The sequence below is a fragment of the Alistipes finegoldii DSM 17242 genome (assembly GCF_000265365.1).
Taxonomy (GTDB): domain Bacteria; phylum Bacteroidota; class Bacteroidia; order Bacteroidales; family Rikenellaceae; genus Alistipes; species Alistipes finegoldii.
Window position 1 is genome coordinate 1 of the sequence record NC_018011.1, and the last position, 57671, is coordinate 57671.

Genomic DNA, 57671 nt, shown 5'->3' on the forward strand with positions numbered 1-57671 from the left:
CAAAATTATTCACAACTTTGTCACATCAAAAACAGTGCAACCCTTATCATGTTAAACAACGCGCAAACATATAGCGATATGTGGCAGAACTGCCTTGACCGAATCAAGGCCCAGACCTCCGAAGAGGAGTTCGTGAAATGGTTCCAGCCGATCGTACCGCTCGAATTCGACGGCACGAACCTTCGCCTGCGCGTTCCCAACGAGAGCTACGTCCACCAGATCGAGAAGAACTACATTCCGTTCCTGCGCCCGATCATCTCGCAGCTCTACGGCCAGCAGACCCGGCTGCACTACGCCGTGCCCCGTTCGGCCGCTCAGGCCGTACCCGTCACCGCCGACGCCGACACCACGGCCATCTCGCGTTTCAACACGCAGACCAATACCGCAAATATAAAGAATCCCTTCGTAATTCCGGGACTCAAGAAGATAATTATCGACCCGCAGCTCAATCCGGGTCTGACGTTCGCGACCTTTATCGAAGGCGAATGTAACCGGCTGGCGCGCTCGGCGGGCATGTCCGTGGCCGTGAATCCGGGCAACAACCCCTTCAACCCCTTATATATATACGGGAACTCAGGATTGGGCAAAACCCACATCGTGCAGGCCATCGGCCACGAGGTGCGGCAGCGCCATCCCGAACTGCAGGTGCTGTACGTCTCGATGAACAAGTTTCAGGCGCAGTTCCAGACGGCCTACAAGAACGGCGAAATCCCCGATTTCATCCACTTCTACCAGATGATCGACGTGCTGATCATCGACGACATTCAGGAGCTGACGGGCAAGACGGGTACGCAGAACGCGTTCTTCAACATCTTCAACCATCTCCAGCTGGCGGGCAAGCAGCTGATCCTCACTTCGGACAAGCCGCCCGTGGAGCTGAAGGACATCGAACAGCGGCTGCTGACGCGTTTCAAATGGGGACTCTCGGCCCAGCTCAATACGCCGGACCACGAAACGAAACTCAAAATCATCCGCGTAAAGGCCCAGAAACTCGGCGCCCAGATTTCGGACGACGTGGTGGCCTATCTGGCCGACAACATCTCGGCCAACGTGCGCGAAATCGAAGGCGCGCTCTCGTCGCTGGTCGCCAACGCCTCGTTCCTCGGCCGCAAGATCACCACGTCGCTGGCAAAGGAGATACTGAAGGTATACGTGCAGCTCTACCAGAAGGAGATCACCATCGACCACATCATCAAGGTCGTATGCGAGTACCTGAACCTCGATTTCGAACGCTTCAACTCGACGGAGCGCACGCGTGAGATCGCGCAGGCGCGGCAGATCGCCATGTACCTCTCCAAGCAGCACACCAAAGCACCGCTCACGACCATCGGTTCGGCCATCGGAGGGCGCAACCACGCTACGGTGCTCCACTCGTGCAAAGCCGTGTCGAACCTCATCGAAACCGACAAGGCATTCCGCCGCCAAGTCGAAGAGATCGAAAAGAAAGTACTCGCACAATAGTGCAGCACATACCGTAACACCCAAACAGAGGGCCGTGACAGGATATGTCACGGCTTTTTTATATCTTTGCGGCATGAGAAAAGTCTATCACTTCAAAATGCTCCGGACGGCGGCCCTGATACTTATAGGCGCCCCTGCATTCGGAGCGGCCGGCTTGCTGCTCATCCGCCTGCATCCCGGCAACCTGCCCGTAAGGATCGTAGGCTATGCCGGCATACTCTTTTTCGGAGGTTGTTTCGCTGCCGGACTGCTCGTCCTCCGACGGTTGGCACGCAACAGCGAAGCGCTGACACTCACACCCGAAAAACTCACGGTCCGCCAACCGAACGGCAGAGAGTACGCGCTGAAATGGAACGAAATCCGATCCTTCCGTGAAGCAGACATCAACGGACAACCCTTTATCGCAGTCATCACCTCCGAACCGCAAAAGCCGGCCGTGCAGAGCCACAACAGGCTTCGCCTATGGCTGAGAAGGCTCGACGAACGGCTCACGGGTTCGGCGATCAACATTTCACCCTCCTCCATCCATTGCAGGCGGGACGAATTATACGCAACGCTTTGCGAATACCTCGAAAAATACGGACGATAACTCATCATGGACCAATCCAAACTCGAACGCCTGCTGCGGCTGATGAAACTGCTGACGGCAAACACCACATACAACATCGACCAACTGGCCGAGCGGCTGCAGATGTCGCGCCGGACGGTTTACCGCTACATCGACACCTTCCGCGAAGCGGGATTCGTCATCAAGAAGAGCGGCAACTGCATCCGTCTCGACAAGGAATCGCCCCATTTCCGCGACATCTCTCAGCTCGTCCACTTCACCGAGGAGGAGGCGGTGATACTCAAAAGCGCCATCGAGAACATTGACGACACGAACATGCTCAAACAGAACCTCAAGCGCAAACTCTACTCGGTATACGACAATAAAACGCTGGCGGACACGGTCGTACGGGGCAAGAACTCTCCGAATATCCGCACGCTCATCGAAGCCATCGACGAGCATCGGCAGGTGATCCTGCACGGCTACCAGTCGGCGCACGGCGGCGAAGTCCGCGACCGCAGGGTAGAGCCGTTCGCCTTTACGACCAATTACGTGCAGGTGTGGTGCTACGATCCCGAAGCGCATGCCTGCAAGCTCTTCAAAACCTCGCGCATCGGCTCCGCCGAGCTGACCGAAGCCCCGTGGGAACACGAACCGGAACACTGCGAAGGTTTCATCGACGCCTTCCGCATGCACGGCGGCGCACGCCGCCGCGTACGGCTGGAGCTGGGACTGCTGGCCTACAACCTGCTCTGCGAGGAGTACCCGCTGGCCGAGCGCGACGTCCGGCCGCTGGGCAGGGGACGCTGGCTGCTGGACACCGAAGTGGCGGGATTCGCCGGGGTAGGCCGCTTCGTGGTAGGGCTGCTGGACGACATCCGCATCGTCGATTCGCCCGAACTTACCACATATATACACAATTATATCAGAGCGAATATTTCCTGAGCCGCGTTTTTTCGCTACATTTGCTCTTGCACGAATACTAAAATACCAACACCTATGAAAACAGGCAGTATATTGACGGGAGCATTGTGTATGGCACTTGCCGCAGGCTCCTGCTGCCGGCAGACGCCGGCGGCGGAAACGGCGGGGAAGCAACTGACAACCGCGGAAACGATCGTATTCAAGGACTACGGAGCCGAACCGACCGTGCTCGACATCGAAAGCTACACGCTTGCCAACGAGAATTTCCGCACCGTACTCTGGACGGGCGGCAACCTGCAGGTCACCGTCATGGCGATTCCCGTCGGCGGCGACGTCGGGCTGGAGCTGCACAACGGCATCGACCAGTTCCTGCGCGTGGAAGAGGGTACGGCGCAGGTGATGATGGGCGACAGCGCGGACAAACTCGACTTCGTGAAAGAGGTCAAGGACGACTATGCGATCTTCGTCCCGGCCGGCAAATGGCACAACATCGTCAACAAGGGCGACAAAACGCTGAAGATCTATTCGATCTACGCTCCCGCGGAGCATCCTCACGGCACGATACACAAGACCCAGCAGGAGTCCATGGAAGCCGAGCACGCGCATTGACCGGCGGAAAACAGAACGAAAAACGTGTGTTTTGAATAAAAAACGCACGTTTTTTATTTCGTGTCACAACCTGTCACACAAAGGCCGTTCCTTTGCAACGTGAACCTAAAAGAAAAACGATTATGGGAACAGCTTACAAAATCAGGTGCCGCCACTGCGGAGCGCAGTTCGAGCACTACATGCAGCCGGGTTACGGCGTCCTGCCGATGTGCGTGGGTTGCGGCGAATACGTCGAGACCGAAACGGCCATCCGGTGCCCGGCCTGCCTCAAGAGACTCAACACCACGCAGGAGGAATTCAACGAGCAGATAGAGGTGACTTACATGTGGGATTAGCGCGCAAAAAGTCGGCGCGGAAATATGGAAAATCCGTGAAAAATTTCTATCTTTGAAAAAATAAACCCTTTTTTCGAAAACACATGACACAGCTTCAGGCGGGGGATATGGCCCCCGATTTCAAGTCCACGACCCAAGACGGTGAGACACTGACGCTTGCCGACCTGAAAGGACAGCGCACGATACTTTATTTCTACCCCAAGGACAATACGTCGGGCTGCACGCTCGAAGCGCAGAGCCTGCGCGACGGCAAGGCGGAACTGACGAGGAGGGGATTCCGGATCGTCGGCGTAAGCCCCGACAGCGAGAAGTCGCACCGGAATTTCTGCGCGAAGCACGACCTGAATTTCACGCTGCTGGCCGACACCGACCACAGCGTATGCGAAGCGTACGGCGTGTGGGCCGAAAAATCGATGTACGGCCGCAAGTACATGGGCGTACTGCGCACGACGTTCGTCATCGACGCCGAAGGACGCATCGAACAGGTTTTCACGAAGGTAGACACCAAGAACCACTATCAGCAGATTCTGGACGCATACAAATAGGGCGATGAAGCGGTTGGGGAGCATATTACTCGTCGCAGGCTGTCTTTCCGGCACCTTGCAGCCGTATGCTCAGGAATATCCGGCCGGCCCCCTGTACGACACTCCGGACGAGTTGTCGTTCAAGGCCCGCGCCGCCGCCCGGACACTGTTGTTCAAAGAATTGGAACCGCTCAGTCTCCAATGGCTGCGCGAAGAGGCAAACCCGCTCCTGCGCGCCCGGCGGAAGCTGCGGCAGGCAATTCAGACCCGCGCGGAGAAAGCCGCGACCACCGCCGTGCCGATGGTTCCCAAACGCGACCTGAGCAAGGAAGTCGGCCTGTGGCGGATGAGTGTCGGCAACACCTCGGCCGACAACTGGAGTCCGTATCCCGACCGTGCGCTGGACGCCCGGACCCTGCGGTTCCCGCTGCCGCGCGACTCGCGAGCCGACAAGCGGCCCGACAACCTAAAAGCCCTCGACAGAATGAGGCAGCAGAAAAGATAAAAAAAAGAAAAAATAACAGACAAAGACAATGGCAGAAAAAGTACAGGTAAATGCGGATAAGCTCAAAGTGCTCAACGCAGTGATGGAAAAAATAGAAAAAGACTTCGGCAAAGGGTCGATCATGCGTATGAACTCGCAGGAAGTCAGCGACGTACCGGTGATTCCGACGGGTTCGATCACGCTCGACATAGCCCTCGGAGTGGGCGGATATCCCAAAGGCCGCGTCGTGGAGATCTACGGTCCCGAATCGTCGGGCAAGACGACGCTGGCCATCCACGCCATCGCCGAAGCGCAGAAGGCGGGCGGCATCGCGGCGTTCATCGACGCGGAGCATGCTTTCGACAGTTTCTACGCCCAGAAATTGGGCGTGGACGTGGACAACCTGCTGATCTCGCAGCCCGACAACGGCGAGCAGGCATTGGAGATCGCCGACTCGCTGATCCGTTCGAGCGCCATCGACATCATCGTCATCGACTCGGTGGCGGCGCTGACCCCCAAGGCCGAGATCGAAGGCGAGATGGGCGACTCGAAGATGGGCCTGCAGGCCCGCCTGATGTCGCAGGCGCTGCGCAAGCTGACGTCGAGCATCTCCAAGACCAAGACGGTCTGCATCTTCATCAACCAGCTGCGCGACAAGATCGGCGTGGTCTACGGCAACCCCGAAACCACCACGGGCGGCAACGCCCTGAAGTTCTACGCCAGCGTGCGCATCGACATCCGCCGCATGTCGGTCATCAAGGACGGCGAGGAGCAGCTCGGAACCCGCACGAAGGTCAAAGTCGTGAAAAACAAGGTGGCGCCTCCGTTCAAACGCGCGGAATTCGACATCATGTTCGGCGAGGGCATTTCGAAAATCGGCGAGATCGTCGATCTGGGCGTCGATTACGGCGTTGTCAAGAAGGCCGGATCGTGGTTCTCGTACGGCGACCGCAAGATCGGTCAGGGCCGCGACGCCGTCAAGGAACTGCTCAAAAACGACGAGGAGCTCCGCAACGAGATCGAAGGCAAGGTGCGCGAAGCCATGAAGGCGCCCAAAGAAAAATAGGTATTTATGGATTATACTGCCGAGGATGAAGTAATAATCAAGGAAAAGTGGGACGACCTGCTCCTCTCGTGTACGAAGATCTGCAAGAACGACGAGGACTGGAACTTCATCAAAAGAGCATTTTTCCTTGCCAAGGAGGCACATCAGGGGGTAAGGCGCCGCTCCGGCGAGCCATACCTCCTGCATCCTATTGCAGTAGCCAAGATCGTCATCGAGGAGATCGGGCTGGGCGTGAAATCGGTCGTTGCGGCTCTGCTGCACGACGTGGTGGAGGATACGGAGTACTCCGTGGAGGACATGGAACGCATCTTCGGTCCCAAGATAGCCTCGATGGTGGACGGGCTGACCAAAATGTCGGGAGTCTTCAACGCCGACACCTCGGAGCAGGCCGAATATTTCCGCAAGGTACTGCTGACCCTCTCGGACGACGTGCGGGTCATCCTCATCAAGATCGCCGACCGCCTGCACAACATGCGCACGCTGGGGGCGATGCCGATGAACAAGCAGATCAAGATTACGGGCGAAACCATCTACCTCTTCGCTCCGCTGGCCTACCGGCTGGGACTCTACTCGATCAAAAGCGAGCTGGAGGACCTCTGCATGAAGTACCGCTTCCCGCAGCAATACGCCGAAATCACGCAGAAACTCAACGAAACGGAGGCGTCGCGCCGGGAGTTCATCGACAAATTCAACGCCCCGATCATCGCCGCGCTCAACCGCGACAACATCAATTACGAGATTTCGGGCCGCGTGAAGAGCATCTACTCGATCTGGAGCAAAATGCAGCGCAAGCAGATTCCGTTCGAGGAGATTTACGACCTGTTCGCCATCCGCATCGTCTTCAAACCGCTGCCGTTCCCTTCGGAGAAAACGCAGTGCTGGCAGGTTTACTCGACGATCACCGACATTTACACCCCCAAGCCGGACCGCCTGCGGGACTGGATTTCGATGCCCAAGGCCAACGGTTACGAGGCGCTGCATTCGACCGTGATGGGTCCCGACGGGGTATGGGTCGAAGTGCAGATACGCACCCAGCGGATGGAGGATATCGCCGAAAGGGGATTCGCCGCCCACTGGAAATACAAGCACGCCACGATTTCGCAGGACGAAGACGAGTTCGACAAATGGCTGAAGCAGATCCGCGCGGCGCTGAACAGCCCGACGGAAAACGCAGTTGACTTCTTGGATAACTTCAAGTTATCGCTGTATACCTCGGAAATAGTGGTGTTTACACCAAAAGGCGAGGCCCGAAAAATGCCGTTCGGCGCTACGGCGCTCGACTTCGCATACGACATCCACTCGAAGATCGGCAACAGCGCCATCAGCGCCAAGATCAACCACAAACTCGAACCGATCACCACGCAGATCAACAGCGGCGACCAGATCGAGATCATCACGGCCGACAATGCCCGCCCCAAGCCCGAATGGCTCGAAATAGCGACCACGGCCAAGGCCAAGCAGTCGATCAAAAGCTTCCTGAAGCGCGAACGCCAGAACAACATCGAGCGGGGTATGCAAATGCTCGACGAGAAGATGAAATCGCTGAATATCAAGCTCAGCGGCCGTGTCCTGCGCAAGATCGTCCCGATATACGAAAGCAACAACAAGGAGGAGCTGTACAGCAAGATCGGAGCCGGCATCATCGACCTGAAGGACCTCGACAAAGTCCTGAAAGTAAACTCCAAAAGCAAGATACTCAAGTTCTGGACCCTTTTCATCAACAAAAAGGAGGACGAGGAGGGCGACGACCCGGCGGCTATCAACGACGCGGGCGAAACGGCGCCGAATGCAGCGCACCCGGCCAAAGAACAGCCGGAAACGCCCCAGTTCGAGATAGCGGAATGCTGCAAACCGATTCCGGGAGACAAGGTCGTGGGTTACCGCGATCCGAAAACCGGCAACATCATCGTCCACAAAGCCACGTGCGACGAATTGAACCGTCTTGCGACCCAGTTCGGCCGGAATATCGTCAAGGAGGAGATCAAATGGTCGCAACACAAGGCGATGTCGTATTTGGTCACCATCGAACTGCGCGGCATCGACCGTATGGGAATTCTGCTGGATCTGGCGAAAGTCGTGAGCGCCGATTTCAGCATCAACATCCGCGAAGTCGGCATCCACAGCCACGACGGCATCTTCGAAGGCAGCATCAGTCTCTATGTCAAGGACGCCGAGGGCCTGCAGGACGTGATGACGAAACTGCGTAAGATAAAAGGGATCGAGAGTGTCAAACGAACTTTAAGCTGATATGGAAGACTATTCAACCGTAATATGGGTCGTGGCGATTTTTGCAGCCATGTTGTTCAACGCGACCTCGCAGGCTCGCAAAAAGGCGAAAAAACAGGCTCACGAGACCCAAAAGCACACTCAGCACGAAGCTTGGCCCTCGTGGGACACGCAATCTGCGGATGAAATGCGGCACCCGGACAGTCAGGAGACCGTATCCGGAGCGGAAACCGACCGACTGCGTTCCGCAATGCAGCAGCCCGCACCGACGCCCGGATTCGGTGAAGTCGCCCGCAAAACGGCCGATTTCAAAAGCTCCGGGCGGCACGCCGGACGCAAAAACGCTCCGGACGGACGGCATCCCCACGAAGAAATCCTGCACGAAGAACACGCAGCAGGGGACAAGCATACGACAGCGGAGGCTGTAGCGGAAATTACGGAGGATTTCGACCTGCGCAAGGCAGTTATCTACTCGGAGATACTCAAGCCCAAATTCAACGAAGAATAAGGCTTTGAAGAGCAGCCTGCCGAAAGACGGCGATTTCCGCACAGTGACAGCAGGCAGATAGCGGAGGCTCCGAACAACAACGGGAAGTTCCGGCAGCGCTATTTCGCAGGGACGCCCAAAAAAGCGACAAAAAGCTCTGACAGCACCATTTGCAAGGACATACTGAAAAATAATGGGAAACGCTCTGTCGGCACTTTTTTGCGAAACGTATCGAAAGTCCGACGGCCTATTTTGTGGGGGGGGGCTATAAACAACGAGGAGCGACAAACACGGCGAATTAAGCAGGAGGGTATAGCGCCAATGCTTTTTCGGGGTATATATGAACGCAGGGCCATGTAAACCTTCTGTCGATCGGGTTGGACCACGGTGATCTTGTCGATCCCAAGCGTCACGGCTTACGGCGCATCCTCGTGAAAGATCCTCACGGGACTAAACTAAGAAACTTTAAAAGATAAATATATGGCATCCATTTTTTCACGCATTATCGCAGGCGAAATACCTTCCTATAAGGTCGCCGAAGACGAAAACTATTACGCCTTTCTGGATATCAATCCGCTGACGAAAGGGCACACGCTGGTCGTACCGAAAAAGGAAATAGACTACATTTTCGACCTCGACGATCAGACATTGGCAGGCATGATGCTGTTCGCCAAAAAAGTCGCAGGTAAAATCAAGCAGGAAATAGCGTGTTCCAGAGTCGCAGTGGTGGTTTTAGGGCTTGAAGTGCCGCATGCGCACATCCATCTGATCCCCATTAAGAGCGAAAACGACGTGGATTTTCACCGGGAAAAGCTCAAATTGACTCCGGAAGAGTTCGAAGAAATCGCAACAAAACTTTCGAAATAGGCAGCTGTTTACAATTATATAAACAACTGAAAAATAGGCGGGTATTGGGTTATTAACACTATCCGCCTATTGTTTATTTAACATAATATATCGCCAATCAACGAAAGCTAATAATTCAGGCGATTATCCGTCGGAAATCCGTTAAAAAAATCAAAATTTTCCTAAAATAGGGTGGTGAATTTACACTTGTAAATACACAATGGAGGAAGTATTTCCATTTGTAATTACACTTGTAAATACACAAGCGTCGATACATGTGTTAATATATCCATTTGTAAATAATAGGCAGACTGGCTCTAAATAGCGTTCCACGCATAATCGAGGAGGTGTCAAATGGTTAAACATTGGAGATTAATTCAATTATAACCAATGAATTACAATAATTATATACAACTCTAATTGATATATGCAAATATAGCCTGTCGGGAATAGGGGAGTATTGCATACACATGGACATCATACAGCATAGACTTACTAATATCCAGCTATTTAAAGTAAAATATATCAACTAATACATGATATCAACCACCGGAGGTAGATTTAACAATATTCCCTTCGTTACACTTGTAAACTTTTTCAACACTTATTAACATTTTACAAATGCAAAAATTACTTGTTTTACAAAAAACAAATATTTATATTTGTAAAAAATTCTGTTGATGAGGGAAAAATTGCTCGATTTGATGAAAAATGAAGGATTGAAGCCAAGCCAGCTCGCCGAGCTGCTGGGAATCAATCCCGCCGGAATCTCCCATATTCTCGCCGGACGCAACAAACCGGGCTTCGATCTGCTGCAAAAGATTCTCCGGAGGTTTCCCCGGATCAACCCGGATTGGCTGCTGCTCGACTCGGATAAGATGTACCGCGACGAGCCGCCGGCCCAATCGTCAGCTCCGCAGCCGATGAGCCAGCCCGCGTCGCCCGGCGGCGACCTTTTCGGCCTTGTCTCCTCCGGTCGGCATCCGCTTGAAGAAAAACGGCAGCCGGAAACGGCGGAAAACGAAACCGACGATCCGGCACCGCAACGACAGCTCCCGGCAGCATTGTTTACCGCTAACGTCAAACGGATCGTCGTGCTATATGACGATCAGACCTTCGAAAGTTTTACGCCGACGACAAAGCGTTAAAAAAATTCATACGGGCTGCGGGACGGAATACTCGATTCTCAGAGCGTAAAAAAACCGGCTTCCGGTATATTCCAAGGTAACGGAACCGGACAAGAAATTGCGGCGAAATCGCAGACAATCCAATCCCGACCACCCACCGACAACAAATTAACAAGGCAGGTTTAAAAACCTGCCTTACTTGCACATGGCGCAAATTTGGCCGCCTTAACTTGCAACCGGCGCAAACATCAACTTGCCGCCTTATTTATTCAACGGATTTTCTTCGGCCGCTTCGACGCCGCAATCGCAAAAATGGAATTCCGAACGCGCCTTGTCCGGGGGAAACAGGAAATAAACGCATACGGCCTCCGTGCACAACACTTCGTGCCGGTCATAGATGCGGACTTCGATCTCAACGATGTTGCGACGCTGCCGACGCACGGAAGCCCGCAAAACGATATGGTCATCAGTCGTGTGAATCGGCTTGTGATAGCGGACCTCCATCTTCGAAGTAACGCCGCTCGTCTGAAACTTCCGGAATACGACCCAGCTGCTGATCTCGTCGGCCAGCGTTGCCTGAATGCCTCCGTGCAGCGTATTCACCCAACCTTGGTATTCGGGACGAGGATGCCAGACGCTCACGATTTCATCGCCGTTTTCGTAAAATTCCATCCGCAGTCCCTGCGGACTGTTCGGATCGCAGCCGTAGCAATGGTAACCGTCCATGCCGCGCCAAGGATTCGTTATCTTCTTCATAATATGCTATTCGATCGTTGCGGTGCGGACCGAATCTGTTCCGTGATCTGAGAATCGGTTCCGAAATCGGCCCGGTATAACAAAGATAGCCATTTTCCCGCGAATCTCACCGTCTTCGGCAATGCAAATCCGGTTCATTTCATCCGGAATATTATTCAATCCCGACAACAAAGTCACAGGGAGGAATCAACCTCCTTGGCGCAATGTTTGGTGTAATATTCACATTATGTTAAATTATTGCAAATAGAAGGTCTATTTTATTCATAATCGAATCTTTATACACTATTACATCCCGATTATTCGGCAAATTGAGCATATAAGCGCTATCCCGCAATCGGACGATATATAACTTCACCGAATTTTTGCTACTTTTGCAATATCAAATCCGGAACAAATGGCTGAAAATGACAGCTGTATAAAACGCTCGGCAATTATCCTGACGGCTTTCGGGCTGTTCTTCGTGACGTGGTATTTCAACCTCGGCGTTCGGCCATTTGCAAATTTCATATCTACTTGCAAATCAATTCACTACATATTGCATTACCTGATTGCGAGTATAATTCCGGCAGCGGCGCTTCTGTTGCTGCACCGACCCGATACCATATTATATAGGCTCGGACTGACGCACGGATTCGGCCGGGGATTGCTCTTCGGAGTGCTGAGTACGGTCCCCATGTTTGCCGGCTATGCGGTCATCGGCAGTTTCAACCGGGAAACGCCGCCGGATCACATGTTTACGTTCATAGTCGTCGCGGGATTCTTCGAGGAGCTGATTTTCAGAGGTTTCGTATTCGGAGAGCTGTTCCGGACAGCCCGTTGGGGATTTCTGCCGGCAGCGACGCTGACGGCTTTGGCATTCGGATCGCTGCATCTGTATCAGGGTGACGACCTGATTTCCGCATCGGCAGCTTTCGGCGTCACGACTGCCGGAAGCATCTTTTTCAGTTGGATCTATGTGGAATCGGAGAACAATCTGTGGAGCGTAATCTGGCCGCATACGCTGATGAACGCGCCGTGGATGCTGTTCAGCGGGAGCGGGAGCGGCGCAGTCGGCGGATTGTGGGCGAACAGCCTCCGCCTGTGCACGCTGCTGATCGCAATCGCATTAGTCGTCATATACAAGAAACGGAAGGGACTACCCTACCATATTTCAGGAAAAACACTGATAATCAACAGACAATATGTATAAAAAACTCGTTTTCATATTTATTGCAGCGCTGATGGGCGCTTGCACGCCCCGCCAGCAGGCGGACGAAAAGACATTGTATGTCTCGATCCTCCCGCTCCGCAGTCTCGTGGAGGAAATCGTGGGCGACGACTTCAAGATCGAAGTGCTGGTACCTCTCGGCGCAAGTCCCGAAACGTTCGAACCGACGCCCCGGCAGTTCATCGGGCTGAACCGGGCGGAGATGATCTTCAACGTTGGACTCATCGACTTCGAAACCACGCTGTTATCCAAGATCGAGGAGCGCGGCAAGGTCGTGAATCTCAGTCAGGGCATAGAACTGATCGCCGGCAGTTGTTCGCACGCTTGCACGCATGCGGAGCAGGAGACATCCGGCGGACACGGCACCTCCCACGCCGAAACCCACAACCATAGCCACGCTCACGGCGTCGATCCCCACGTATGGACATCGCCCCGCGCATTGCAGAAAATGGCGCAGAACGCTTATGCGGCCATTCGCCGGGCATATCCCGACTCGGTGAAGTACGAAACGAATTACAAACGACTGCAGGCCGATTTACGGGCGCTGGACGCCCGCACCGGCGAGAAGATCGCGCAGAGCGGCATCGAATACTTCATCATCTACCACCCCGCCCTCACCTATTACGCAAGGGATTACGGCATCCGGCAGGTGGCGATCGAAGCAGACGGCAAGGAACCTTCGGCCAAGCAGCTGACGCAGGTCATCCGTCAGGCCCGTGAGGACGGCGTACGGCGCATCCTCTATCAAAGTCAGTTTCCGGCATCCGCCGTGGAGATCATCGCACGCGACATCGACGCTGAATATGTCGAAGTGGACCCGCTGCGCGAAGATGCGATCGCCAATATCGACGCGATAACCGACATAATCACGCGGCGATGAATCTGGTAACGCTACGCGACGTCGGCGTCGCATACGACGGCTACGAAGCCCTGCAGCACGTCGATCTGGAGATTGCGAAAAACGACTTTCTGGGTGTCATCGGCCCGAACGGCGGCGGCAAGACGACCCTTGTGAAGGCGATTCTGGGCACGGTGCCCCATACCGGAGAGGTGCGGCTCGCACCCGAACTGTTCCGGGACAAGGAGCGGCTGATCGGCTACATGCCCCAGCTATCGGATTTCGACCGCACGTTCCCCATCTCGGTGCTCGAAGTGGTATTGTCGGGTTTGCAGGGGCACAAGGGAATTTTCAGCCGCTATACGAAAGCCGACCGCGCAAAAGCACTCGGCCTGCTGGAAACGGCGGGCGTGGCCGATACGGCCCGCAACCCTATCGGCGAAGTTTCGGGCGGCCAGATGCAGCGGGCGCTGCTGTGCAGAGCCGTCATTTCCGATCCCAAACTGCTGATTCTGGACGAGCCGGCCAACTTCGTGGACAACAAATTCGAAAACGAACTCTACCGCACGCTGCACGAACTGAACCGCCGCATGGCAATCGTCATGGTGTCGCACGACATCGGCACCATCTCAAGCGTCGTGAAGGAGATCGTCTGCGTGAACCGCCGTGTACACCGCCACCGCTCGAACATCATCACCGAAGAGCAGCTGCGCAACTACGACTGCCCCATCCAGCTCGTGTCGCACGGGCACATTCCCCACACGGTGCTGGAGCATCATCCGGGCGACTGCTGTTGCGACCACGAATAAAAAGCGCGTTCCCCGGCGGGGAACGCGCTTAATTTATAGACCGGCCTCCATCCGCGAGCGTTTATGCGCTCTCGGCCCGATACCGGAAATCGGACAACGGCTTATTTCTTCGCCTCGTTGATCTTGCTCAGCTTCTCGAAAAGCTTGTCATAAGCCTCCACCATCTCGACGCGCAGAGCGGCGAAATGCTTGCGGACGAGCGAACGGTTGTGCGGCTCGGCGGGATTGTTGGCCTTCGTGAAGAGATCGTTGCGGACGGCAACGGCCTCCTGCATCACTTCGAAAACCTCCTTTTCCTTCGAAGGCTGGAAGCAGATCGCCATATCGCAGTCGAAAACCACCTCTTCCAGACGGTAGTCGATCTCCTTTTTCAGGTTCCTTAAATTTGCCATATCATTGTGCGTTTTAAAAATTTGCTCCGACAAAGGTACGAAAAGCTTTCGGATTATCAAACGTTTTATGCCCTACGCCGCTGAAATAATCCCCGCCGGCCCATGCAAAAAAAAAGGATTCCGCATGCGGAATCCTTTTTACCGTATTATTCGGCCTTACATCTTTTCCAACTCCCTGTAACTCTTTTTGGCGGCTTTAGCCTCCTGCCGGGCCGCCTTGCGGGCTGCTCGCTCCTGCTCCCGGACGATTTTCTTCGCTTCGCGGAGCTCCTTTTTATAATCGACATCCGATCCGGGCATTTCGACGATGATGCCCGTTATCGACTCGTCGATCACCTCGCATCCGCAGGGTTCGCAGACGGGCTGCGGCGCGGGTTTGGGCCGGGGAATCATCGTGCGCTGCTCGACGACGCTGCCTTCGCCGTAATTGATCGTCAGTTCGACCCGGCGGAGCGGCGGAAGGATATTCTTTTTCATATAGTTCCATGCCGAAGGCATCTTTTTGAGCGCCAGCTCCTTGGCATCAGGCGACCGGCTGCCGTCGAGGATATCCAGCACGGACTGTTTGTCGGGCACCTCCGACTTGGCGACCAATGAGCGGCACATCTCCCAATCTTCGGCGACGGCATTGACCGTCACGTCGTACTTATTTGAAAAACCATACTTTCGATCGACGTAATTCTTGAAATCCTGCGCTCGGTTCCGGGCCAGCGTCTCGTTGAATTTCAGCGGACCGTCGGGCGACGAATATCCCGTGATCTCGACCGATTTGACCCTCATCAGCGTGTCTTTCATCAGGTTGCCGACGAAGTCGTCCAGATCGCCGAGCTCCCGCGAATTGCCGTCGAGCGTCGAGGAGAGTTTCGCCAGATTGATCTGGTAGCGGACCGAGTAGTCGGTGTCGCCGGGACGTTTGACGATGAACCTGCGGACGAGATAATCGCCGTCGGTGGTCTCCGACAGCATCACGGTATCGGCCGCAGGCACCGGCGCCGCGCTCCTGACTTGGGCCGTCGCTCCGGCAGCGGCACACAACGCAAGAGATAGAGCGAATGTTGTAAAGATTGTTTTCACGCAAATAATAGTGTTGGTTAATTCCTGCCGCACAACTCGCAAGATTCATACCACGGTTGAGCACTAAATATTTATGGCCGCAGCGGCAAGCGGAAGGGATAATAAAAAAGAGGAAGATCGTTGTACTGCACCCCAAAAGTTGGACACTTTTGGGGTGTTTTTTATGAAATATAATTATGAGATTCGTTTAAAGGCCGTAAAACTGGTACTCGAAGGCGGACTTTCGGTTAGGGAAGCCGGATGTCACTTGGGCTGTGGCCGCTCGCAAGTTCACTTGTGGGTAACATTATTCGAGCGCCATGGCCTTGCCGGCCTTAAGCTGCGCCACGGTAGCTACAGTGCAGAATTTAAGTTGTCAGTTTTGAAGCATATGCACCAAAATCATCTATCTTTGCTGGAGACAGCAGTGCATTTCGGCATTCCGGGCCCTTTTGTTATTCGTCAATGGGAGCGGCTCTATCAAAACCAAGGTGCTGAAGGCCTGCGGCGTAAACCGCAAAGAAGGAGGCCGGCCATGAGTAAATCGAAGACTAAAAAAGTCAAACTCAAAACGACTCCGCACGAAGAGTTGCTTAAGGAACTGGAGTATCTTCGTGCCGAGAATGCTTACTTAAAAAAATTGCAGGCCTTAGTCGAGGAGCGCATTGTCCGCGAGAGCGGGAAAGAGCCCAAGCCATCGAAGGACTAAGGCCGCAGTGCCGGCTTTCAGTATTGCTCAAAGCCGCAGGGATGGCGCGAAGCACATTTTATTATCACTTCAGAAAATCAAAACAACCCGATAAATATGCTCGCGAAAAAGAGAGTATTATAAGGTTATATCACGAACATAAGGGGCGTTATGGTTATCGGCGCATTACCGTTGAAATGAATAAGATCGGATATGCGATAAATCACAAAACCGTACTTAAGCTGATGAATATTTGCGGGATAAAAAGTCAGGTCAGGCTCCGTAAATACTGTTCATACAAAGGACAGATCGGACGGATAGCGCCCAATCTTCTGCAACGCGACTTTGCAGCCGAAAAACCGAATCAGAAGTGGGTTACTGACCTTACGGAATTTTCGGTTTGCGGCGTAAAGTTATATCTATCGCCGATTATGGACTTATATAACCGGGAGATTATTAGCTATAAAATAGCTGAACGCCCTAACTTTATGCAGATCATGAAGATGCTGGACGATGCGTTTGCCAGAATACCGGATTCTCCGGGTATTGTCTTGCATTCCGACCAGGGCTGGCAGTATCAGATGAAGCAGTATCAGCTCCGTTTAAGACAGAAAGGTATTACACAGAGCATGTCGCGCAAGGGTAACTGTCTGGATAACGCTGCTATGGAAAGTTTCTTTGGATTATTGAAGTCCGAATTATTATATTTGCAAAAATTCTCATCCATAGACCATTTCCGAAAAGAATTGGAAGAATATATCGACTACTACAATAACAAGCGGATAAAGAAATACTTAAACAACATGAGCCCGGTACAATACCGAACTCATGCCATCTAAACAAATACTAATCCGTCCAATATTTGGGGTGCACTTCATCGTCAGCCGAGAAGAAACGAGGAACCGTCAGCCGGAGAAAGCGGACAAATCGTCAGCAGGGAAAAGCGGGCGGAACGTCGGCAGGAGAAAAGCGGGCGGAGCATCAGCCGGAGAAAAGGCGGAGCATAAAACCAAACACCCCTCGGCGGGAACAGGCGGCGAAAGCGAAAAAAGCCGCAGGAAAAATCCTGCGGCTTTTCTGCATTTCCGGACAGCGGGCGGAACGCCCGGCGATCAGTAGGTCTGCTCGATATTCCAGACGAAGGCCCGCGAGCCCTGCAGTTTGGTGGCGGCGTCCATTTCACGGAAGGCCGCCATCAGCGGCGCGACCTTTTCGTCGTCGACGATCGCCATGATCGAAGCATTCATCGACGGCCACGCATGCGTGCCGTAATGCGGTTCGCCGTCGACGGAGCCGCGGCCCTCGGTCAGCGCCCAGCGGGTGAAGCCGCGGATGCCCTGCTCGTCGAGGATGGCGTTCACACGGTCGGTAAGCGCCTGATTATAGGATAAGAATACTGCTTTCATAATCGTTTTACCTTAATTAATGCACACTCGCCTGATGTTCGGCCGACAGACGGGCCAGTTTCTCCTTCTCCTTGCGCTGGGAACGGTTCACGAATACCGAATAGAGCGCAGGAATGATAAACAGCGTCAGCAGGGTCGAACAGGTCAGACCGCCGATCACGGCGATACCCATCGGCTGCCACGTCTCCGAGCCTGCGCCCGTACCGATCGCCAGCGGCAGCATGCCCAGAATAGTCGTGAACGAGGTCATCAGCACGGGACGCAGACGGCTCTTGCCGCCGGCGATCACGGCGTCGAAGACGCCCGAACCGCGCTCGACCAGCAGGTTCATGTAGTCCACCATCACGATACCGTTCTTGGTCACGATACCCACCAGCATGATGGCGCCGATCAGGGCGATGAGCGACAGTGGCGTGGAAGTCATCCACAGCGCGAGGAACACGCCCGTGAAGGCGAACGGAATGGTGAACATGATGATGAACGGGAACAGCAGCGACTCGAACTGCGTGGCCATCACGATATAGACCAGAATGACGATCAGGATGAACAGCACGCCCAAATCGCCGAAAGCGTCGCCCTGATCCTCGACCGTGCCGCCCACTTCGAGGTCCACGCCGTCGGGGATGTGGTATTCGGAGATCAGCTTTTCGACCTCGGCCACCACGTCGCCCAGCGCGACGCCGGCGCCCAGCGTCGATTGCACCGAGATCACGCGCTGGCGGTTCTCGCGCTCGATCATCGGAGCGGCATACTCCTCCTGCACCCGGCCGACCTCCTTGAGTTTCACGGGGCGGCCATGCGCGTTGTAAAGCGTGATGTTCTCCACGTCATCGACCGAGGTGCGGAATGGCTCGCCGTAGCGTACGACGATGTCGTATTCGTCGCCGTCCTCGCGGTACTTCGACGCCACGAGACCGTCGATCCGGTTTTTCACGGCCTGCGACGCAGTGGCGCTGTTCATCCCGTAATACGACAGGCGGTCGCGGTCGAAGACCACGTTGTATTCGGGGCGCAGGTCGTCGCGCGAAAGTTTCACGTCGCGCACGCCTTTCATCCCGCGCATCTTCTCCTTCAGGTCGTTGGCGATGGCGTTCGTGACGTCCATATCATAGCCGAAAACCTTGACATTGACCGTCGCCGAGCCGCTCATGCTGCCCGACATGCCGCCCGGCGTCACCGTGTACTGACGCACTTCGGGAATCCGGTCGAGGTCTTCGCGCAGCAGGTCGGAAACGACGTAGATCGAACGCTCGCGCCCCTCGACATCCGTCAGACGCATGTTGTAGTTGATGATATGCGAGCCGGTGGTCTGCATCGCGGCGAAGGCGTTGTCCGAAGAGTTGGCTCCGGCCGAAGCCGACACCAGCACGATCTCAGGATATTTCGCATAGATGATGCTGTCGATCTGCCGGGCGATGCGCGCCGTATACTCCACGCCGATATTCTGCTCCAGCTCGACCATCGCCGAGATACGGCTGTTGTCCGAAGGCGGGAAGAACTCGGTCGGCACGCGGGTGATCAGTCCCAGCGAAACGACGAAAAGGCCCATCATCGAGAAGATCGTGATGCGGCGGTGGCGGACCACCCAGTTCAATGAACGGGCGTAGATGTCGTCGAGCCATTCGAGCGCACGGTCGATCGGCTTGTAGACGATGCCGACGCCTTTGTAGTCGTGTACGCCTCCGTCGAGTTTGAGGAGGTAGGCCGACATCATCGGCGTGAGCGAGATGGCCGCCGTCGTCGAGACGCAGACCACGATCGTCACGATCCAGCCCAGCTCGCGGAAGAGGATACCGGCCATGCCCGGCACCATCGTCAGCGGCAGGAACACGGCGACGACCACCAGCGTGGTGGCGATGACCGACAGCCACACCTCGTTGGTGGCGTAGATGGCGGCCTCCTTGGGACTCGATCCCCGCTCGATATGGGTCGTAATGTTCTCCAGCACCACGATGGCGTCATCGACGACCATACCGATGGCGATCGAGAGCGACGAGAGCGAAATGATGTTCAGCGTCGATCCCGTGGCGAAGAGGTAGATGAACGAGCAGATCAGCGAGACGGGGATCGTCATGCAGATGATAAGCGTCGCCCGCCAGCGTCCGAGGAAGATCATCACCACCAGCACCACGAAGATAAAGGCGTACATGATGGTCTCCGAGAGCGACCCGATGGCGTCGGTGATCTCCTGCGAGCCTTCGAAAATCAGCTCCATCTTCACGTCCTTGGGCAGCGTCTTCTGGATTTCGGGCAGACGCTTCTGGATTTCGTGGACGATATTCACGGTATTGGCGCCCGACTGTTTCTGGAACATCACGCGCACGCCGCGCTGGCCGTTCACACGTTCGTCCATGGTGAATTTTTCGAGCGTGTCGCGGATTTCGGCCACGTCGGAGAGCATCACCGTGCGGCCCCCGGCGTTCGACACCACGACCTTGCGCAGCTCGTCGCTGAGTTTGAACTCGCCGTCGGCCTTGATGTTGAAGGTGTTGTTGCCGATGTCGATCGTGCCGCTCGGAATATTGACGTTCTCGGCGGCGATGATCTGGCCCAGCTGCTCGACCGTCAGGTTGTAGGCGTCGAGCTTGGCGGGATCGACATTGACCTGCACCTCGCGTTCGGGCGCACCGATAACGGAGACGGCACCCACGCCGTCCACGCGGTTCAGCACGTTGACCAGCTTGTCGTCGAGCAGTTTGCTAAGGGCCGGATAGCTCTCCTCGGCCGTGACGGCGATCATCATCACGGGGATCATCGAGGTCGAGAACTTGAAGATCGTCGGATAGTCGATGTCGTCGGGCAGCATGGACTGCACGCGGCTCACCACGTCGCGGATCTCGTTGGCACCCTCATTGAGGTCGGAACCGTACTCGAACTCGACGGTGATCATCGACACGTTGTCCTGCGATTTGGAGGTCAGTTTCTTGAGGTTGCTCACCGTATTGAGGTTGTCCTCCAGCACGCGGGTGATGTTGGTCTCGATCTCCGCGGCGTTGGCGCCGGGGTACATCGTGATGACCGAAATCTGCGGAATCTCGATCTCAGGATACTGGTCCACGGCCAGATTCATCAGCGAGAAGAGTCCGAAGACCATCACGCCGACGAACAGCAGCACCGTGGAGACCGGTTTGCGGACCGCACTTTCGTAAATTTTCATATGCGTCGGGGCGTTTAATTCTGTTTGACTTCGACCTTGGCGCCGTCGAAAAGCTTCGACAAAGCCGTCACGGCAACCCGCTCGCCCGGAGCGACGCCCGAAAGGATGTCCACGCGGTCGCCGACCTGACGGCCCACCTCGACCCGGCGGCGTTCGGCGACGCTGTCACCCTTGATGACATAGAGGAACCGCTCGGCGGTGCCCACCTGTTTCTGGACCGCCACGTCGGGCACCATGACACCCTCTTTCTCGCCCATGTTGAATCCCGTGCGGGCGAACATGCCCGGACGCAGCGTACGCTTGGCGTTGGGCACCTTCACCTCGACCTTGAACGTGCGGGTCGCGGGATCGAGCGCCGGATAGATCAGCGACACGGTGCCGGGGAAGGTCTCGCCGGGGAAGATATCGACCTTCAGATCGACGGGCATGCCGACCTTCACGTTGCGGAAATACTGCTCCGAAATGTTGGCGACGACCTTCAGCGGATCGATCTGCATGATATGCAGGATAGGCTGCGCGGCGAACAGGTCGCCCGACTCGTAGTTGCGGGCCGTGACGACGCCCGTAATGGGCGAATGGACCTCGATATTCTTCTTGAGGTTGGCGACCACTTCGCGCTGCACGTCGAGCTGGGCCTTGGCCTGCTCGATCTGCTGGGCCGAGATTCCCCCCGCCTCGTAGACCGGAAGCAGGCGGTTGTAGTCGTCCTCGACGGTCTTCAGCTGCACGAGCTGCTGGGTGTACTGCGTGGGGTCGAGCGTCACGATCAGCTGACCCTGACGCACGGGATCGCCCACCTCGACCAGAATCCGGTCGATATGCACGCCCGACGCCGCGGGCGTGATGTCGTTCTGCTTGTAAGGTTCGATTTCGGAGGTGAACTCCTCGGCAAGCTGCACCGGAGCTGAGACGGCCGTCTCGGTTTTGGTCAGCACACGGGTCTCCTGCTGGACGTCGGCGGTTTTTTTGCCCGTGCAGCCGGCGAGGGCTGCGGCGGCGATCAACATAACTGTTAAATTCTTCATAGGTTTTATCTGTTTTTCGATTTTATGCTAATTCTCCTTGCCGACGATGCGGTCGTACTCGGCCTTGGCGGTCAGGTAGTCGAAAATCGCCTGCGAAAAGTTCAACTCAGCCTGCGTCTGCGCCAGCTGCGCGCTGTTCAGTTCGAGGATCGTTCCCGCGCCCGCACGGTAGCGGGTGTCGGAGATGCTGTAGGCCTTGCGGGCCTGCGCGACGGTCAGCTCCTGCGCATACATCGTCTCGCGCGCGGTGAGCAGGTCGTTCAGGGCCGCGCGGACCTCGACGTCGATCTGCTGCCGGGCATAATCCCGCTGGAGACCGATCTGCGAAATCTGGTTCTTGATCTCGCGCGACCTGTTCATCTTCGTAAGGCCCGAAAAAATAGGGATCGAAACCTGCAGGCCGGCCGACATCGGGTGCTGCCACCAGAATTTGGAACCGTCGAGCACGTCGCCCGGCTGTCCTCCCTCCGCACCGCCGAAATTGAGCTTCGTCATGTCGATATCGTTACCAGTATAGGTCGCCGTAAAGAATGCGGTGACCGTGGGCATGCGTCCGGCGTTCGCCACTTTGAGCTGACGTTTGAGCAGATCCTCCTGCAGTTCGAGCGTACGCAGGTCGGAGTTATCCTGCACGTCGGTCGTCAGGCCGTCGGTTCCCGCCAGCACCGCGTCGCGCATGGCGTCCAGCTCTCCGACGACTTCGATTTCGACGTTCTCAGGGATCGAAAGGTACATTTTGAGCATCAGCTTGGCCAAGCGGATCGAATTCTCGGTCTGCAGGATCGAGGGCTTCAGGTTGCTCAGCTGCACCTGCGCCGTAAGCAGGTCGTATTCCGACGCAAGTCCGTTGTCGTACTGCAATCTGGTGTCGTCCACGGTGCGCTGCACGGTGGCCTGAGATTCGCGGAGCACTTCGAGCGACTGCTCGGCCAGCAGAATGTTATAGAAGGCCTTTTTGACTTCGGCGACCAGCGTAATCCGCGACGAGCGCGCCGACTCCACGGCGGCAGCCCGCTGGACGTCGTTCATCTTCAGCGTGCGGAACACCGCCGGAGCGAAGAGCGTCCACGTGGCGTCGCCCTGCGCCGCCAGCGTATTGTCGGCTCCGAACGAAAGCCCCTTGGTCATGCTCTGCTTGACGATCGAGCGGGTATAGGTGCCGCCGACCGAAATCTGAGGTATCCAGCTCCCCCACGTCTGCCGCTTCACATAGTCGAAGCGCTGCACCTCCATTTCGGCGACCTTGACGGTCGGGTTCTCGCTCAGCGCCAGATCGAGGGCCTCACCGAGCGTGAGACGCATTTGTGCCGCAGCGCCGAAAACGCCCGTCGCAGCAAGACACACGGTTAAAATCAGTTTTTTCATAAAATATCCCAAATTCAATTTTTATTTGCCGTACTTGGTCAGTTCGTATCTTTTCAGGTTGTCGTCGATCAGCCGCAGCCCCTTGGCCGTCGAAATGCCGCGGAAGAAATTGCTGATTATCTGCACGAAGGCTTCGCGCTCGGTCATTCCGGCGGGCAGCATCAGCTCCTTGCGGGTCACCAGCGCGGAGGCCGTGTAATAAAGCACCGAGATCGCCAGATCGATATTGATGTTATCGACGAACAGGCCGTCGACGATACCCTGATCGAGCATGCCGCGCAGGCTGCGCCGGTTCTTTTCCATGCCTTCGCGCGTCAGTTTGTCATGGACGGCAGGATAGAATTTCTTGAGATTGTCCATCATGCGGCTGGACACCTCGGCCTTGTCCATCACCTGCGCCAGCACCATGAACATGGCTTCGAGGACGTTGCGGGCGTTGGCGGTAAGTTCGGTCCAACGCTGCCGGTCACGCTGGAAGTAGCGCTCCATCGCCAGATAGAGCAGCCCTTCCTTGTCGCCGAACAGTTCGTACAGCGTACGCTTCGATACGCCGAGATGCTGTGCGATGTCGTCCATACGCACGGATTTTATGCCCTGCGTGGCGAACATCTGCATCGCTTGGTCGATTATGCGTTCTTTCTGGGGAGGGGTCATGTCTTCAGTCGTTTTATTCGAGGGCAAATATAGCAACAAAACCCACGAAACCAAAAAAGTTTTCTGTTTTTTGGAGTTTTTACCGCCGATTATGCCCTGAACAAGCAGAAATGCAGACAAACAGAACAATCGGAGCCGGAAACCGGGGCCGAAAAGAAAACTTATTGAATAATAAAACAGGGGAAGGAAAGAGATTGCAAGAGGTGGCTTCGGCGTTACGGATTCCGGATCAGGCAGATGTTTCGGGCAGGTCGAACGGCACTTCGAAAATCATGCGGCAGCCGGACGCATACTCCGGATCGACGAACAGACGGCCCCCCCCAGTTTCACGGCGATAAGCCGGCAGATAGGCAGTCCGAGTCCCGTCCCCTGCGAAAAGGGATCGAGTTTCACGAAACGCCCGAAGACCTCTTCGCGCAGGTCGGCGGGAATGCCCGGCCCGGTATCGGTCACGGAGAAGCGCAGCAGCCGTTCTGCGGGCAGGCAGTCGTAAGTCAGGGTAATATGTCCGGAGAGCGTGAATTTGGCGGCGTTGCGGAGCAGACGCAGAAGCACCTGTTCGATGCGTTTGAGGTTGGTCCGCACTACGGGATCGTCAGGCGTGAGTTCGCCCAGCAGGCTCACGCCGGGATGCAGTTCCGGCAGGGTGCTCTCCACGCAGTCGTTGCAGAGGTTGTTCAGCGCCGTGACGTCGCAGCGAGGCAGGTCGCCCGTCTGGTCGAGGTAGGCGACTTCGAGCACGTCGTCGAAAAGCCGCAGCAGGGTCGCACTGTTGGCTTCGATGATGGAGGCATACTCGCCCGTGGCGGGCTTGTCGCGGAATTCGGACGCCAGCACCTGCGAAAATCCGACGATCGAATTGAGGGGCGTGCGCACCTCGTGCGACATATGCTGGATAAATTCGGTCTTCATGCGGCTGGCCTGCTCGGCCTGCTCCTTGGCTTCGAGAAGCTCTTCGCCGCTGATCCGCAGATGCTCGTTCTGGGCCAGCACCGTCGCTTCGGAGGCCTTGAGACGCCGGTTGAGCTTCATCATGCGCGCATATCCCACGCCGCCCGTCACCAGCACTCCCGCCAGCAGGCAGATAATCAGATAGGTGTTGCGCAGGCGTTTGCGCTGGAGGTCGTACTGCAGCTCCTTGGTTTCGTTGTGCAGGCGGCTGATTTCGAGAATTCCCGAAAAATCGTCCGTCGCAGTGCGGATTTCGCGGTTGCGCACCGAGTCCGACAGACGGATGTATTCCCGGTAATTGGCCGCGGCCCGCTCCATCTCACGCAGGTGCCAGTAGACGTCGCCAAGCTCCTTGGTCAGCGCATAGTTGTTGAACCCGGAACTGCGGATCACCGTGTCGCGCTGCGTCTCCAGAATCGTCTCCAACGCCTTCCCGTACTGGCCCGAAGCCTTGAAATAGGCCGTTCGCAGATAGCTCAGCCCGGCCGTATGGAACCGCAGCGAGGGGTCGCGGCGGAACAGCTCCTCCGAAGCCTCCAGCCGTTTCTTCGCCTCCGCGAAATTTTCAGTCCGGATATAGTAAAGGCCGAAGCCCTTATTGACGGTAAATTCCTGATAGGTGGTCCGCTTGGGCAGCGACGCGGCCTTCTGCAGCGCGACGAACGCCGAATCGGGCATATCCAGCTCCAGCGCGCACTGCGCCAGCGAAGCGTACTGCGTCGGCAAGTTGATGTCGTCGATGCCGTTGTGTTCGAGCACCTCGATCTGGCGGCGGAAGTTGTCGTAAGCCATCCGCTACGCGCCCTGCGTCAGGTAGAGGTTGCCGAGCATCCGGTAGCAGGAGGCGACGCCTTCGGGGTAATCGTCGTCCTCGGCTTCGGCGAGCATCTTGCGGGTCTCGTAAATCGCCGTGTTGGACTGGTTCTGCTTGATATAATAGGTAATCAGGCGGCTCGACCAGACGAAATAATAGAAATAGCGCAGGTCTTCCTTGGGATGCCTGCGGCAGAATTCCTGCACGCGCCGCACGCCTTCGAGGATTTCCGCCCGGTCGTTCTTGTAGTAGAAATGGTCGAGACGGACGCAAAGCGCGATAGCCTGCATCCTTACGTTGCGCGCGGCTTCGGCCCGCCGAAAGAGCGTGTCGCACATTGCAGGGGCTTCGGCATCGGCGCGGTGCGCCTTGCAGAGTTTGTAATACGCCGTCAAAGCGCTGTCCGCCGGTTGTGAAGGAGTCTGCAAAGCCCGTTCGCCCGCCCGCATCGGGAAGGCATGGGAGAAAGCCATGAGGATGCAGACCGCAAAAGCGGCGAGAGATGACGGAATGCGCATGTATAAAGTGACGTTAAGCGCTACAAAGATAGCATTTTCAACCGGAGAATCAACAGAAAAAGTCCATTTTATCGAATTTGCAAAAAAACCGCCGCGTAAAATTACGCGGCGGCAAACTCGGCGGAACAGCGTTCCGGCCATCGGGCGTTCCGTTCGGAGCCGTAAAACAGAGCCGTCCTTTCCGACGTCCCGTCCGGTCCCGCGAAACGCTCCCGTCCTGTTATCGGGTGACCCGTTCGAGCCAGCGTACCATCGACAGCATGACGAGCATCGACAATCCGCAGGCGGCCACGAAGACGAACCACGTAGCCCACATCGGGGTGTGCAGATAGAGCCATCCGCCCACGAACAACAGTGCGTTGCCCACGGCCGTGGCAGCCAGCCAGAAGCCCTGCATCAGCCCCTGCATGTGCGGCGGCGCGACCTTCGACACGAAGGCCAGTCCGAGCGGCGAGATGAACAGCTCGGCGACCGTCAGGATGAAGTAGAGTCCCACCATCACCCACGGCGTAACCAGAATCGACTGCATTTCGTCGGCCTTCATGCCTGCGAGGGCGGCCTTGCCGGGCAGCGCCAGCGAGAAGAACATCAGGAAGAGGTAGGCCGTGGCGGCGATACCCATACCGATGGCGATCTTCATCGGCGTCGAGACCTCAACGTTGCGTTTGCGCAGCCAGCCGAAGAACCACATGATCAGCGGCGTGAGGGTCACCACGAAGAACGGGTTGACGCTCTGGAAGATTTCGGCGCCCTTGATGACCGTGAAGCCCAAGTCGATGTTGATGACGTCCAGATTCACGTAGTCACGGGCGAAGTAGGTCAGCGAATAGCCGTTCTGATGGAACGAAACCCAGAAGAAGATCACCACGCCGAACACGGCGAAAAGCGCATAGATGCGCTGACGGATCTCCTGCGCCGACATCGTGATCTCGGCGGCGGAAGCCTTCCCGCCCTTGGCCGCAGCCTTCTGCGAGGGATCGGGGAAACGTTTCTTGTTCGACATGTAGATCATCAGCGAAACGAGCATCATCACGATAGCGGCGATGAAGGCGTAGTGGAAACCGCGGTTGAAAACGTCGAGGTAGCTGTTGCAGAAGGCATGCAGGTCGCCGACGGGCGACCCGTCGAGGTAAGCCGAATTGGCATACGAGGTGAGGTTGGCAAGCCCCTCGCCGGCCATGTCCTGACCTTTGGCAAGGTATTCGTGGCAGAGTTCGGGCAACTTGGCGTTGTAGTCGAAATTATTGACCTTGAGCCACCAGTTGCGCACGCCGATGGCCACGAACGGCGCGAAGAAGCCGCCGATGTTGATGAACATGTAGAAGATCTGGAATCCCGACTCGCGCTTGGCGCTGAACTCCTTGTTGTCGTACATCTGCCCCACCAACGCTTGGAGATTGCCCTTGAAAAGGCCGTTGCCGAAGGCGATGACCAGCAGTCCGAGGCAGGTCAGCGTCAGATAGAGCGGCAGGCTGGGAACCGGCGTGGGCGTGGGAATGGCGATCAGCAGGTAACCCAGCGACATCACCACCAGACCCCACATGATGGTGCCCTTGTAGTTCTTGGTCTTGTCGGCGATGATACCGCCGACAAGCGCCAGCAGATAGATCGAAGCGTAGAATCCCGAATAGATGTAACCCGCCGTGGCCTCGTCGAGACCGAACTTGGCGGAGATGAACAGGGTCAGGATCGCCATCATGATGTAGAAACCGAATCGCTCGCCCATATTGGCCAAAGCCGCGGCGATCAGTCCTTGGGGTTGTCCTTTCATAAGTTAATTTTTGGTGTTAGTAATAAATGATTCGTTTTTTGTTTGCTGACAAAGATAGAAAAATTTTCCATATATTTGTATAAACACAAAACCGGTTATGGAAAAAACGACCCGCAGGCTTCCGATCGTCGAACGCGACGAGTGGCTGCTCCCCGCAGAGCAGGAGCTCAACAACCGTCACGAGCGGTATATGGACAAAATGAACGCAATCGTGCAGGCGGCGGGGTCGCTCGTCGATTACGCCAACGGCTACCGCTATTTCGGCTGGCAGCGCGACGAGACGCTCGACGGCTGGTGGCTGCGCGAATGGCTGCCCGGAGCGCACGACGTCTACGTCTTCGGCGATTTCAACAACTGGCAGCGGACCGAAATCCGCATGCAGCGCGACCGCCACGGCGTATGGAGCGCCTTCTTCCCCACGGCGATGTACCGTGACAGGCTGGTGCACGGCTCGCTCTACAAGCTCCACGTCCATGGCGACAACGGCTGGCTGGACCGCATTCCGGCCTACGCGACGCGCGTGGTGCAGGACGAGGCGACCAAAAACTACACGGCGCAGTTCTGGGCGCCGGAGCCGTTCGACTGGCGGGGCGACGCATTCGACATTTCGAAAAACGGAAACCTCCTCATCTACGAGGCACACGTGGGCATGGCGCAGGAGAAGGAGGGCGTCGGGACCTACCGCGAATTCACGGAGAAGATATTACCTATAATAAAAAAGGACGGCTACAACGCCGTGCAGCTCATGGCCATCGCCGAGCACCCCTATTACGGGTCGTTCGGCTATCATGTGTCGAGTTTCTTCGCCCCGGCATCGCGCTGCGGCACGCCCGAAGAGCTGAAGGAGCTGGTGCGCCGCGCCCACGAGCTGGGGCTGGGAGTCATCATGGACCTCGTACACGCCCACTACGTGAAGAACCTCAACGAAGGCATCAACGAGCTGGACGGCACGGACCACCACTATTCGCTGCCCGGAAAGGCGGGCTACCAGCCCTATTGGGACTCGATGCTCTTCGACTACGGCAAGGACGAGGTGCAGCATTTCCTGCTTTCGAACGTCAAATACTGGCTCGACGAATTCCATTTCGACGGCTACCGCTTCGACGGCGTGACCTCGATGATCTACCACCACCACGGCTACGTCGATTTCGACTGCCGCGAACGTTTCTTCGACGCGGGGGTGAACGGCGACGCGCTGACCTATCTGACGCTGGCCAACCGGCTGGTGCACGACTTCCGCGCGGGCGACGTGACCATCGCCGAGGACGTGTCGGGCATGCCGGGGATGTGCATTCCCGACACGGACGGAGGCATCGGCTTCGACTACCGGCTGGGGATGGCCATTCCCGATTTCTGGATCAAGCAGCTCAAGGAGGTGCCCGACGAGGAGTGGAACATCTGGGAGATGTGGAACGTGATGACCGACCGCCTGCCCGAAGTGAAGACGGTGGCCTACGCCGAGTCGCACGATCAGGCGCTGGTGGGCGACAAGACGCTGGCGTTCAGGCTGATGGACAAGGAGATGTATTTCAACATGGACCGCGCGTCGCAGAGCGTGGTGATCGACCGCGGTATGGCGCTGCACAAGATGATCCGCCTGATGACCATTTCGACGGGCGGGCAGGCCTACCTCAACTTCATGGGCAACGAGTTCGGGCATCCCGAATGGATCGACTTCCCGCGCGAGGGCAACGGCTGGAGCTACGCCCACGCCCGGCGGCAGTGGTCGCTGGCCGGGAACGGGTTCCTGCGCTATGCATGGCTGGGGGATTTCGACAAGGCGATGATCAAACTGGTGAAGCGGTACAAGGTGCTGGCCGACGGCTACGCGTGGAATCTCGTGATGGACGAATGCAACAAGACGATGGCCTTTGCCCACGGCGACCTGCTGTTCGTCTTCAACTGGCACCCCTCGGCGTCGATTCCCGACTACGAGCTGCCCGTGCAGGCGCCCGGCAAATACGTGCCCCTGCTCTCGACCGACGAACGGCGTTTCGGCGGGCAGGAGCGGCAGGCGATGGACGGCGAGCACTTCTCGTTCCCGGCGCAGGACGGGGATAACACCGAGCGGCCGCATATCCGCATCTACAATACTTCGCGCACGGCGACGGTATATCTGAGAACCGACGGACGACAACCCTCCGCCGTGACCGGGAAGTGAACGGTCCGGAGAAAGGACGAGGCCGGGATCAACAGCACGGAGAGGAAGCAAGAGGCCGGGAGGAAACCGGAACGGAACGGCGATGGAAAATCCTATTGCGGTAAAGGGAAACGCCGAAAAAACAAGGCTGGAAAGCAAAAGCACGGAGAGGAAACAAGGCCGCAAAAGCCGGGGAGGAACGGGGCTGGAAGACCGCAAAAAAACGATAACGATTAACGGCAGGGAATATCCCTGCCGTTAATCGTTACCGAGCAACACGAATCGGCGGAAGTCAGCGCGCCCCGTCGGCGGGATAGACCACGCCCAACTGGCGGCGCACTTCATCGATGATCTCCAGCGTCGCAAGCGAATTGGCGTGGCTGTTGACCGCCGATTCCGGGCGGCCCTGTTCGATCAAATCAATGAACTCCGCGATTTCGTAATAGTAACGGTCCCGGTCCGGCTCCACACCGACCGATTCGCCGACAGTCTCCGGGCCGCGGCCCGAAGCGGCGCCTCGGCGCGGAAAACGGGTCACACAGCGTATGTCGTGGATCGTATCCAGCAGCAGCGTACCCTCCTCCCCTTCGATCTCGGAGGGCAGGCGCGAATCGGCGATCTTGGAGTAGAGCACCGTGGCGTTCATCCCCTCGTAACGGAAGTTGACGGCTCCCTGACCGTCCGCCCCCGAAGAGAGCACGACACCCTGCGCATCGACGGCCTGCGGCCGCCCGAAAAGCGCGACCATCGGGTAAACCGTATAGACGCCGATGTCCATCATGGCGCCGTTGGAAAGCGACGGATCGAAGGTGTTGAGCACGACGCCCTCCCTGAACTTGTCATAGCGCGAGGAGTACTGGCAGTAGCTGGCGAAGTAGCGGCGGATCGTTCCCAGACGGGGAAGCTGCTCGCGCACGATCCGGAAATTGGGATTGAGCGTCGCAATCATGGCCTCCATCAGCACGACGCCGTATCTGCGCGCGGCTTCGATCATCGCACGGGCTTCACGCGCATTGGAGGCCAGCGGCTTCTCGCACAGCACGTGTTTGCCGCAGCTCATGCAGAGGATGCTCTGCGACGCATGCAGGGCGTTGGGCGAGGCGATATAGACGGCATCGACGAGCGGACTGCGGGCCATCTCTTCGAGCGAGGTGAACGTATGCGGAATCCCGTGCTTCGCGGCGAAAGCGTCGGCCGTAGCCTGATTGCGCGAACAGATCGCCGCCGCCTCGAAGCGCGCATCCTGCCGGGCGCCGGCAAGCACCCAGTCGGCGATAAAGCCCGTGCCGACCATTCCGAAACGAATCTTTCCTTTCATACCAATGCTGTCAATATATTGTTATAAAGTACGTTCGTAAATCCGGGACTCCGCATCCCACGGGTGATAGCCCTGTCCGATATAGCGGAAGCCCCACTTTTCGTACAGCCCGGCGTGATCGGTGCTGAGGTAGAGTTTGCCGAATCCGGCGCGGCGGGCGTCTTCGGCCGCACGGTCGAGCAGCAGCCGTCCGTAGGCGTGTCCGCGCATATGTTCGGCGACATAGAGGGCGCAGGCCCACGGGCACAGGTCCATGCGGCTGATAAAGTCATTGGCGATCAACCCTGCACAACCGACCGGCTCGCCGCCCGACATCAGCAGATACCACTGCGGAAGCGGACCTGCGGCGCTGACAGCGTGGCGGATGCAGTCCTCATAAAGAACGGGCGGCACTTCGGGCCAGCAGGCCGAAATATAGCCGATCGCGGCATCCGCGAATTCGGGGTGCTCCCTGACGGAGACGATTCTCATGGTCGGACGGTTATTTCGCCGTGATGCGTTTCACGGCGGCGGCGACGTCGGCATAGAGCGCAGGCAGGTCCACGCCCGCCACGCGGCGGTTTTCGACCACGATGCGGCCGTCGACCATGACCGTATCGACATCCGACGCCTTGCCGCAGTAGACGATGTTCGACACCAGATCGTGAACGGGCTGCAAATGGGGTTTCTGGAGGTCCACGACGATCAGGTCGGCCAATGCGCCCTCGCGGACCACGCCCAGTTCGCCTTCGGCGTAGCCCAAAGCGCGGGCGCCGTTGACCGTCGCCAGCTTCAGCGCTTCGTAAGCCGGGAGCGCGACGGGGTCGCCCGTGGCGGATTTCTGCAGGAAGGCCGCCGTGCGCACCTCCTCGAACATGTCGAGATCGTTGTTGGAGCAGGTGCCGTCGGTGCCGATGGTCACCAGCGCACCCGCGGCGCGCAGCCGCTCGACGGGCGCCACGCCGCTCGAAATCTTCATGTTGCTCTGCGGGTTGTGCGACACGGCCACGCCGCGCGCGGCCAGCGTCGCAATGTCGGTGTCGGTCAAATAGATGCAGTGTGCGCCGATGGTGCGGGCGTCGAGCATGCCCAGCGCGTCGAGGTGTTCGACGGGCGTCATGCCGTATTTCTCGCGCACGATGCGCACCTCGTCCTGCGTCTCGGCGATATGGGTCATCAGGTGCAGTCCGTACCGCTCGGCCGTCTCTTTGCCGCGCCGCAGGTTTTCGGGCGACACGGTGTAGGGCGAATGGGGTGCGAGGGCGATCCGGATCCGGTCGCAGCCGGCGGCGAGTTCCACCGCCTGCCCCACTTCGGGAAGCACCTCTTCGACGTTGCTGTCAAAATAGTTGCAGCCCAGCATCGCGCGGATGCCCAGCCGCTCGGCCACTTCGACGCAGCGGTTCTCGTGGTAATACATATCCACGAACGAGGTCACGCCGCCCAGCAGCATCTCGACAATGCCGAGCGTCATTCCCAACGCCACGTCGTCGGCCGTCTGGCGCGCTTCGAACGGCCAGATATAGTCGTGGAGCCACTCCATCAAGGCGATATCGTCGGCATAACTGCGCTGCAGCGTCATGGCGGCGTGGCAGTGGGTATTGACAAGCCCCGGCATCAGCAGCCGGCCCGTGCAGTCGATGATCCGTGCGTCGGGGTGTGCGGCGCGGAATGCGTCGGCTTCGGACGCGGACTCCGTGACCAGCGCGATGCGGCTGCCCGCGACGCCCACGAAACCCGTAAAGGTTTTGGGACTGCCTTCGTCCGCCGTCATCGGCAGAATCGTGGCGTTGGAAAAAAGAATTGCCATAAATAGCGTAGTTACTTTATTGTAGTGTATGTATTATTCGGCCCGCGGATCGACTCCGACGGTCGTTGCCGCCGCCAAAGGCGGCGTTTGCAAGTCTGCCCTTCCCTGAATCCCCTCCTCGGAGAAGACTTCCCGCATGCGGGCGGATTGCGGGCGGAAACTTCAGCCGCCCCCCGAAACCGTCAAGCCCCCGGAAACCCGAAACCACCAGTCCCCGGAAACCCCGCCCCGACCCGGAAAGGCAGTCCTACTTATCTTTCTTATACTTTATCTTCACCTCCCCGGTCTTGACCTTGCGGGGTCCCGGATCGATCGAGTTGCCCTGCACGGTGATTACGTCGCGGCCGTCCACCGAATTCGAGTAAATCTGAATCACCTTGTTGAAGACGCCCGGTTCGCTCTTGTGGGGTTCGTAGATGATGCTGATGGTTCCGCTCTCGCCCGGAGCGACCGGCCGTTTGGAGTACGACGCCTTGAGACACGAACACGAGGAGATGACGCGCGTCACGACCAGCGGCACCGTGCCGTCGTTGGTGAAGGTGAATTCGCGCACCAGATCGCCGCCCTTGCGGGGCACGTCGCCGAAATCGTGGCTCGCGACCTCCATATGCAGATGCGCCCCCTCGATCTTCGCGAGCTGCTGGGCGCGGCCCGCCGCAAAGGTCAGGCATCCGAAAAGTGTCAGTAATAAAAATCGCATTGTCTTTCGTTTCAAAAATTACTCCATACGGAAAACATAGGTGATCGTTCCGCCCTGCACCGCCGCGCGGCTTTCGGTAAAGCGCGCCTTGCGCGCCGCGGCTTTGGCGGCTTCGACCAGTTCGGCGGCGTCGGTGGTCGAGCCTTTCGGTTCGTAGGCCGCACTCGTGACCCGTCCCGAAGCATCGACCGTCACGCGGACGATCACCTTGCCGCTCTTCGAACCGGGGTACGAAGGTTTGGGCAGGTCGCCCACCAGCCCGCGCCCCTGCAAGCCCTGATCCAGCTGGTCCAGCCCGTCGGGATTGAGTCCCGGACCGGTGCCGCTGGCCCTGTCCTCGCCTTCGGGAGCGCGGGGATTGCCCGCGTTGTCGGGTTCGTCGGCGCCGCCCTTGTTCATGTTGAACAGCGCGCGGGGATTGGGCGTCTGCGTCGTCTCGTCCTTGCCGGAGACCTGCGCCGTCTGCTCGACGGGAGCCGTGCGGTCGTGCACGCGCGGCTCGGTGGCCGTCCTGACGCGCGGCTTGGGCGGTTCGAGCGCAGGCGGCTCGGTGAAGTCGATCGTGATCGTATCGCCCGGCTTGTCGTGGATCTGCCGGAAGTCGAACGAGACCAGCGCGAACGAACCGATCAGCAGCAGCGCGTAGACCGCCGTCGCAACCGTCGCCCACCTGCGGGGATTCCTGTTATTTGGATCGTAATAATACATAAAACCTGATTTTGGCGACGGCTGCCGCCGCCGGACGGCGTCCGTCAATTCGGCGCCGTCGCCAGAATTAACTTGTAATTGTTGTCCTTGGCGATATTCATCACCTTGACCGTCTCGCCCACGGCTACCGTCTCGTCGCAGTGCAGCGACACGGTGGCGTCCTTCTGTCCGTCGAGACGCGTCTTGAGCGCACGCTCCACGCCCTCGATCGAGCCGACCTCCTGCAGTTCGACGTAATAGCGGTACTTGCCGTGGCCCGCATCCTGTATCGAAACCGTGGTCATCGCCTTGTCCTTGAGCTGGTTGGAGCTTTTCGGCAGCATCAGCTTCAGGGCGTTGGGATTGATCAGCGTCGTAGCGATCAGCAGAAACAGCAGCAGCAGGAACATCAGGTCGGTCATCGACGATGCCGAGAAGGACTTATCGACCTTCGATCCGTGTTTAATTGCCATAGCGCGTTATTTTTGAACGGGTTGATTCAGAATGTCCATGAATGCGATCGAGTTGGCCTCCATCTGGAAAACCAGCTTCTCGATGCGCGCGACGAGGTAGTTGTAGCCGAAGTAGGCCGGGATGCCGACGATAAGACCCATCACGGTGGTCACCATCGCCACATACATACCGCTCGAAAGCAGTCCCAGATCCACCGTGCCGCCTGCGGCCGACATGTCCATGAAGGTCTGCACCATACCGAGCACCGTACCCAGAAAACCGATCATCGGGGCGCCGCCGGCGATCGTCGCCAGAAACGGCAGGCCGTTTTCGAGCTTCGAGACTTCGAGGTTGGCGACGTTCTCGATGGCCGTCTGCACGTCGCTCATCGGGCGTCCGATGCGCTCGATGCCCTTCTCGATCATGCGGGCGATCGGCGTGTCGGTCTTCTTGCACAGATTCACGGCCGTCTGGATCTTGCCGTCGGAAATGTAGTCGCGGATGCGGTTCATGAAGTTCATGTCCAGCACCGAAGCCTTGCGGATAGCCATGAAACGCTCCACGAAGATAAAGATCGTCACCCCGCCCAGCGCCAGCAGCGGCCACATCAGCCAACCGCCTTTGGTAAACAGCGTCCACAGTCCCATACGGGTCTCCTCACTGGTGGCCACCGCCTCGGCAGCCTGCAAAAAAGTCATCATAGTGTTTTAGAAATTATAGAAGTTTGTCATTGAATTTTTTCTGTTTCCGGTTCCGGCCGATCCGTTTCACGGCGCGGGCGCATCCTTTTCATGTTTAACGTATCGGAACGCCTGCAGCGTATCCGCCGCCGCACGCCGAAGCTCCTTTTCCCGGCGGGCGGCCTCGCGGCGCGCTTCGCGCCGGGCCTTGCGCTTCTTGTTGGTGAAACGCTCCCGGATGCGCCGCCGCAGGTCGCGGAAGTTGTCGAAATCCTCCTTGAAGTAGATGCCGACGCCGGTCTCCTGAAGACCCTGATTCTCGTCGAAGCGGTCGATGGTCTGCGTAAAGGCCTTGGCCTTGAGCGTTCCCGCCCGGTCGATCAGGTAGGTGATGTAGGCTTCGCCCATGAAGTTGGACATCGAGCTGTTGATGGCCTGTTTGTTGTCGATCAGGTAGTTGCCCTCGACCTCGACGAACAGACGGTTGTTTATCAGGCTCTTCGAAAGGCCGAAATCCACTTCGTCGCTGGTCAGCTCCGACTTGGGGCGGTAGCGGATGACAATGTTGTAGTCGTCGTTCGAAAGCAGGTTGCTGACCATGTTCGAGAGGAACTCCAGCCCTGTCGCGGCCGAAACCGACGCACCGATGTTCGACGAGGCGGCGTTGTTCTCGGACATGAAGCTGTTGAACAGCAGCAGGTAGGCGAACTGCGTATCGACCGTCTCAGGGGTGGTCAGCGCATTGGCGACCACGGCCTGCGTCTCAGGGTCGGTGCCGGGCACGTTCACGTCGAAGGTGATGGCCGGGTTCGAAAGCCGGTCGCCGAGGTGGATGATGCACTCGACGGGCACCGAGCGGTCGGCCGTCACGTTTTCGGCCGTGCCCTGCAGCAGCGGCTGCAGCGAGGCTTTCAACTTATAGATGGCGTCGATATTGAGCATGGCGTCCATCGGCGCACCGGTCCACTGGATCGTCGAGCCGTTTTCGATAATGAACTTCTTGTTGATGATGTTCTGGAGCGAGAAAAGGAAGCTTCCCTCGGTGATGGTATAGTCGCCGTACATTTCGAAGACGTTCGAGCGGGGATTGATCTGCAGGTTGAGCGTTCCGTCGCCGCGGCCCTTGAGCGTATTGCCCGACACGCTCAGCTCGACCTCGACGCCGGGCCGTACGTTGAGCGCCAGCGCAATGTTCATCTGGCTGCCGGCCACCGTCTTCTGCTGCCGCCGGCGTTCGAACATCATCTTCCGCCGCGCCAGATTGTCCACCGTATCGACCTTGGGCTTCTCCTTGAAGGTCACGAAATCGGCGTACGAGATATTGGACTTGTTCGACAGCGGCATGAAGAACGACGAATGGTCGTCGGTGGAGGCGGCGATGTCCATATTGACTGCGCCCTTGTCGCCCGAAATGCTCGCCGTGCCCGAAGCGTAGACCTTGCCGTAGAAGAAATCGTTGTCCTGCGCCGTGGTGTTGAGCACCAGCATCTGCTGGGGTGCGACACGCACGTCATAGGCGATATTGGAGAGGTGCTGCAGACTCAGGTCGATGTCGAAACGGCCCCGGTTGCCTTCGGGGTCGAAGACCGGAACGTTCGACGCGCGGAAGCGGTTGCCCCGCACGTCGAGAACGGCTTCGGGCATCGAATAGGCCACCTGTGTAAAATCGACTTTCGTCGAGAGTCCCGTGACGTGAATCCGTCCCGTCAGGTCGGCATCCCGGCGCTGGCCCTGCAGCACCAGTTCGGCCGAAGCGAGCCCCTCGGTCTGGGAAATCACGCCCGAAAGCATCGGGTCGAGCAGCCCCATGTCGAGACTGTCGATGTCCAGCCGGGCGTAGTAGCGCACCTGCGAAGGGGCGTAGAAGCCCCGGATAAGCGTATCGCGCTTGTTACGGTCGGTGACGGTCACCCCGGCGCGGTTGCGCGAGAAATCCCAGCGCGAAGAGAGCCGCAGCGGAGGAGCCGGAATGTCGTTGACCTCCAGACTGTCGAGCAGGATGTCGGCGGAGATTTCGCCCGCATGGAGCACGGATTTCATCGTCGCGGAACCGTTGGTGCGCCCCTCGACGACGTACCCCAAGCCCTCGGCGACCTGCATGAAAGGTGCGAGGTCGAAGTTGCGCAGGCGCAGCGTCACCGAATCCTCGCGGCTGCGCGAGGCGACGCCGTCCAGCAGCAGCTCCTGCTCGCGGTTCATCACGAAAAACCGGTCGATCACGACCTGCGCCGTGTCGAGCTGTATCTTGCGGGCGTAAATCTGCCACGTCTTCGAACCGCGGGTGACGTGCGAAGGCAGGATGCGCAGGTCCACGACGCGGCCGTTGGGGCCGTGTTCGTCCACCACGTGCGCCTGCACGCCCAGCAGTCCCGACACCTTGCGCAGCGTATCGTTGAAACCCGCCGAAACCTGCATGCGGCCCTGCTTGGCGCCGCCCGTGAGCGACAGTTGCGGCAGGTGCAGCACCCCGGCGTAGAGATCCTCGGCCGAAGCGTAGACCGTGAGCGAGTCGCCCCGGTTGGAGGCGTTGATGCTCAGGCGTGTGGCCAGCATGCGTTTGCGCTCGACGTATTCCGACGTCGCCTTGAGCGAAAGCTGGTCGCTGGCCGGATTGAAAAGCAGCTGCATCGACGACCCGTCGGCGATCTGCAGGCCGGCCGTGATGGCGTCGGTGATGGGGTCTATGTGACGGATATTGACCGACAGCAGCGAATAGTCGTTGGCCACGGCCGTCTTGCGGCCGCGGGGCGTCGGGTCGCCCTCGCCGCGGCGCAGCAGGGGCAGGTATTTCCATGCGCTGCGGCGCAGGTATTCGAAGACTTCGCGGTAGCTGGTCTTGCTGCGGAACGTGGCGTCGGCGAAGTCCGAGCGCAGTTCGACGAGTTTGCTCCGCGCCGAGTTCTCGCCCGTGACGGTCATGGTCTTCGAGGTAATCCGCTTGTCGTTGTAGCGGTATACGGCGTCGGTGACGTGGATACGGCCGTTCAGGTCGTCCAGCGAGCGTCCCCCGGCATTGGCCTCGATACGCGCCGCGAGCTGCGAGACGGAGTCGCGGCGGTTGATATGGAGCCGGGCGAGGTCGGCATGGCGCAGGTCCATCGTGAAGTCGTAGCGCGGAATCGAGTCGTTGAAATCCACCAGCCCCGAAAAATCGAAATCGAGGTTGGGATCGCGGGCCGTGATGCGGCCGTCGAACTGGCGGTTGCGCAGGCGGCCGTCGAGCCGCAGCGAGTCGTAGATATAGTCGTTGAAGCCCAGCTGCGTGACGTTGCCCACGACGTTGGCGTCGGTATAGCCTTTGCCGACCACTCCGTCGATATAGGCCGAGAGGGTCGCGTTGCCCAGCAGGTCGCGGCGGCCGAGCAGCTCGCCCAGACGCAGGTTGTGCGTCTCCACGTCGCCCCGCACGCTGCTGCGCCCCGCCTTGAGCGGCGTCATCCGCAGGTTGCAGGTCACCTCGCCCACGCCGGTCGAGGCGCCGAGCTGCATGTCGAACGACGAAAGCAGCCCCTTGAAGCGGGCGTTGACGTCGATCTGCCCCGTGTTGCCCAGTATGCCGACCAGCTTGTCGGACAACTCGCGGCCGCCGATCCCCGCAGCCAGTTCGTCGACGGCTTCGGCGGAGGATTTGAGCCGCGGAACGTTCAGGTCGAAACGGGTCTGCCGGATGTCGGGAAGCCCCCGGACCGAAGCGTCGGCGATGAGCCACGTACCCTCGCCGATCTGCATGCTTTTGACCTTGGCCGTGAAATCGGCGACCACACCCGCGACCTCGACATTGACGTTGCTGAAATCGGTATGCCAGCCGCGCAACTTGGGGGCGAAGTAGGCGATGTCGTCCGTCGAGACGGTCGTATTGCGCAGCGCGCCGTCGATGCGCACCTCGCCGATGAAGTCCTTGTACTCGGCCCACGAATCGCCCGCCAGCGAGATATAGGGAATCTGGACGTTCGAACGGCCCGTCACGACCGAGACGTCCTCGAAACCCATGCAGCCGTTGGTCAGGTAGAACCGCCCGGCGAAGCGGTCGAGGGCGAAGCCGCTGCGCTCGCGCGCCGAGAGGGTTTCGATGGTGGTGTAGATGGACTGCCCGTCGATGGTGAAGTCGTTCACATATGCCGTGATGCCGTAGAGGTGCATATGGCTGAAGTCGATGCCGAACTCCGGGTCGCGGCGGTCGAGCCGCTCCAGACAGAGGTCCATATTCTCGATCGACGCCTTGCGCAGCGACAGGCGGAAGTTGCCTTTCTTGGGTTTGTCGGGGTTGCTGATACGATTGACGATCTGCTTGATGTTCATCTCCCCGCCGGGCGTCTCGCGCAGGTAGAGCTTGGCGTCGGCGATCTCGCCGCGGCTCAGTGCAAGTCCCCCGCCGAAGATGCCCAGTCCGGTGACAAAGGCGTCGAGACGGCCCACGTAGAGCAGCGTGTCGCGCTGGTAATCCTCGACATAGAAACCCTTGATCTTGACCCTGCTGAAAAGCCCGATGTCCACGCGGTCGATGCTGACGGTGGTTTCGAGCTTCTTCGACGCCATGCGCACGGCTTTCTGCACCACGTAGTTCTGCACGGCCGGAATGTCGAGCAGCAACGAGAGCGCCAGAGGCAGAATTATCAGCAACAATACCGCGGCCGATAACACCTTTCCCAATATTTTTATACCTTTGCGCATTGATAGGTCGTTATAACCTGCAAATTTAACTATAATTAGTTAAAAAAACGAAAAACCGCATGGATATTACTATTCTGGGCATCGAATCCTCGTGCGACGACACATCCGCCGCCGTGATACGCAACAACGTGCTGCTGTCGAACGTCATCGCCTCGCAGGCCGTCCACATCAAATACGGCGGCGTGATCCCCGAACTGGCTTCGCGGGCGCACCAGCAGAACATCATTCCCGTGGTGGACACGGCGCTCAAGGAGGCCGGACTGACGCCCGAAGAGATCGACGCCATCGCCTTCACGCGCGGCCCCGGACTGCTGGGTTCGCTGCTGGTGGGCGTGTCGTTCGCCAAGGGGCTTTCCATCGCGCACAACATCCCGATGGTCGAGGTCAATCACCTTCAGGGACACATACTTTCGCATTTCATCGACCTTCAGGACCGCGCGCTGCCGCACCCCGGATTCCCGTTCCTCTGCCTGCTCGTGAGCGGCGGCCACACGCAGATCGTGCGCGTGGATTCTCCCCTCGAAATGGAGATCATCGGCACGACGATCGACGACGCCGCGGGCGAAGCCTTCGACAAGTGTGCCAAAGTGATGGGACTGCCCTACCCCGGCGGCCCGGTAATCGACAAACTGGCCAAGGAGGGCGATCCGAAGGCGTTCCGGTTCGCACGGCCCCACGTAGACGGATACGACTACTCGTTTTCGGGGCTCAAAACCTCGTTCCTCTACACGCTGCGCGACGCCGTGGCCAACGATCCCGGTTTCATCGAGAACAACAAGGCTTCGCTCTGCGCTTCGCTGCAGAAGACGATCGTCGAAATCCTGCTGGACAAGCTGGTGCGGGCGTCCAAGGACCTCGGCATCCGCGACATCGCCATCGCGGGCGGCGTTTCGGCCAACTCAGGACTGCGCAACGGGATCGTCGAAGAGGGCCGCAGGCGCGGCTGGCGCACGTTCCTGCCCGAATTCAAGTTCACGACGGACAACGCGGCGATGATCGCCATGGCGGGTTACTACCGCTACCAGCACGGCGACTTCTCGTCGCTCGGCGTCTCGCCCGTGGCGCGGCTGCAGGAGCTGTAGGAGCCGGACGCGGAAACGGCAGAAACCGGACGCCGAAGCCGCATGAGCCGGATGCAGCCGGCCACAAAAAAGCTCCCGGCCGAACGGCCGGGAGCAGGTCCGGAAGACGCGGAAAAGCACTCCGCGCTTCCACAAAAGCGATCTATTTAGAATGCAAGGATCGGACGGGCGATACCGTCGTAATCGATATACTCGCACATAAGCTCCACCAGATGTTTCTCGGAACCGCCGATATGAATGATACATGCCGTCTCGCCGGGTTCAAAGCAGGTCGTAGCCCACAGCGTACAGGTATTGTAATGGGTGCCGTCCGTCACGAACAGCTCCTCCTTCTGATCGGCGGGAATCATCGCAAGCGTCTCGTTGAATTTCGCAATCACGTCATAGCTTACATTTTCGGAGTTGTAACCGTAATAGACATTATAACTCGAAGTCTGCCACTCTTTCAGAAGCAGAGCAGCTTCATGGCCGCAGAGATTGGCCACCATATCCCATAACTGCCCGGTGCTCGGCAGGAACCAGCCGCTCGACGTTTCGGGAGCCGGGAGCGAGAAATTATTAACCGTCAAATCGAAAGCAGGGCACCATGTAGCAAGGTTCGGTCCATAATCGGATACGGTTTTCATCGTCTCTTCGTAACCATTGACATTGCCATACCACGTGCTTGCAATTTTCGCTTTCGGAGTGCTTGCGAAATCATTGTCGGTAGAATACTGAACCGTCTGGCTGTCGGCGCTATGGGCATTTTTCACAGCCACGACATACCCGTGCGTATAGCCCTTCTCCTTGTCGCCGGCGGCGATCCGGTTTTCGTCCGTCTGGCAGACGATGCCGATAACGGTCTTACCGGCGACGGGAGCGGGTTTGGTGTCGGCCCAGACGGGATTCAGTCCGTCGGCCTCGATGCTTACCAGTCCGCCGTCGCTCCACGTACCGTCGGAATAGTAATAGTCGCCGATCTTCGGCGCAACGTAAGCCACCGTCACCGTGCAGGTCGCCTTGCTCTCGCCCACGCTGGCGGTAATAGTGGCCTCACCGGCGGCAAGAGCGGTGACGACACCGTCCTCGACCGTCGCAACTACCTCGTCGTCAGAAGACCAAACTACCGCTACGCCGTCCTGCAGGGGGGGGTAACGGTCGCTACGAGCGTTTCGGAAAACCCGACATTGAGATTCAATTCCGTCCGGTCGAGCGTCACGACCGTTTCGGGGACCTTCTTCTCATCGTCGTCGCAGGCGAAAAACACCAGCGATGCAGCCGTCAGCAAAGCTGACTTCCTTAAAAAGTTTCTCATAAACCAAGTTTTAAGAATTAATAATACGGCAGTACCGACAGCAGTCTCTCCGGACTCACGACAAAAAGCCCAGTAATGTTTTCGATGATCGTCCGGCAAAACACCATCAATAACCTAACCGGGAGTCAAATATAATAAAAAATCAACCCGGTGGAACGCGGATGCCGGAAAAAATTCACGGTCAAATAAAAAGCCCCTAATAAATTAGGGGCTGAAAAGGCAGGCGTCCGGAAACGCCTGCCGAAATATTATCCCGGCAAACCGGGAGGGGGCTTATCTTGCGCCGAAGAGTTTTTCCTTCAGCGAAAAGTTATCGTACTCGTCTCTGAGCGCGGCCATCAGGTCGCGCACCGACTGAATCTTCTCGGCGCGCCATGCGTTGGCGCCGCAGAAGGCGTAGCCGTTCTGCAGCTTGCCTTTGAATGCGTTGTAGAGCGCCAGCATGATGCAGTAGGGACTGTGCGTCACGTCGCAGGTCTTGATGCAGTCGAACGGACAGTTCTTGGGGCGTTTAAGCCCCTCTTTCACCCTATCGAGGAACGAGCTGTGGATAGCCCGTCCCGGCATGCCGACGGGACTTTTGATGATCTCGATGTCCTGCGGTTTGGCGTCGAGATAGGTCTGCTTGAAGGCCGGATCGGCGTCGCACTCCTCGGTGGTCACGAAGCGCGTGCCCATCTGCACGCCGTCGGCGCCCAGCTGCATGATACGGTAGATATCCTCGCCGGTGTAGATGCCGCCGCCCGCGATGACGGGAATATGGCAGTCGTGTTCGGCACCGAAAGCGCGCACCTCGGCGACGATTTCGGGAACGAGGGCTTCGAGCGAAAAATGCTCGTCGGCGAGCTGCTCCTCCTTGTATCCGAGGTGACCGCCCGCCTTGGGGCCTTCGACGACGATGGCGTCGGGAATGTACCTGTACTCCGAGAACCACTTCTGACACAACAGTTTCGCCGCACGCGCCGACGACACGATCGGGGCCAGCTTGGTCTTGGCGCCCTCCGTGAGGAACGACGGCAGGTTGAGCGGCAGGCCGGCGCCCGAAAAGATGATGTCGGCCTTCTCGGCGACGGCGGTCTTCACCATGTCGGCGAAGTTCGACATGGCGACCATAACGTTTACGCCGACGATGCCCCGCGTGGCTTCGCGGGCCTTGCGAAGCTCCTCCTTAAGCCCCCAGATCGAGGCTGCGCGGTAGTCTTTCGAATAGTTGTTGTAGATGGCTCCGAGACCTGCCGACGAAATGACGCCGACGCCGCCCTGATTGGCAACGGCCGAAGCCAGTCCGGAGAGGGATATGCCTACGCCCATGCCGCCCTGCACGATGGGGACGGTGGCGAGCAAATTTCCGATTTTCAATGCTTTCATGTTAAATTGGGATTAGTGCGAACTAAATAACCATGGGGCCAAAGGTACGAAAAATCGGGGCGATTGGTTCCGCACGGGAAGATAATTTAACGCAGGCTTCACATTGCGTCGCCGCAGCGGCCGCCTTTTCGGGGCGGGAAGCCGCAGCCGGCCGGCTGTCCGGAAGTGAAAAGCGGCATTTTTTACAGGCAAAAAAAACGGCGGATATCGCTTTTTTTTCTAACTTGGAAGCGCAAACGTCACTCAACCGCTAACCTTAAATCGACAAGCATGAAAAAACTTCTCTTTCCGGTTCTGGCCCTTATGCTGTGCATTCCGCCCCTCTCCGCCCAAAACAAGGGAGACAAATATGTCGGCGGAATAATCGGCATAACGACGACGTCGATCAGCATCGACGGCTCCTCCGCATCGCAGACGACATTCGGATTTGCACCCGAATTCGGTTATTTCGCATCCGACCGACTGCGCGTCGGCGGCTCGATCGGCTACCAACTGATTTCATCCGACGGCGAAACGACGCACGGGCTGACGGCAGGTCCCAGTCTCGCCTATTACGTCAGACTGTGCGACCGCTTCTACTACACGCCGCAGCTGGCCGTGGGATTCGCGTTCGCATCGACGGACGGGACCAGCGGATACGGCTTCGATGCAGGATTGTCGCTCGGAGCGTTCGAAATCAGGCCGTCGGCCCATATCGGACTCTCAGTCAGCCTTCTGACGTTGGGCTACAGCTACCTGTCATATTCGGGAACAGGTGTGAACGGGGTCTCTTTCCAGCTCGGAATCAGCCCGACGGTCGGTTTCAAATATTATTTTTAGGCCGCAAAAACCCGATCCCGCCCTACAGAAACCGCACGCCCCGCACGCGGCTCCGGCTGCGGTCGGCGGCTTCGCGTTCGACGATGCCCGTCACCACGTCGGCGGCATCGTGCCAGCGGTTGGCGCGGAAACGGCGGCGGTAGGTGGTCAGGTGGGCGTAGAGTTCGGGCCAGCGGAAATTCCAGCCCCGCGGCCACCGCAGGAGGTGAAGCGCAGTGGCCGAATTGGAGAGGATGCGGGCCTCCTTGTTGCCTCCCTGATGAAACCATTCGATGCGCACGCCGGGCGCCAGTGACTGCACGGCGCGGGCGAAGCCGCGGCCGCCGTTGTTGCTCTCGACGGCCGCCTGCCGCGTGTCGGAGCGCAGCAGCATCTCGGCGACCAGCGGTTCGGAGACCTCCATCGGTTCGCGCGTATATACGGCGTCGGTGATGTAGATAGCCCCGTCGGCATCGACCGCATAGGAGAGTGAACAGAGGTAGTCGTCGCCCGTATCGGCCGTATCGGTATAGTTGCCGCGGCGGACGATCTCGTGCGGCAGATCGTCGTACTCGGCGAAATTCAGCCCGTATAAAAGTCCCTCGCGCGAGGAGGGATGCCCCTGATACATGCTTTCGAACTGCAGCGGATCGAGCCGCCGCTTGGCTTCGAGCAGGGCGCGGCCCTGCTGCTGCTCCCACAACGCCTCGCCCGGCATGCGCGGGTCGATTCCGGTCGGCGGCGAGGATTTGAGCGCTTCGAAGTTCAGGTGCAGCCACGTATCGGCAGGCAGGCCGTCGAGCTGCGCCCACTCCTTCAGCTCCGCGACCGGCTCGCGGGCCGTGAGCGTGCCGATCAGGTCCTCTTCGTGCCAGCGGGTGAAGACGATCAGCTCGCGCGAAGCGTTGTGCATGCGGGTGCGGACCACCGACGTATACCACTCCCAGCAGTTGGCGCGGATGAGCGGCGAGTTGGCTTCGAGGGCGTCCTTGTAGAGGTCGTCGAGGATAAAACAATCGACGCGGTTGCCCGTGAGCGAACCTTCGCGCCCCACCGAAAGCAGGCCGCCCCGGCAGCCGATGATCTCGACCTCGTCGGCCGTGCGGATATAGCTGGGCGGCTTGGAACCCTGCTTGATGGTCGTAGCGGGGAAGAACGCGGCGTATTCGCGCGACTCGATGATACGCTGGACACGGCGGTTGAATTTCGACGCCAGCGCTCCCGAATAGGAGGCGATCGCCACGCGCTGATCGGGGTCCAGCCCCAGCACATAGGCCGGAAGCAGGGTCGTGGCGCCGACGCTTTTGCCGTGCTGGGGCGGCATGGTGACGATCAGCCGCCGGACGCGGCCCGCGGCGAAAGCTTCGAGCACGCGGTAATAGGCCCGGTGGAAAGGCTGCAACTCCAGAAAGGGATAGACTCCGAGGGCGAACCGCTCGAACGAAGGAAGGTCCGCCGGGCCGGAAACTGCCGAGGTGACACCGGAAAGCGAGGAAAAGGAGGCAGAAGCAGAGCGAGCAGAATCGGAAGGAGCGAAATCCGACGGCACAGAATCGGGAAGCACGGAATCAGACGGGGTGGAACCGGACGAAGTAGAACCGGAGCCGCAACCACGTGAGTCGCAAGCACCGGAAGTCAAAACATCGGAGCCGGGGAGCAGATCACCGGCGAGAGATTCACCGGGGAGAGATTCGCCGGAAAGTGATTCGCCGGAAAGTGATTCGCCGGAAAGTGATTCGCCGGAAAGTGATTCGCCGGAAAACGAATCGCGGAGCAAAAATTCGCCGGCGAGAGAATTCGCAGGATAATCCGGCGCGAGAATGCCGGCCGGAACAAAAACCTCTGCGGAATCGGCTTCCGCAGAGGACAATTTGGATTTCAAGACCATTTGTAGAAATTTTGAACCCATGCGCGGCGCCGCGGCGGGAGGTTCGGAGAGAAAAAGAGCGTTCCGGCGGGCTGCGCCGCACCAAGGAAGGATAAATGCCGGAACGAACAAGGCGGGGAGCCGGAGGGCGCACGGCCTGCGGCCGGGGAGCGGCCCGATGCAAAACGGGGACCGGGCGGTTGCGCACGCCGGCGGCAGAACATGCCCCGGCAGCGATCAGACGAAGCGCTTCATCTCGGAAAAATCGAAGTCGTTCAGCATTTCGCCCTCCGCCGAGAAGGTGTGAAACTCCCACCATACGGGCACGAGGTCCGAAACAGGCTCCGCATCGCCTTCGGGCTGCGAGAGCCGCGTCCGGTAGACGATGACCGACGCCGTAAAGCGGCAGTCCGTATCGCCGAAACGGAATGCGAGCGATCCCGAAAAGTAGTTTTCCCCGTCGACAGCATCCGCCAAACGCGCCGCCACCTCTTGATAAAGTTCAGGTGAAACCGAATACATAGTTGATAATTAGCAGGATTTTTGCAAAATAATTTGCATGTATAAATAAATTGTTTAACTTTACAGCACAAATATAGATTCAAAATTTGAATTTCCAATCGAAAAATACAATTTTTTGATATAAAATTTTCCGATTAAAAGCTATGAACACGCGGGTAAAATTGATACGAAAACAGCTGGGCATGACGCAAGAACAATTGGCTCAGCATCTTGGCATCGGCAAAGCGGCCCTTTCGATGATCGAAACGGGGAAAGCCGGACTCTCGGCCCGGAACCGCAACATATTGGTTCAGGAATTGAACGTAAGCCCCGAATGGCTGGAGAGCGGCAAAGGCAACATGTTCAACGCCGAACCCGACCTGACGGCCTACAGACTCCGCACGGACAATTCGCTGCCGCTGCAGAGCGTGCCGCTCTACTCGATCGAGGGAACGGCGGGACTGGTGCCGCTGTTCACGGATCAGGCGCAGGCCAAACCCGTGAACTTCATCCACATTCCCAATCTGCCGAAATGCGACGGCGCGATATATATAGTGGGCGACTCGATGTATCCGCTGCTCAAAAGCGGCGACATTGTGCTGTACAAGCAGCTGGGCAACATCGACGACATATTCTGGGGCGACATGTACCTGCTGTCGATCGACATCGACGGCGAAGAGTACGTCACGGTGAAATACATCCAGAAATCCGACCGCGAGGGTTACGTCAAACTCGTGAGCCAGAACCCGCACCACGCAGACAAGGAGGTGGCGCTCAGCCGCATCCGCGCGATCGCGCTGGTCAAGGCGAGCATCCGGATGAATTCGATCCGATAGCGGCGGCCCGCCGGCCGGCACCGAGGGCCCGCAAAAAATTCACGCCGTAAAAATCCGAGGGGAGAGGCATTCGTGTGGGTGGGGCCGGGAAAGGATCGGGCAGGAATCAGAGAAGAATCGAGGCAGATCCGGGAGAAACCGGGACGGGATCCGAAAAGGCCGGAAACGAAAATTCGGAACGGGAACGATGAGGAAATGCGGAAGCACCGCAAAAAAGGCAGCGAAACGGCGGCTGGAAAACAGGACAAAACAGAGCAGAACAAACAGAGCAACACAAGCCGAAAAGACCGGAACGGTCCGGCCGAAGCAACAATCTGAGGAAAAAATTCGTATCTTGCCGGAAACAAAGACGACCCAATACGGAACTCTCCGATAAAAAATTCGCGGTGCTGATCGATGCGGACAATATCTCACCACACCGGAAAATCAAAGACATCCTCGACGAAACAGCCAATTACGGAACACCGACGATCAAGCGGATCTACGGCGACTTCACCGATCCGAAATTCGCGGCATGAAAAAGCATTCTGCCGGAAAACTCGATCACCCCGATTCAGCAGTATGCCTACACCACAGGCAAGAACGCAACGGATTCGGCGCTGATAATCGACGCAATGGACATCCTGCACAAGGAGTCGGTCAACGGCTTCTGCATCGTATCGAGTGACAGCGACTATACCCGTCTGGCGAGCCGCATCCGCGAATCGGGCCGCGAGGTGCTGGGCTTCGGCGAAAAGAAAACGCCCAAACCGTTCATCAAATCGTGCGACAAATTCATCTACGTCGAGATTCTCGGACAGCCTGCCGCTCCGACGCCGGCACTTGCGCCTGCACCGGGTCCCGCTCCGGCTGCGACACAGGCCCCGGCAGCGAAAGCCGCACAAAAAAAGACATCCGCCAAAAGGCGTCAGACGTCTGACACGCAGGTCCCCGGAACGCCGGAAGCCGCCGCAGGCAAAAAAACCGCTCCGACTCCGGGACAGACTCCGGGTGTGGTTCCCGCTTCGGAGCAGCCTCAGGTTACGGTTCAGGCTCAGACTCTGGACCCTGCGCAGTCCCAATCGATCATCCGTCCGATAGACGACGATTTCAAAGACCTGCTCGCCAATACCATAGAAGACGCCGCCGCCGACAGCGGCTGGGCATTCCTCGGCATCGTCGGCAGTGTCCTGACCAAGAAAATGCCCGATTTCGCCCCCCGCAACTACGGTTACAAAAAACTTTCGCTGCTGGTGAAAGCCCTCTCCGAGGCAATCGAAACCGAAGAACGACTGTCCGCAAACAAAGAGCAGAAGTTCATTTACGTCCGGAACAGAACAAGGTAAACGCTCCGGTCGCCGACCATCCGTCCGGCGGAAGGATACTCCTCAACCCCAGCCGCACAATTACGCGGCAAAAAGAACTTGCGGGATTTTCCGCCGGCCGGAACCGTTCCGCCCCTGCCATGACCATAATACGCAAACCGCCGGGCAAAACAGCCCGGCGGTCTGAGTATCGAAACAAATCAACAGTCCAACGCGACAGCAAGCGCCTTCGCATGATTCATACGGATCACGCCTTCCCGTTCTTCGACACTGGACGGCGGCATTCCAAAAAAATTAAAAAACTCCCCGCTTTCGGATTCGCGCAGAAACGGGCGTTTTCCGAACGAAACAAAAGCCGGAATCCGCCGAATCCGCACATATTATCACCGAAAAACCGAAACTCCCCGCAAAAAAGCCGCAGGAAAACCCCGAAAAAAGTCGTCTCCGGGGAACAAACTGACAATAAATTTATATATTTGCAATATTGTTTTTCTAAACCCTACTAATCCGAAACAAGACATGGAGAAAACCAATGTACGGGAGTTGCAGGATGTCGTGATTCGCTTCTCAGGAGACTCAGGAGACGGCATGCAACTCACGGGTACGCTCTTTTCAGACACTTCGGCCCTGCTCGGAAACGGCATCTCGACCTTTCCGGACTACCCCGCCGAAATTCGTGCGCCGCAGGGAACCGTGGCCGGCGTATCGGGATTTCAGGTACACTTCGGCAGTCACCGCGAACTCAACCCCGGCGACTACTGCGACGTGCTCGTAGCCATGAACCCCGCAGCGCTCAAAGCCAACCGCAAATGGCTCAAGCAGGGCGCGACGGTGATCATCGACGGCGATTCGATCACCGAAGAGCATCTCAAGAAAGCGGGATTCGCCACGCTCGACCCGATCGCGGAGCTCGGACTGGACGAATACAACGTCGTCATCCCCGACATCACGTCGATGACGCGCGAAGCGCTCAAGCAGACCGGACTGGACAACAAGGCCGTGGTCAAGTGCAAGAACATGTTCGCGCTGGGCATCTGCTTCTACCTCTTCGACCGTCCCGAAGCGTACGCATACAAATATCTGGAGACCAAATTCGCACGGAAAAATCCGGTCGTGGCAGAAGCCAACAAGCTGGCTATCGACGCGGGCTATAACTATGCGGCCAACACCCATCAGTTCGCCAATACCTACACCGTGTCCCCGGCGCCGCTCGAAAAGGGCACCTACCGCACCATCAACGGCAACGTGGCGACGGCATGGGGCCTGTGCGCCGCCGCCGAGAAAGCCGGGCTGCCGCTCTTCTGCGGTTCGTATCCGATCACTCCGGCGACGGTCATCCTCGAAGAGCTCGCCAAGCGCAAGGACCTCGGCGTGAAGACCGTGCAGGCCGAAGACGAGATCGCGGGCATCTGCACCGCCATCGGCGCGGCATTCGCCGGCAATTTCGCGGTGACGACCACGTCGGGTCCCGGACTCTCGCTCAAGAGCGAAGCGCTGGGACTGGCCGTGATGACCGAGCTGCCGCTGGTGGTCGTGGACGTACAGCGCGGAGGCCCCTCGACGGGTCTGCCGACCAAAACCGAGCAGAGCGACCTCTCGCAGGCCCTTTACGGCCGCAACGGAGAGTGCCCGGTGATCGTCGTGGCGGCATCGTCGCCCAGCGACTGTTTCCACTATGCGTTCGAGGCCGGACGGCTGGCGATGGAGCACATGACGCCCGTGATCCTGCTCACCGACGGCTTCATCGCCAACGGCTCGGAGCCGTGGCGCATTCCCTCGATGAAGGACTACCCGGCAATCCAGCCGCCGATCGTAGACGACGCGCCCGAAGGCGGATTCATGCCCTACGTGCGCGACGAAAAGCTGGCCCGCGGCTGGGCGTTCCCCGGCAAGGTGGGACTGGAGCACCGCGTGGGCGGTCTGGAAAAAGACTGCGTGAAAGGCTGCATCTCGCACGACCCGTCCAACCACCAGAAGATGGTCTCGACGCGCGCAGCAAAGGTGGCCAAGGCCGCGGACGACATTCCCGCACAAACCGTATGGGGCGACCCGGAAGGCGACCTGCTCGTCGTGGGATGGGGCGGAACGCGCGGACACCTGCAGAACGCCGTCGATCAGATGCGCGCCGAAGGCAAACGCGTGTCGCTCGCACATTTCAACTACATCAACCCGCTGCCGCACGGCGTGCGCGACATCTTCGCGAAGTTCCGCCGGATCGTCGTCTGCGAGCTGAACGAAGGTCAGTTCGCCAACTACCTGCGCCAAAACCTGCAGGAGTTCCGCTACGAACAGTACAACAAGTGCGAGGGCCTGCCCTTCACGGTCGTAGAACTGAAAGAAAAATTCGAATCCTTATTGAAGTAACGCCATGGCAGAATACAAATACACCCCAGCGGATTTCAAAAGCGATCAGGAGGTACGCTGGTGCCCCGGATGCGGTGACCACGCCATCCTCAACGCCGTGCAGCGCGCGCTGCCCGAAATAGCCGACGCCACAGACACGCCGCACAACATGTTCACGTTCGTGTCGGGCATCGGATGCTCGTCGCGCTTCATCTACTACATGAAAACCTACGGGTTCCACTCCGTACACGGCCGCGCAAACGCCGTGGCGACGGGCGTCAAGGTCGCCAACCCGCGGCTCAACGTCTGGGTCACCACCGGCGACGGCGACTCGCTGGCCATCGGCGGCAACCACTTCATCCACGCCATCCGCCGCAACGTGGACCTCAACGTCATTCTGTTCAACAACGAGATTTACGGTCTGACCAAAGGCCAGTACTCCCCCACTTCGAAGCTGGGCAAGATCACCAAGACCTCGCCTTACGGCACGGTCGAGAAGCCGTTCAACCCCGGCGAACTGGTGATCGGCGCCAAGGGCACGTTCTTCGCCCGGTCGGTGGACATGGAGGTGGGACTTTCGAAGGAGTGCATGGTGGCCGCCGCGATGCACAAAGGCATGTCGGTAGTCGAAGTACTGCAAAACTGCGTGATATTCAACGACAAGACCCACGGCGAGTTCGCCGCCGACAAGGCTACGCGTGCGGAGCGCACCGTAACGCTGCGCCACGGCGAGAAGATGCTGTTCGGAGCCGACAAGCAGAAAGGCATCGTCTTCGAGAACATGAAGCTGAAGGTCGTAACCGTCGGTGAGGACGGCTACACGCTGGACGACGTGCTGACGCACGACGCCCACCAGCGCGACACGACGCTCCACTCGATGCTGGCGGCGATGAAGTACCCCGACTACCCCGTCGCCTTGGGAGTAATCCGGGCCGTCGAGGACGCCACGGTCTACGACCGCGAGGTCGCCCGGCAGGTCGAGGAGGTCAAAGCCCAGAGCAAAATCCACTCGGTGGACGAGTTGCTGCATTCGGGCGCGACTTGGGAGATCGAGTAACGGAAGAGTGCGCGGACGGAAGACCGAACCACGGAAAATAGCGAGACGGCAAACTGCGCAGACGGCAGGCCGGATCACGGAAAATAGCGAGACGGCAAACTGCGCAGACGGCAGGCCGGACCACGTGTGGGACGCAGCAGAAAGTGCGTCCGCAGGCCCTCCCCCGAAGGACAGAGCGACACCCGGCAGGATGCTGATGCTGAGGGGAGCCTGTTCCGGAAGGGCGTCAATCCCGTAAGGATGCTGTCCCTGAAAATTCGTTACAGTTCAATAAGAAACAGCCGGAAATTCCGGCTGTTTCTTATTTCAGAGCATATCTCCCGTTTCCGGCAATCAAAGCGCCGCATACGCTGGTTCCGACAGCAGGCATATGGGTGAAAGGGCTTCGAGAAGCGTTCGCAAGAACAGGTCCCGCGTCCGAACGGCATCCATCGCAACAAGGCGGAGGTTTTATGCAAAGCGGGCGCAGCCTGCTGCTGCCCCCCCCTCCGCAAAGTCATAAAAGGCAAGAAGCATGTCTTCATACCGTGTGTCCTTGCGGCCGTGGACCGATTCAGTGTTCGAGAAGCGTGGTGTCGATGATCCGGCGCATTTGGGCGATCTCCATGGCTCCGTTGGCGTGCTTCGGTTCACCGGACACGGGAATAAACAGGAACGTCGGAATGCTCCGCACGCGGAATATCGCCGCAAGCCGTTTTTCCTTGTCCACATTCACCTTATACATGCGGACCTTCCCGGCATATTCTTCGGCCAGCGACTCCATAACCGGCCCCATCATCCTGCAGGGACCGCACCACGGGGCGTAAAAATCGATTACGGCGGGCAGGTCGCCCTCGTATTTCCATTCCGGATTGGCCCGGAAGTCATAAATCCGCGTCTGGAATTCCGTTGTCGTCAGTTCGATTGCTTTCATAGTATGCTGTTTTTCAGTCGCCGCAGGCTGCCGGCCGAAGCTGCAATGCCGAGCATTTGTGCAACTGCCGTTCCGATCCTTGCTTTCCGAATCGTCTTCAGGCCCCGGCTCTATTCAATAACGCAAAAATCGGAGATTTCATATGCCCCGGCGACATCCGGGGACCGTCAACGATGAGCCGGCGACGTATTCGGCGACATATCCGGCGAGGGCCGTCAAGGCACTCCCCTATGCGGCTCTGCATGCAGTCCGACTACAGATCGGATGCAATTTGGATGCGGTTTGGATGCAGTCTCGCTACGGTTAATGCAGCTCTGTATACAGGCCGGCTACAGCTCAGATGCTGTTCAGAAGCTGTCCCGCCACAGTCGATGCGGCTCGGTATGCGGTCCGAATACCGTCATGAACGCATCTGAATGCGCTCCTGATGCAGCCCAGAGCGGCTCTGCCCGCAGTCCAGATACGATCCGGATGCGGATCTGATGCGGATTTTGCGGTAAAAATTCATTTTCGGCGATTTTTTCCGAGCGTAAATTGCAGAAATAAAAAAATCCGATTATCTTTGCACCTGCATTGGGGGATTAGCTCAGTTGGCTAGAGCGCTTGCATGGCATGCAAGAGGTCACGAGTTCGACTCTCGTATTCTCCACTATTGTGAACAAGGGGTTGCAAAATATTGCGACCCCTTGTTTTTTAGCTTCCTGCAAACAATTCGCACACGCATTGACAATCACACGACTTTAAACCGAAAATACAATCCTCACGGATCGTGGCGGAGCAGGTCGGTATCGAGCGGGTGGCGGGCACCGTCGTCGCCGAGCAGGACAAGACGAATCTCGCCGCCGTTGTAATCGAAATAGCGCAGTTCGAGCGGATGCAGGCCCGCAGACAACGCAACCTGTCCGCTCTTTTCGAGCAGAGGATGTTCTCCGTCGTTATCAACCACCACCCTGCCGCCGATACGCAGGATGGCGCCGTCGTCGGAAGCGAGCGCAAAGGTATAGATCCCGGTTGCCGGAATGTCGATATACCCCCGGAAAATCATCCCGACGGCCCGGCGGCCGGCAGCCGCACGAGGGAAACAGACCGAATCGACGACACAACGGCCGCCGGCAGCGTAAAGAGTCTCCGGAATGCCGATCGCGTCGCAACCGGGAAAACGGCGGAAGTACCAATCGACGCACAAACCGGGTTCAGTGTCCCGCGGCTCCAAAGGCCGCGCATAATCCTGCTTCTCATAGCGGACGGTTATCCAGTCGCCCGTACGGCCGTCGGCATGGTAGGGCCGGATGTGCAGCATACAATCGTCGCGGATAACCAGCGGGGCGTCGTAACGCGGCGAGTTTACGGTCGGCACCGAGCCGTCGAGTGTATAGCGCAAAACGGCACCGGGCAGCGGACAGACGACGGCAGTCCGGACCGAATCGGTGAAGACGCTGACAGCATGATAATTCGTCAGCGACGGAATCCGATAGTTGACACCCTCATCATCCAGCCGTCGGCAATAGTCCAGCAGCCGCGACATGAAAGCGTCCTCGTCGAACTTGCCCGGCTCGGTCCACCCTTTCTCGGCCAAAACGAGCAGGCGCGGGTAAAACATATATTCCGCACGGGACCACGTGGGGATTTTTTCGGTCCAGAGGTTGCCCTGCACACCTTTGATCTGTCTTTTCTGCGCATCGGACAGCGAGTCCGGCAGCATATCGAAGCGACAGATGCGCGCGAGCGAGTTTGCGTCCTCTTCCAGCGAGAAATAGAACCACGACTGCGGACAGAGGACGACCTCACAGCCCTGCCGGGTGGCCGCACTCACGGACTGCGGTTCCCACGGCCGCCACCACATGACCGTAGCACCGGGAACGGCTCCGCCTTCCAGTATCTCGTCCCAGCCGATCATGCGGCGTCCGCGGGCTTCGCAAAAGCGCTGCATACGGTGCATGAACCACGCCTGAAGAGCCGCTTCGTCAGGCAGCCCTTCGGCACGCATACGGGTCTGACAGTCGGGACAACGTTTCCAGTTGCTCTTATCGACCTCGTCGCCACCCATGTGAACATATTCATAGGGGAAAAGTTCGAAAAGCTCTTCCCAGACACTTTCGCAGAACGCCAGTGTCCGGTCCTTGCCCACGCACAGCGGCGAAGAGAAGGATTGCCCCCACGAACCGCGTCCGAAACAGGCCAGCCACGGATAGCTGTCGATGGCCTGCAAGCAATGGCCGGGCATGTCGATTTCGGGAATCACGTCGATACCCCGAACCGCGGCATAGGCCACCACCTCGCGGATATCCTTCCGTGTATAATATCCCCCGTAAAGCGTGTCGGCGCCATCGGTCCGCAGCCGCCGGACGGGAAGCAGGAAATCGTCGTTTTGTTCCCGCGCCGCGCGGCCCATGCACAACGTGTCCTGCCGATTGAAAAGCCGCCATGCCCCCTCTTGCGTGAGTTCGGGATAACACGGAATCTCAATCCGCCAGCCCTGATCGTCGGTCAGATGCCAATGAAATTTGTTGAGCTTGAGCCGGGCCATCTGGTCCAGCAGCGTAAAAATCTCCTCTTTGTCGAAAAAGTGCCGGCTCACGTCGAGCATCACGCCGCGCCATCCGAACGCCGGCCGATCGGCGATCTCCGCATAAGGAATCTTCGCTCCGCTTCCGGCTTTCGCTGGCAACAGCTGCCGCAGCGTGGCGATGCCATTGACGACGCCCCGGTAGGAACCGCCCCCGATCCGTACGCCGGCGTGCGTCACCGACAGGCGGTACCCTTCAGGCGGCAAGGCGGCCGAATCGAGTTCCAACACGATATCTCCCCGGTCGCACCGATCTACGGCGACAGTGCCATAAGGCGCCAGCACCTCGTTCACGTAGCCGGCCGCGGCGATGAGAACCGTATCGGCGATGCCCAACTGCAACCGTTCAGGGAGCCGGTAGGTCCCGTCGCCCCATATCGTTTTCTGCGGAGCGGGAATCAGCACGGGCCGTTCATCCGGCGCAGGCCCGGTGCAGGCCATGAGCCACATTCCCACAGCCAACGCAGCATAAATGCGAACAAGTGTCATGCGCCCGGTCACGATCAATTGCCGTTTGCGGCCGTTACACGTCCGTTCCTGCGCAGAGCCAGCGTATCGCCGTACTGAGTCTGCAGGCGCACCAGCTCATCCGTCATTTCCCGCCGGGGCGCAGCATATTCCGGCAGGCCGTAAAGGTTCCGCAGTTCGTGCGGATCTTCCTGCAGGTCGTAAAGCTCCCATTGGTCGATGTCATTGTAGAAGTGGATCAGCTTCCAGCGGTCGTTACGCACGCCGTAATGGCGCTTGACCATGTGTTCGGCCGGATATTCGTAGAAATGGTAGTACAACGAGCGCCGCCAGCCAGCAGGATGTTCGCCCCGCAGCAACGGCAGCAGCGAAACACCCTGTATGTCGTCGGGCACGGCGACTCCGGCCAGTTCGAGGAATGTCGGCGCATAGTCGATATTCTGCACCATTTCGACGATGTCGCCGCGGGCACCGCCCGGCAGACGCATCACCAACGGCGTGCGGAACGACTCCTCGTACATGAAACGCTTGTCAAACCAGCCGTGCTCACCCATGTAGAAACCTTGATCGGAAGTGTAGACCACCAGCGTGTTTTCGGCCAGCCCCGACTCGTCGAGATAATCCAGCAGGCGGCCGACATTGTCATCGAGCGATTTCAGTACTTTCATATAGTCACGCATATAACGCGTGAATTTCCATTGAGCCAGTTCACGGCCCTGCGGATTACGGCGGTAGAAATCCTCGATCAGCGGCGTATAGAATCGGTCCCACGCCGCCCGCTGTTCGGGATTCATCC

General features: G+C 58.2%; 52 protein-coding genes, 1 tRNA gene and 1 pseudogene (1 of these 54 running past the window's edge). 27 read left to right on the forward strand and 27 right to left on the reverse strand.

From position 1 onward, the window contains the following. The first annotated feature begins 48 nt into the window (after positions 1-48). From dnaA to ALFI_RS00105, 12 genes are all read left to right on the forward strand, one after another. Positions 49-1461, forward strand: coding sequence for a chromosomal replication initiator protein DnaA (gene dnaA / locus ALFI_RS00050; RefSeq protein ID WP_014774285.1), 1413 nt, complete (start codon positions 49-51; stop codon positions 1459-1461). A gap of 73 nt (positions 1462-1534) precedes the next feature. Continuing rightward, positions 1535-2050: an STM3941 family protein gene (locus ALFI_RS00055; RefSeq protein WP_130062616.1), complete on the forward strand. Its 516-nt coding sequence runs from the start codon at positions 1535-1537 to the stop codon at positions 2048-2050. A 6-nt stretch (positions 2051-2056) separates the two neighbouring features. Next, the gene (locus tag ALFI_RS00060; protein ID WP_014774287.1) at positions 2057-2953 is read left to right on the forward strand and encodes a helix-turn-helix transcriptional regulator; all 897 of its coding nucleotides are present in this window, start codon (positions 2057-2059) and stop codon (positions 2951-2953) included. A gap of 54 nt (positions 2954-3007) precedes the next feature. Continuing rightward, entirely contained in the window at positions 3008-3541 is a 534-nt protein-coding gene (locus ALFI_RS00065) for a cupin domain-containing protein (protein ID WP_014774288.1), read from the forward strand. A gap of 122 nt (positions 3542-3663) precedes the next feature. Then, positions 3664-3876 carry a hypothetical protein gene (locus ALFI_RS00070; protein WP_014774289.1) on the forward strand — a complete coding sequence of 71 codons (213 nt, stop codon included), beginning with the start codon at positions 3664-3666 and terminating at the stop codon, positions 3874-3876. A gap of 83 nt (positions 3877-3959) precedes the next feature. Further along, entirely contained in the window at positions 3960-4421 is a 462-nt protein-coding gene (gene bcp / locus ALFI_RS00075) for a thioredoxin-dependent thiol peroxidase (protein WP_009598309.1), read from the forward strand. Between the two features lie 4 nt (positions 4422-4425). Next, a complete protein-coding gene (locus ALFI_RS00080) occupies positions 4426-4905 on the forward strand; it encodes a hypothetical protein (protein WP_014774290.1) in 480 nt (159 codons plus the stop codon). A 28-nt stretch (positions 4906-4933) separates the two neighbouring features. Beyond that, complete coding sequence (recA, locus tag ALFI_RS00085; protein WP_009598282.1) at positions 4934-5950, forward strand: recombinase RecA; 1017 nt, start codon at positions 4934-4936, stop codon at positions 5948-5950. 6 nt (positions 5951-5956) lie between these two features. Next, the gene (locus ALFI_RS00090; protein WP_014774291.1) at positions 5957-8197 is read left to right on the forward strand and encodes a RelA/SpoT family protein; all 2241 of its coding nucleotides are present in this window, start codon (positions 5957-5959) and stop codon (positions 8195-8197) included. A gap of 1 nt (position 8198) precedes the next feature. Continuing rightward, complete coding sequence (locus tag ALFI_RS00095) at positions 8199-8684, forward strand: hypothetical protein (protein ID WP_014774292.1); 486 nt, start codon at positions 8199-8201, stop codon at positions 8682-8684. A 459-nt stretch (positions 8685-9143) separates the two neighbouring features. Next, on the forward strand, positions 9144-9530 hold the full coding sequence (locus ALFI_RS00100; RefSeq protein ID WP_009598313.1) for an HIT family protein: 387 nt from the start codon (positions 9144-9146) through the stop codon (positions 9528-9530). 659 nt (positions 9531-10189) lie between these two features. Further along, positions 10190-10657, forward strand: a complete 468-nt coding sequence (locus ALFI_RS00105) for a helix-turn-helix domain-containing protein (protein WP_014774293.1) — start codon at positions 10190-10192, stop codon at positions 10655-10657. 240 nt (positions 10658-10897) lie between these two features. Here the strand turns inward: ALFI_RS00105 and ALFI_RS00110 are convergent, their stop codons facing one another. After that, positions 10898-11392, reverse strand: coding sequence for a PaaI family thioesterase (locus ALFI_RS00110; RefSeq protein ID WP_014774294.1), 495 nt, complete (start codon positions 11390-11392; stop codon positions 10898-10900). 394 nt (positions 11393-11786) lie between these two features. On the opposite strand from ALFI_RS00110, the gene ALFI_RS00115 reads away from it, so the two are divergent. The 3 genes from ALFI_RS00115 to ALFI_RS00125 are packed head-to-tail and all read left to right on the forward strand — an operon-like array spanning position 11787 to position 14246. Then, on the forward strand, positions 11787-12581 hold the full coding sequence (locus tag ALFI_RS00115; RefSeq protein WP_014774295.1) for a CPBP family intramembrane glutamic endopeptidase: 795 nt from the start codon (positions 11787-11789) through the stop codon (positions 12579-12581). Then, positions 12574-13479: a metal ABC transporter solute-binding protein, Zn/Mn family gene (locus ALFI_RS00120; RefSeq protein WP_009598305.1), complete on the forward strand. Its 906-nt coding sequence runs from the start codon at positions 12574-12576 to the stop codon at positions 13477-13479. The genes ALFI_RS00115 and ALFI_RS00120 overlap by 8 nt, the downstream gene beginning before the upstream one ends. Further along, positions 13476-14246 (forward strand): metal ABC transporter ATP-binding protein, encoded by a 771-nt coding sequence (locus tag ALFI_RS00125; RefSeq protein ID WP_009598188.1) that lies wholly within the window; start codon positions 13476-13478, stop codon positions 14244-14246. The genes ALFI_RS00120 and ALFI_RS00125 overlap by 4 nt, the downstream gene beginning before the upstream one ends. A gap of 101 nt (positions 14247-14347) precedes the next feature. Here the strand turns inward: ALFI_RS00125 and ALFI_RS00130 are convergent, their stop codons facing one another. Beyond that, positions 14348-14638: a hypothetical protein gene (locus ALFI_RS00130; RefSeq protein ID WP_009598294.1), complete on the reverse strand. Its 291-nt coding sequence runs from the start codon at positions 14636-14638 to the stop codon at positions 14348-14350. A 156-nt stretch (positions 14639-14794) separates the two neighbouring features. Continuing rightward, positions 14795-15712, reverse strand: a complete 918-nt coding sequence (locus ALFI_RS00135; protein WP_244264986.1) for a hypothetical protein — start codon at positions 15710-15712, stop codon at positions 14795-14797. Positions 15713-15785: 73 nt separating this feature from the next. Between ALFI_RS00135 and ALFI_RS00140 the strand changes: the two genes are divergently transcribed. Further along, positions 15786-16400 (forward strand): helix-turn-helix domain-containing protein, encoded by a 615-nt coding sequence (locus ALFI_RS00140; protein ID WP_052312767.1) that lies wholly within the window; start codon positions 15786-15788, stop codon positions 16398-16400. Then, positions 16331-17218: an IS3 family transposase gene (locus ALFI_RS00145; RefSeq protein ID WP_117615371.1), complete on the forward strand. Its 888-nt coding sequence runs from the start codon at positions 16331-16333 to the stop codon at positions 17216-17218. The genes ALFI_RS00140 and ALFI_RS00145 overlap by 70 nt, the downstream gene beginning before the upstream one ends. A gap of 273 nt (positions 17219-17491) precedes the next feature. Here the strand turns inward: ALFI_RS00145 and ALFI_RS00150 are convergent, their stop codons facing one another. The 8 genes from ALFI_RS00150 to ALFI_RS00180 all read right to left on the reverse strand — a co-directional run bounded on the left by ALFI_RS00150 (position 17492) and on the right by ALFI_RS00180 (position 28040). Further along, a complete protein-coding gene (locus ALFI_RS00150; RefSeq protein ID WP_009596264.1) occupies positions 17492-17785 on the reverse strand; it encodes a PG0541 family transporter-associated protein in 294 nt (97 codons plus the stop codon). Positions 17786-17801: 16 nt separating this feature from the next. Beyond that, a complete protein-coding gene (locus ALFI_RS00155; RefSeq protein ID WP_009596246.1) occupies positions 17802-20942 on the reverse strand; it encodes an efflux RND transporter permease subunit in 3141 nt (1046 codons plus the stop codon). 14 nt (positions 20943-20956) lie between these two features. Next, positions 20957-21967 carry an efflux RND transporter periplasmic adaptor subunit gene (locus tag ALFI_RS00160; protein ID WP_014774297.1) on the reverse strand — a complete coding sequence of 337 codons (1011 nt, stop codon included), beginning with the start codon at positions 21965-21967 and terminating at the stop codon, positions 20957-20959. 27 nt (positions 21968-21994) lie between these two features. Next, entirely contained in the window at positions 21995-23332 is a 1338-nt protein-coding gene (locus ALFI_RS00165) for a TolC family protein (protein ID WP_175282382.1), read from the reverse strand. Between the two features lie 21 nt (positions 23333-23353). Then, entirely contained in the window at positions 23354-23986 is a 633-nt protein-coding gene (locus tag ALFI_RS00170; protein WP_009596261.1) for a TetR/AcrR family transcriptional regulator, read from the reverse strand. 270 nt (positions 23987-24256) lie between these two features. Further along, the gene (locus ALFI_RS00175) at positions 24257-25729 is read right to left on the reverse strand and encodes a sensor histidine kinase (RefSeq protein ID WP_052312768.1); all 1473 of its coding nucleotides are present in this window, start codon (positions 25727-25729) and stop codon (positions 24257-24259) included. 3 nt (positions 25730-25732) lie between these two features. Continuing rightward, positions 25733-26269 (reverse strand): hypothetical protein, encoded by a 537-nt coding sequence (locus ALFI_RS16135; protein WP_022044035.1) that lies wholly within the window; start codon positions 26267-26269, stop codon positions 25733-25735. 220 nt (positions 26270-26489) lie between these two features. Further along, positions 26490-28040, reverse strand: coding sequence for a peptide MFS transporter (locus ALFI_RS00180; RefSeq protein ID WP_009596240.1), 1551 nt, complete (start codon positions 28038-28040; stop codon positions 26490-26492). A 97-nt stretch (positions 28041-28137) separates the two neighbouring features. On the opposite strand from ALFI_RS00180, the gene ALFI_RS00185 reads away from it, so the two are divergent. Both ALFI_RS00185 and ALFI_RS16770 read left to right on the forward strand, forming a co-directional pair. Next, the gene (locus ALFI_RS00185) at positions 28138-30201 is read left to right on the forward strand and encodes an alpha-amylase family glycosyl hydrolase (RefSeq protein WP_014774298.1); all 2064 of its coding nucleotides are present in this window, start codon (positions 28138-28140) and stop codon (positions 30199-30201) included. A gap of 82 nt (positions 30202-30283) precedes the next feature. Next, positions 30284-30442 carry a hypothetical protein gene (locus ALFI_RS16770; RefSeq protein ID WP_155835612.1) on the forward strand — a complete coding sequence of 53 codons (159 nt, stop codon included), beginning with the start codon at positions 30284-30286 and terminating at the stop codon, positions 30440-30442. 30 nt (positions 30443-30472) lie between these two features. On the opposite strand, the gene ALFI_RS00190 is transcribed toward ALFI_RS16770, so the two are convergent. The 8 genes from ALFI_RS00190 to ALFI_RS00225 form a co-directional block, all read right to left on the reverse strand. Further along, positions 30473-31498 carry a Gfo/Idh/MocA family protein gene (locus ALFI_RS00190; protein ID WP_014774299.1) on the reverse strand — a complete coding sequence of 342 codons (1026 nt, stop codon included), beginning with the start codon at positions 31496-31498 and terminating at the stop codon, positions 30473-30475. A gap of 21 nt (positions 31499-31519) precedes the next feature. After that, positions 31520-31969, reverse strand: coding sequence for a GNAT family N-acetyltransferase (locus ALFI_RS00195; RefSeq protein ID WP_014774300.1), 450 nt, complete (start codon positions 31967-31969; stop codon positions 31520-31522). Positions 31970-31979: 10 nt separating this feature from the next. Next, positions 31980-33287, reverse strand: a complete 1308-nt coding sequence (locus tag ALFI_RS00200) for an amidohydrolase (RefSeq protein WP_014774301.1) — start codon at positions 33285-33287, stop codon at positions 31980-31982. Between the two features lie 247 nt (positions 33288-33534). Further along, positions 33535-33987, reverse strand: a complete 453-nt coding sequence (locus ALFI_RS00205) for a DUF1573 domain-containing protein (RefSeq protein ID WP_014774302.1) — start codon at positions 33985-33987, stop codon at positions 33535-33537. Positions 33988-34005: 18 nt separating this feature from the next. Further along, the gene (locus ALFI_RS00210) at positions 34006-34695 is read right to left on the reverse strand and encodes a TonB family protein (RefSeq protein ID WP_014774303.1); all 690 of its coding nucleotides are present in this window, start codon (positions 34693-34695) and stop codon (positions 34006-34008) included. A 44-nt stretch (positions 34696-34739) separates the two neighbouring features. Beyond that, positions 34740-35147, reverse strand: a complete 408-nt coding sequence (locus ALFI_RS00215) for an ExbD/TolR family protein (protein WP_009596235.1) — start codon at positions 35145-35147, stop codon at positions 34740-34742. A 6-nt stretch (positions 35148-35153) separates the two neighbouring features. After that, a complete protein-coding gene (locus ALFI_RS00220; RefSeq protein WP_039939472.1) occupies positions 35154-35828 on the reverse strand; it encodes a MotA/TolQ/ExbB proton channel family protein in 675 nt (224 codons plus the stop codon). Between the two features lie 66 nt (positions 35829-35894). After that, positions 35895-40478 carry a translocation/assembly module TamB domain-containing protein gene (locus ALFI_RS00225; protein WP_014774304.1) on the reverse strand — a complete coding sequence of 1528 codons (4584 nt, stop codon included), beginning with the start codon at positions 40476-40478 and terminating at the stop codon, positions 35895-35897. Positions 40479-40537: 59 nt separating this feature from the next. Here ALFI_RS00225 and tsaD point away from each other — a divergent pair, with 59 nt between their 5' ends. Continuing rightward, positions 40538-41560 carry a tRNA (adenosine(37)-N6)-threonylcarbamoyltransferase complex transferase subunit TsaD gene (gene tsaD, locus ALFI_RS00230; RefSeq protein WP_014774305.1) on the forward strand — a complete coding sequence of 341 codons (1023 nt, stop codon included), beginning with the start codon at positions 40538-40540 and terminating at the stop codon, positions 41558-41560. A gap of 146 nt (positions 41561-41706) precedes the next feature. Here tsaD and ALFI_RS00235 read toward each other — a convergent pair whose 3' ends face one another. The 3 genes from ALFI_RS00235 to ALFI_RS00240 all read right to left on the reverse strand — a co-directional run bounded on the left by ALFI_RS00235 (position 41707) and on the right by ALFI_RS00240 (position 44222). Beyond that, positions 41707-42738 (reverse strand): Ig-like domain-containing protein, encoded by a 1032-nt coding sequence (locus ALFI_RS00235; RefSeq protein ID WP_167537975.1) that lies wholly within the window; start codon positions 42736-42738, stop codon positions 41707-41709. Beyond that, positions 42669-42854, reverse strand: a complete 186-nt coding sequence (locus ALFI_RS16775; RefSeq protein WP_155835613.1) for a hypothetical protein — start codon at positions 42852-42854, stop codon at positions 42669-42671. Before ALFI_RS16775 ends, ALFI_RS00235 begins: the two co-directional genes overlap by 70 nt. Before the next feature lie 273 nt (positions 42855-43127). Further along, positions 43128-44222 (reverse strand): NAD(P)H-dependent flavin oxidoreductase, encoded by a 1095-nt coding sequence (locus ALFI_RS00240; protein WP_009596251.1) that lies wholly within the window; start codon positions 44220-44222, stop codon positions 43128-43130. Positions 44223-44254: 32 nt separating this feature from the next. Between ALFI_RS00240 and ALFI_RS16780 the strand changes: the two genes are divergently transcribed. Further along, on the forward strand, positions 44255-44476 hold the full coding sequence (locus ALFI_RS16780; RefSeq protein ID WP_130062973.1) for a hypothetical protein: 222 nt from the start codon (positions 44255-44257) through the stop codon (positions 44474-44476). Between the two features lie 16 nt (positions 44477-44492). Beyond that, positions 44493-45041, forward strand: coding sequence for an outer membrane beta-barrel protein (locus tag ALFI_RS00245; RefSeq protein ID WP_014774306.1), 549 nt, complete (start codon positions 44493-44495; stop codon positions 45039-45041). A 22-nt stretch (positions 45042-45063) separates the two neighbouring features. Here the strand turns inward: ALFI_RS00245 and terL are convergent, their stop codons facing one another. Together terL and ALFI_RS00260 are read right to left on the reverse strand one after the other, a co-directional pair. Further along, positions 45064-46422, reverse strand: a complete 1359-nt coding sequence (gene terL, locus ALFI_RS00250; protein ID WP_014774307.1) for a phage terminase large subunit — start codon at positions 46420-46422, stop codon at positions 45064-45066. A gap of 702 nt (positions 46423-47124) precedes the next feature. Then, positions 47125-47409 (reverse strand): hypothetical protein, encoded by a 285-nt coding sequence (locus ALFI_RS00260; protein WP_014774309.1) that lies wholly within the window; start codon positions 47407-47409, stop codon positions 47125-47127. A gap of 143 nt (positions 47410-47552) precedes the next feature. On the opposite strand from ALFI_RS00260, the gene ALFI_RS00265 reads away from it, so the two are divergent. The 4 genes and pseudogenes from ALFI_RS00265 to ALFI_RS00280 all read left to right on the forward strand — a co-directional run bounded on the left by ALFI_RS00265 (position 47553) and on the right by ALFI_RS00280 (position 52928). Beyond that, entirely contained in the window at positions 47553-48224 is a 672-nt protein-coding gene (locus tag ALFI_RS00265) for an XRE family transcriptional regulator (protein WP_014774310.1), read from the forward strand. Positions 48225-48538: 314 nt separating this feature from the next. Then, a pseudogene (locus ALFI_RS00270) lies at positions 48539-49549 on the forward strand (NYN domain-containing protein). Between the two features lie 498 nt (positions 49550-50047). Next, positions 50048-51892, forward strand: a complete 1845-nt coding sequence (locus ALFI_RS00275; protein ID WP_014774311.1) for a 2-oxoacid:acceptor oxidoreductase subunit alpha — start codon at positions 50048-50050, stop codon at positions 51890-51892. 4 nt (positions 51893-51896) lie between these two features. Next, positions 51897-52928 carry a 2-oxoacid:ferredoxin oxidoreductase subunit beta gene (locus ALFI_RS00280; RefSeq protein WP_009596266.1) on the forward strand — a complete coding sequence of 344 codons (1032 nt, stop codon included), beginning with the start codon at positions 51897-51899 and terminating at the stop codon, positions 52926-52928. A gap of 553 nt (positions 52929-53481) precedes the next feature. Here the strand turns inward: ALFI_RS00280 and trxA are convergent. Continuing rightward, on the reverse strand, positions 53482-53841 hold the full coding sequence (gene trxA, locus ALFI_RS00285; protein WP_009596243.1) for a thioredoxin: 360 nt from the start codon (positions 53839-53841) through the stop codon (positions 53482-53484). 575 nt (positions 53842-54416) lie between these two features. Here trxA and ALFI_RS00290 point away from each other — a divergent pair. Then, positions 54417-54490 (forward strand) — tRNA-Ala (locus tag ALFI_RS00290). Positions 54491-54601: 111 nt separating this feature from the next. On the opposite strand, the gene ALFI_RS00295 is transcribed toward ALFI_RS00290, so the two are convergent. Together ALFI_RS00295 and ALFI_RS00300 are read right to left on the reverse strand one after the other, a co-directional pair. Then, positions 54602-56896, reverse strand: coding sequence for a family 20 glycosylhydrolase (locus ALFI_RS00295; RefSeq protein ID WP_042493863.1), 2295 nt, complete (start codon positions 56894-56896; stop codon positions 54602-54604). 14 nt (positions 56897-56910) lie between these two features. Beyond that, positions 56911-57671, reverse strand: the 3' end of a protein-coding gene (locus tag ALFI_RS00300; protein WP_014774314.1) for a sulfatase family protein. Its footprint extends 814 nt past the window's final position; only the last 761 of its 1575 coding nucleotides appear in the window; its start codon lies off the right edge, out of view; the stop codon is at positions 56911-56913.

Excerpts from the sequence above, each read along its gene's own strand:
- dnaA (WP_014774285.1), top strand. The coding sequence starts at position 49 with ATGTTAAACAACGCGCAAACATATAGCGATATGTGGCAGAACTGCCTT.
- ALFI_RS00055 (WP_130062616.1), top strand. The coding sequence starts at position 1,535 with ATGAGAAAAGTCTATCACTTCAAAATGCTCCGGACGGCGGCCCTGATA.
- ALFI_RS00060 (WP_014774287.1), top strand. The coding sequence starts at position 2,057 with ATGGACCAATCCAAACTCGAACGCCTGCTGCGGCTGATGAAACTGCTG.
- ALFI_RS00065 (WP_014774288.1), top strand. The coding sequence starts at position 3,008 with ATGAAAACAGGCAGTATATTGACGGGAGCATTGTGTATGGCACTTGCC.
- ALFI_RS00070 (WP_014774289.1), top strand. The coding sequence starts at position 3,664 with ATGGGAACAGCTTACAAAATCAGGTGCCGCCACTGCGGAGCGCAGTTC.
- bcp (WP_009598309.1), top strand. The coding sequence starts at position 3,960 with ATGACACAGCTTCAGGCGGGGGATATGGCCCCCGATTTCAAGTCCACG.
- ALFI_RS00080 (WP_014774290.1), top strand. The coding sequence starts at position 4,426 with ATGAAGCGGTTGGGGAGCATATTACTCGTCGCAGGCTGTCTTTCCGGC.
- recA (WP_009598282.1), top strand. The coding sequence starts at position 4,934 with ATGGCAGAAAAAGTACAGGTAAATGCGGATAAGCTCAAAGTGCTCAAC.
- ALFI_RS00090 (WP_014774291.1), top strand. The coding sequence starts at position 5,957 with ATGGATTATACTGCCGAGGATGAAGTAATAATCAAGGAAAAGTGGGAC.
- ALFI_RS00095 (WP_014774292.1), top strand. The coding sequence starts at position 8,199 with ATGGAAGACTATTCAACCGTAATATGGGTCGTGGCGATTTTTGCAGCC.
- ALFI_RS00100 (WP_009598313.1), top strand. The coding sequence starts at position 9,144 with ATGGCATCCATTTTTTCACGCATTATCGCAGGCGAAATACCTTCCTAT.
- ALFI_RS00105 (WP_014774293.1), top strand. The coding sequence starts at position 10,190 with ATGAGGGAAAAATTGCTCGATTTGATGAAAAATGAAGGATTGAAGCCA.
- ALFI_RS00110 (WP_014774294.1), bottom strand. The coding sequence starts at position 11,392 with ATGAAGAAGATAACGAATCCTTGGCGCGGCATGGACGGTTACCATTGC.
- ALFI_RS00115 (WP_014774295.1), top strand. The coding sequence starts at position 11,787 with ATGGCTGAAAATGACAGCTGTATAAAACGCTCGGCAATTATCCTGACG.
- ALFI_RS00120 (WP_009598305.1), top strand. The coding sequence starts at position 12,574 with ATGTATAAAAAACTCGTTTTCATATTTATTGCAGCGCTGATGGGCGCT.
- ALFI_RS00125 (WP_009598188.1), top strand. The coding sequence starts at position 13,476 with ATGAATCTGGTAACGCTACGCGACGTCGGCGTCGCATACGACGGCTAC.
- ALFI_RS00130 (WP_009598294.1), bottom strand. The coding sequence starts at position 14,638 with ATGGCAAATTTAAGGAACCTGAAAAAGGAGATCGACTACCGTCTGGAA.
- ALFI_RS00140 (WP_052312767.1), top strand. The coding sequence starts at position 15,786 with ATGGCCGCAGCGGCAAGCGGAAGGGATAATAAAAAAGAGGAAGATCGT.
- ALFI_RS00150 (WP_009596264.1), bottom strand. The coding sequence starts at position 17,785 with ATGAAAGCAGTATTCTTATCCTATAATCAGGCGCTTACCGACCGTGTG.
- ALFI_RS00155 (WP_009596246.1), bottom strand. The coding sequence starts at position 20,942 with ATGAAAATTTACGAAAGTGCGGTCCGCAAACCGGTCTCCACGGTGCTG.
- ALFI_RS00160 (WP_014774297.1), bottom strand. The coding sequence starts at position 21,967 with ATGAAGAATTTAACAGTTATGTTGATCGCCGCCGCAGCCCTCGCCGGC.
- ALFI_RS00165 (WP_175282382.1), bottom strand. The coding sequence starts at position 23,332 with ATGAAAAAACTGATTTTAACCGTGTGTCTTGCTGCGACGGGCGTTTTC.
- ALFI_RS00170 (WP_009596261.1), bottom strand. The coding sequence starts at position 23,986 with ATGACCCCTCCCCAGAAAGAACGCATAATCGACCAAGCGATGCAGATG.
- ALFI_RS00175 (WP_052312768.1), bottom strand. The coding sequence starts at position 25,729 with ATGGCTTACGACAACTTCCGCCGCCAGATCGAGGTGCTCGAACACAAC.
- ALFI_RS16135 (WP_022044035.1), bottom strand. The coding sequence starts at position 26,269 with ATGCGCATTCCGTCATCTCTCGCCGCTTTTGCGGTCTGCATCCTCATG.
- ALFI_RS00180 (WP_009596240.1), bottom strand. The coding sequence starts at position 28,040 with ATGAAAGGACAACCCCAAGGACTGATCGCCGCGGCTTTGGCCAATATG.
- ALFI_RS00185 (WP_014774298.1), top strand. The coding sequence starts at position 28,138 with ATGGAAAAAACGACCCGCAGGCTTCCGATCGTCGAACGCGACGAGTGG.
- ALFI_RS16770 (WP_155835612.1), top strand. The coding sequence starts at position 30,284 with ATGGAAAATCCTATTGCGGTAAAGGGAAACGCCGAAAAAACAAGGCTG.
- ALFI_RS00190 (WP_014774299.1), bottom strand. The coding sequence starts at position 31,498 with ATGAAAGGAAAGATTCGTTTCGGAATGGTCGGCACGGGCTTTATCGCC.
- ALFI_RS00195 (WP_014774300.1), bottom strand. The coding sequence starts at position 31,969 with ATGAGAATCGTCTCCGTCAGGGAGCACCCCGAATTCGCGGATGCCGCG.
- ALFI_RS00200 (WP_014774301.1), bottom strand. The coding sequence starts at position 33,287 with ATGGCAATTCTTTTTTCCAACGCCACGATTCTGCCGATGACGGCGGAC.
- ALFI_RS00205 (WP_014774302.1), bottom strand. The coding sequence starts at position 33,987 with ATGCGATTTTTATTACTGACACTTTTCGGATGCCTGACCTTTGCGGCG.
- ALFI_RS00210 (WP_014774303.1), bottom strand. The coding sequence starts at position 34,695 with ATGTATTATTACGATCCAAATAACAGGAATCCCCGCAGGTGGGCGACG.
- ALFI_RS00215 (WP_009596235.1), bottom strand. The coding sequence starts at position 35,147 with ATGGCAATTAAACACGGATCGAAGGTCGATAAGTCCTTCTCGGCATCG.
- ALFI_RS00220 (WP_039939472.1), bottom strand. The coding sequence starts at position 35,828 with ATGATGACTTTTTTGCAGGCTGCCGAGGCGGTGGCCACCAGTGAGGAG.
- ALFI_RS00225 (WP_014774304.1), bottom strand. The coding sequence starts at position 40,478 with ATGCGCAAAGGTATAAAAATATTGGGAAAGGTGTTATCGGCCGCGGTA.
- tsaD (WP_014774305.1), top strand. The coding sequence starts at position 40,538 with ATGGATATTACTATTCTGGGCATCGAATCCTCGTGCGACGACACATCC.
- ALFI_RS16775 (WP_155835613.1), bottom strand. The coding sequence starts at position 42,854 with ATGAGAAACTTTTTAAGGAAGTCAGCTTTGCTGACGGCTGCATCGCTG.
- ALFI_RS00240 (WP_009596251.1), bottom strand. The coding sequence starts at position 44,222 with ATGAAAGCATTGAAAATCGGAAATTTGCTCGCCACCGTCCCCATCGTG.
- ALFI_RS16780 (WP_130062973.1), top strand. The coding sequence starts at position 44,255 with ATGGGGCCAAAGGTACGAAAAATCGGGGCGATTGGTTCCGCACGGGAA.
- ALFI_RS00245 (WP_014774306.1), top strand. The coding sequence starts at position 44,493 with ATGAAAAAACTTCTCTTTCCGGTTCTGGCCCTTATGCTGTGCATTCCG.
- ALFI_RS00260 (WP_014774309.1), bottom strand. The coding sequence starts at position 47,409 with ATGTATTCGGTTTCACCTGAACTTTATCAAGAGGTGGCGGCGCGTTTG.
- ALFI_RS00265 (WP_014774310.1), top strand. The coding sequence starts at position 47,553 with ATGAACACGCGGGTAAAATTGATACGAAAACAGCTGGGCATGACGCAA.
- ALFI_RS00275 (WP_014774311.1), top strand. The coding sequence starts at position 50,048 with ATGGAGAAAACCAATGTACGGGAGTTGCAGGATGTCGTGATTCGCTTC.
- ALFI_RS00280 (WP_009596266.1), top strand. The coding sequence starts at position 51,897 with ATGGCAGAATACAAATACACCCCAGCGGATTTCAAAAGCGATCAGGAG.
- trxA (WP_009596243.1), bottom strand. The coding sequence starts at position 53,841 with ATGAAAGCAATCGAACTGACGACAACGGAATTCCAGACGCGGATTTAT.
- ALFI_RS00295 (WP_042493863.1), bottom strand. The coding sequence starts at position 56,896 with ATGACACTTGTTCGCATTTATGCTGCGTTGGCTGTGGGAATGTGGCTC.